Below are 57671 nucleotides of genomic sequence, written 5' to 3'. Positions count from 1 at the left end.
AGGGCAGATCGCTGAGCTGACAGGATTTTCTGCACAAAGTACCTTTGCTCATGTCTTTTCCCGCCTACAGGGGATTTCTCCTTCTCAGTATAAAAAACATTATTCAGTGCAAAAATAAGAAAATGTCTGAAATGGCTATTTTTACAGGTGAGTTGTCATCACGAAATTGATGACTTGTTTATTTTTATTCGGTTTTTTATTAAATAACTGGTGATTAATTATTATGGCAAGGTGTCAGTTATGTTTTATTTTTGTTAAGTTGCGTAGTTTTTGACAAAAACTATGGAGTTTTTGACAAGTTTTATCCTCTGTCTCAAAATACACTGCTAGCTATTGTTGGTCTCTCAGGTGTTCTGAGAGTGAGATTGAGGGAAAACGCATGTTTACAGCAACGGATGTGTTGAAGTCTGAATTTGTTGAGCAGCCACTTGATAAACTTTGGACGATGATCTCTCCGCTTTATATGGTGGATGAATCACAATGGTTAGAGCAGCTTTTGCCGCTTGCAACTCCGACGAAAGATGAGAAAAAGGAAATTTCTGAGAAGACGACTCAGTTGATTGAAGCCATCAGATCAGACAAACAGTCAATTCAGATGATAGACGCGCTTTTGCTTGAATATAGTCTGGATACTCAGGAAGGAATTTTACTGATGTGTCTGGCTGAAGCATTAATGCGTATTCCAGATTCTGAAACAGCGGATGCTTTTATTAAAGATCGTTTGAGCGTTGCTGACTGGAAGTCTCATTTAAAAGGGTCGGATTCTGTATTTGTGAATGCTTCAACATGGGGATTGATGATCACGGGTAAAGTGATTGGTCTTTCCGATGTTGATAATACCAGTCCGGCTCAGGCGGTAAATCGATTGGTCCAAAAATTTTCGGAACCAGTCATACGTCAGGTTATGCACCAAGCGATGAAAATTATGGGTCGTCAGTTTGTGTTGGGCCAGACAATGGCTGAAGCTCAAAGAAATGGCCAGCCTATGCGGGATAAAGGTTATACCTACTCATTTGATATGCTTGGTGAGTCAGCACTTACTACTGCTGATGCAAATAAATACCTTAAGGATTACATGTCAGCAGTTGAGGCTGTTGGGCAGGAGACCCGTCCTGACGATCCCCGATTGGCCCCTTCACTTTCTATTAAATTGTCTGCATTGCACCCTCGTTATGAAGTTGCTAATAAAGAAAGGGTAATGACGGAGTTGTATTCGACTTTGGTTACTTTGATTTCCCGGGCACGTGAACTTGATGTAGGTATTACCATCGATGCAGAAGAGATGGACCGGCTGGAACTTTCTCTGGAGTTATTTGAAAAATTATACCGAAGTCCTGCTGCTGTAGGATGGGGTAAATTTGGTCTGGTTATTCAGGCATATTCTAAACGGGCACTACCATCTCTGGTCTGGTTAACAGCGTTAGCCAGGGAACAGGGAGATTTAATACCGGTTCGGTTGGTTAAAGGAGCCTATTGGGATAGTGAGATCAAACTATCTCAGCAAGCTGGGTATGCTCGCTACCCTGTTTATACCCGTAAGGAAGCCTCCGATGTCTCTTATCTCGCCTGTGCCCGTTTTTTACTTAGTGATTCTGTAAGAGGTCATATCTTTCCTCAATTTGCCAGTCATAATGCCCAAACTGTGACCTCAATATCAGTTATGGCTTCTCATGAAGAATTTGAATTTCAGCGTCTGCATGGAATGGGAGACGGATTATTTCATTATGCGATGCGAATGTATAAACAGCCTATTCGTATTTATGCTCCGGTCGGTAGTCATAAGGATCTTCTTCCTTACCTTGTCCGTAGGTTGCTGGAGAATGGCGCAAATAGTTCATTCGTACACAGGCTGGTCGATGCCAGATGCCCTGTTAGCACTCTCGTAAAGCACCCTGTTGATACCTTATTAATGAATAAGACGTTGCATAACTCTGCAATAGCATTGCCTCCGGAAATTTATACCGAAAGAAAAAATTCTTGTGGGGTAAATATAGATATTGAGAGTGAAAAGCAATCTTTTGAAGAAGACGTTAGTTATTGGATGCAAAAAAAATGGCATGGGGCGTCCATTATCAATGGTCATGATACTTTCGAAAGCATGATCAAGGCAGATGAGTCGGTTGTGTCTGTAACGGCTCCTTATGATCGTGCAACCGAGGTTGGGCAGGTTATATTTGCAAAGAAACATCAGGTGATTGCGGCTGTTGAGGGCGCTGAAAAGGCTTTTTCTAACTGGAATGGAAAAAGTCGAGAATTCAGAGCCGATAAACTTAACAAATTGGCTGATCTACTGGAAAAAAATCTGCCCGAACTTGTTGCTCTGTGTCATAAAGAAGCGGGTAAAACTATTCATGACAGTATTGATGAGGTGAGGGAAGCTGTTGATTTCTGTCGTTATTATGCCACTCAGATCCATCTGATGAATTCAAAAGAAATTACCGGGTTTGATAAAATTAGCCGGGTTGCTTCAAAAACTGGCCGAGGAGTGTTTGTTTGTATCAGCCCCTGGAACTTTCCTTTGGCCATTTTTTTAGGCCAAATTTCAGCAGCACTTATTTCGGGGAATACGGTTATAGCTAAACCTGCGGAACAAACATCGTTAATTGCTTTAAAGGCTGTTCAGTTAATGGTTGAAGCTGGCTTCCCGGATGGCGTTATTCAGCTGGTTCTCGGTAAAGGCGCTGAAGTTGGTCAGATCCTGACAAGTCATCCATCGATTGCCGGAGTGGCTTTTACAGGTTCAACGATAACTGCCCAGAAAATTAATCAGGTTCTTTCAGAAAGAGATTCGTCTCCAGTGCCCTTTATTGCCGAAACGGGCGGGCAAAATGCCATGATTGTGGATAGCACGGCATTACCAGAACAGGTTGTTCGTGATGTTATCCGCTCAGCATTCGCATCGGCGGGGCAACGGTGTTCCGCCCTGAGAGTGTTATTTGTTCAGAGTGATATTGCGGATCGTATTATTGAATTGATTGAAGGGGCTATGAATGAATTATCGATAGGCCTTCCTTATCTACATTCAACAGATGTTGGGCCTGTAATTGATAAAACAGCAAAAGACAAACTTTTAGCACACATTAGTGAAATGACAAAAAGTCAGAAACTCTTGGCTCAGGTTAAATTGTCGGAAATATGTAATGACGGTGATTATATCGCACCCACAGCTTTTGAAATTGACGATATTGATGTTCTTAAGGAAGAGCATTTTGGTCCCATTTTACATATTGTCCGGTTTAAAGCGAATGAGCTTGCTGAAGTTGTTAACAAGATAAATGCAACCGGTTATGGATTAACGATGGGTATTCATAGCCGGAATGAAACAACGTATCGGTGGATAGAAAGACACGCTCGGGTCGGTAATTGTTATATAAACAGAGATCAGGTTGGAGCTGTGGTCGGTGTTCAGCCATTTGGAGGTCAGGGACTTTCTGGTACAGGGCCAAAAGCTGGTGGGCCTCATTATCTGTATCGATTTACTAAAACTGTATATTCAGATTCTATAACCGGATAAGGAGTGTCAAAATGGTTCATCAGGCTGTACGTTTCACTGATTCTTTTATTGCTTGGGAAAGCTGGAATCTGACTGAATATGAGCACCGTAAGCAATTGGTATGTGAGTTTAAAAAAAATCTCTCGTCGACATCGGGAGAGCTTGAATCTGTCATTGATTATCATATTAATCAGTCTGAAGCATTAGTGGCTACACGTGTCATGCCAGGCCCGACCGGGGAAATAAATGAGTTGTATATGGCTGGTAGGGGGGTCACCTTGATCATCCATGATGATGATAGCGTGGAGTCATGTAACGCGGTTCTGGCTATGCTGACGACGGCTCTGCTTGCCGGGAACAGTGTTATGTTATGTAGTGATAACAGAGATATCACCTCGATGATTAATAAGGCTACAAATAAAGCACGCCTTCCTGCTGATGTCGTTTTAACAGGAACTTATGATAGTCATCATACTCTTTTGAGTGAGGATATCAGATGTGTCTGCTTTGTTGGTGATAGAGAACCGGAGTTGCAGATAAACCGAAATTTAGCAAAGAAAAAAGGAGCAATTGTAAGTTTTATTTCAGAAACGGATTTTTTGTCTTTTGACACGATATTAGATCCATATCTTTATTTGCGTTTTATTACTGAGCGTACCAGGACAATAAATATAACAGCCATTGGAGGCAATGCATCATTACTTGAATTAGGAAGTGATGGTCATTAGTCCTTTCCTTGTTGTTCCTCTCTTCTTATCTTTTTATTGAGAAGAGGGGAGGAAAGGTCTTAAATCTTTAAGAGGAAATGAAAATGGAAAATACTTTTGCTATTACGACAACATTTATCGTATATCTGATTATGATGTTGTCGATAGGTGTCTATGCGTATTTACGAACGAAAAACTCAACAGATTATTTTTTAGGTGGGAGAACGTTGGGTCCGTGGCCTGCAGCTTTATCAGCCGGTGCTTCTGATATGAGTGGTTGGCTGTTGCTAGGATTGCCGGGGTACGCTTATGCAGCAGGACTAGAGTCTCTTTGGTTGGCGGCAGGATTATTGATAGGTAACTGGATTAACTGGCTGATCGCTTCCAAACGTTTACGGACTTACAGCATTACAACCGATGCGATCACCATTCCTGAGTTTCTATCCCGTCGCTTTAATGATAAGTCAAAAGTAATTCAGACAATTTCTGCGTTCTTTATTTTATTGTTTTTCCTTTTTTATACCAGTTCTGGCTTAGTTGCCGGTGGGAAATTGTTTGAAACTGTATTTGGTCTTGATTATAAATATGCGGTGATCATCGGAACTGCTTGTGTGGTTTCTTATACGTTGTTTGGTGGTTTTCTTGCGGTTGCCTGGACCGATTTAGTTCAGGGACTTCTGATGTCTGCTGCGTTGGTTATTGTTCCGATTGCGGTTATGCAGGGTGGCTTTGGGGAGCTTGGTGATAACCTTAATAATATAAACCCTGAACTTCTGACTATTTGGAATGGAATCGACGGTAAACCACTTTCGGCTATTGCTATTATTTCATTAGCGGCGTGGGGATTAGGGTATTTTGGTCAGCCACACATTCTGGCACGTTTTCAGGCGACCCGTTCAAATGCAGACTTAAGTACAGCAAGACGCATCGCTATCGGTTGGACATTATTGTCAATGTTTGGTGCTGTGATGATAGGTCTGGTTGGGTTAGTTTATGTTAGTGGACATCCGACAGTAGAACTGGCTGACGGCGAGAAAATTTTTATGTTGCTTGTTAATGCTGTTTTCCACCCAGTGGTTGCAGGAATTTTATTAGCAGCCATACTTGCGGCAATTATGAGTACGGCCGACTCACAGCTTTTGGTCTGTTCTTCGGCTTTGGCAGAAGATTTTTACAAACAGGTAATTAATAAAAATGCGACCTCTAATCAGATTGTTCAGGTCGGTCGAATTGGCGTTCTGGCCATTTCACTCATTGCGTTATTTTTAGCTCTCACTCCGGATAGTTCAGTATTGGGTCTGGTTTCTTATGCTTGGGCGGGTTTCGGTGCTGCCTTTGGGCCAGCCTTAGTTATTAGCCTGTATTGGTCCCGAATGAACAGGAATGGAGCACTTGCCGGTATTATCGTTGGTGGTTTGACGGTGGTTATCTGGAAACAGTTATCTGGTGGAATTTTTGATTTATATGAAATTGTGCCTGGAATTGTCTTTTCTGTGATTGCAATTATTGTTGTATCTCTGGTGTCTTCTTTCCCGGATGAAGATGTCGTTTCTCAGCATAAAACGTTTTTACATCAGTTAGAAGATCTTGATTAATCTCAATATGAATTAATATATTGGAGTTTCTGTCTTTTCAATAAACAGGCAAAGTTATATTATGTTCTACGCACCTTATTTAAGAGGTGCGTAATTTTTTAATTCTCAGGGCGGGGTGGAAGTCCCCACCGGTGGTAGATCGTATAGATGAGCCCACGAGCGCTTAGAAATTTCTAAGGACAGCAGATCTGGTCAGATCCCAGAGCCGACGGTTATAGTCCGGATGAGAGAGGATAAATGCAAATACCCGGACGACACTCGTTTGTAGTGTAGTCTTGCCTTTAGTTTATTCAAAATTCCCATCATATTTGCCCTGATTCAGGTTTATTCAAGGAGATACCATGAATCAGTTTATGTCATTAGCCGAATTTGGCGATGCAACCCAACGTGTAGAAAGTGCACTTGAAGCACTGAAAGAAGGCAGAGGCGTTCTTCTGCTTGATGATGAAAATCGAGAAAATGAGGGTGATCTCATTTATTCTGCTCAGAATGTAACACCGGAACAAATGGGATTTATGATCCGCGAATGCAGCGGTATTGTCTGCTTGTGTCTGACGGATGAAAAAGCCGATGAGCTTGGTTTGACTCCTATGGTAAAAAATAACAGCAGTAAAAATCAGACCGCTTTTACCATTTCGATTGAAGCAAAAGAAGGGGTGACAACCGGTGTTTCTGCGGCTGACCGAGTTACGACAATTCAAACTGCAATCCGGCCAGATTCTAAGGCCAGCGATTTATCTCACCCAGGCCATGTGTTTCCTCTACGTGCACGATCTGGTGGTGTGTTAGTTCGACGTGGTCATACGGAAGGAACCGTTGAGTTGATGAAACTGGCGGGATTGATTCCGGCAGGGATATTGTGCGAAGTGACTAACGCTGATGGAACCATGGCAAGAACGCCGGAAATCATTGATATGGGGAAAAAGCACAATTTGCCTGTTTTAACCATTGAAGACATTGTTGAATATATTTCAGTCAGTCAAAAGCAAATTGCTTAATATCTTGTTTATTAATCAGGAGGCTTTTTAGCCTCCTTTTTTACACTGTAAATCTAATCTTCACCTGGCAATGGCTGATCTTCATCAATGTAGTCATCACCGATATTCTCTGGTTTACTGCGTCCATTCAAAGTGTGAAAGCGTTTTCTGTCTCTCGATAGATGGATATATTTAAGCCACACTTTTTCCAGTTTTGTTTCTGCGGCCTTTTCATTATTCAGTACCGCCAGAAAATGTTTTTCCTCATTATTGACCGGAGACAATTCACCTGATTCTATATGTAACATAGTGTCTCCGAAATGGATAAGTAGATCCTCTTCCGTTATTGTAAAATCTCCGGATTTCGCGAAACCGCGAGGGAACTTTTTGGTATCATAAAAGCGTTTTTGCCCTGGGCGGAATTCTGTTTGAGACATGTATACCTCTTGCTAATAGTTCCACAACAAATAACAATTTATTAATCGCGAAGTTAGGCGGAATCTGGCAAAAAGAAAAACAAAATTTTTTTATTGTTATGATTAATATTCTTTATGATTGTCCTGGTGTTAATTTGAGGCTGGATTTTTATGGACGTAAAAGTTTTTAGAACATTTTTAGAGCTGGCTAATGTGCGACATTTTGGACGTGCTGCTGAGAATTTATATTTAACTCAGGCTGCTGTTAGTGCCCGTATTAAACAGTTAGAAACATTTTTTGACACACAGTTATTTACACGTGACAGAAATAACATCAAATTAACGTCTGCCGGTGAGCGTTTAGTGGGCTATGCTGAGACGATGGTGATGACGTTACAACAGGCCAAATCTGAGTTATCCATGCAGTCTGGAAAAAATCTTCAGCTTACTATTGGTGGAGCTGCAAATATATGGGATGCGTATTTGCAAAACTGTCTAAGTCAGGTTACTGATACCTTTGTCGGATACGGTTTTATTGCTGAGGTGATGAGCCGGGAGCAGCTTCATAGAGGGTTGTTGGAAAGAACACTTGATATGGCATTCGCATTTGAGCCAATAAAAGTGGAAGAACTGGAATCGAAAAAAGTTACGGATCTGATGCTGACTTTGGTTTCAACTGACAATCATGACAGCGAATCGGCTTTTTCTCATCACTATGTTTACGTTGACTGGGGGGTTCGGTTTGCTGCTGAGCATAATGAACGGCATCCTAATATTAAAGCGCCTTTTTTAAGAACATCGACAGCCAGAATAGCACTCGACTTTATTCTGGAAAAAGGTGGAAGTGCGTATTTACCTCTTTCGCTGGTCAAGCCTTTTATCGAATCCGGACAGTTATATCAGGTTATGGATGTTGAGCTTTGTCAGTGGCCGATATATATGAGTTATAGAAAGAATAGTACATCTCTGGAAGCAATTACCCAGGTCAAAGAGCTGGTTAAACGCATCGATCCACTGACTTCTTATATTGTTCAACAGGCTGGTGACGTGTTACTTACGGAGTAATTCTTTGTATTATTTGAGGATATGGCAAATATAAGCTATTTCTTAATAAGGGAAGTTGTGTCAATTCGGTGAGAGTCTTTGATATGTTAGGCAGACAAAAGTTCGACCGCTTCTCTTTTAAACGTTTTTTCTGCGTGAGTTTTATTTCTTTGTTTTTACTAACCGGATGTTTGAAAGAGAAATTAGATCACTGGTTAAATGAAGAAACCTATCTATTCAGTGGTACCTATGATAATCAATATAACAACGATACATTGGTTTTTCGTGATGGTTCCGTATTGATTTCTTCACCCCACCGTGCTCTTAGTGTTCCTTATGAAGTTGACGGGACTTTAATAACCATTCAGGTTCGTAATAATTCAAAGGAGAAACGTCCGGATATTGTTATGAGAATTCATGGTGACGGAGAAGTGCTTACCTGCAGCGCTTGTGCAAAATATAACCTGAGTAATATCTGGGTTAAAGTGAATTTCATTCCCCGAAGTGAGGCCGGCACACAGTAACTATGCCGGCAAAAGCTTTCTTACATAGCGAAAAGGGCACTATTCAGCCACAAATGAGCTATGACACTGGCAACATAACCTAGAAAGATAACTGGGGTCCATTTTAAATGAGAGATGAAGGTATATTTACCTTCTGATGCTCCCATCAGGGCTACCCCGGCAGCTGAACCAATTGAGAGCAGACTACCCCCAACTCCCGCCGTCAGTGTAACCAGTAACCAGTGGCCGTGAGACATGATTGGATCCATTGTTAATACAGCATACATAACTGGTATGTTATCGACGATAGATGAAATGATACCAACAGATACGTTTGCCCACAGTGGGTCCCATTGAGTGTATGCGAGGTTTGAAACTAAGCCTAAGTATCCCAGCAGACTTAAACCACCAACACTCATTACCACACCATAAAAGAATAAAAGAGTGTCCCATTCTGCATTAGATATGCGCTTGAATACATCAAATGGAACGACGGATCCTAAGCTTTTTAATCTGTCCATATCATTGCGGATCCGGGCCAGTTCCGTTTCTTTAGCAACAAACTTTGGTAATGTTCTACGCAGATAGAATCCAAACAATTGTAAATAGCTAAGCCCTAGCATCATGCCTAGTACCGGCGGAAAATCAAACCCAATGTGGAAATAAACAGCAGTAATAATTGTGGACAGGAAGAGAAAGACAATCCTTTTGGCACCCCTCTTCATTCGTATATTTTTGCTTTCGAGCTTTGGTGCATCTTTAGGGATAAAGATTGCGATAATTAACGCGGGCAAGAAGTAATTAATAATACAAGGAATAAATAAATCGAAGAACTGAGCAAATTCAACTTTACCGGTTTGCCAAACCATTAATGTTGTAATATCTCCAAAAGGGCTGAATGCTCCGCCGGCATTAGCCGCTATGACGATATTAATACAGCTGAGAGTAATAAATTTTTTATTGCCTTCGCCAACTTTCATCACAACAGCACACATTAGTAGGGCAGTAGTCAGGTTGTCGGCAATCGGTGAGATACAAAAAGACAATATACCGGTAAACCAATAAAGGGTTGTGAATTTAAATCCTTTATTGATCATCCATGATTTCAGATAGTCAAACAGCCTTCGTTCTTCCATGGCATTTATATACGTCATGGCGACCAGTAAGAACATGAGTAATTCTGCATATTCAAGTAAATTGTGTTCTAATGCCGCTTTCGCCGATTCACTTAATCCCATCTGGTGATAGGAATAACCAATTAATGCCCATATCAGGCCGGCAGAAACCAATACTGGTTTGGATTTTCGTAAAGATATTTTTTCTTCCATCATGACAACGGCGTAGGCAATAATAAAAATTAATACGCAGGAATAGCCTACCCATGTGGATGTCATATTGTTAACAGAAAAATCAGATGCATAAGAAATATTTGGAAAAATACAAATTATCAATGATATAAATATATAATATTTAGGTACCATATGATGTATACCTCTTGTTTATAAAGACGAACACATTCTAATCTAAATAATGAGAGGTAAGACTGAGTCATATCAATAGAATTGATAGATATTAAAATAAATCTTTAATAACGATGATTTCAGTGAATATATTTTACTATTATTACTCTTCTAAAAAATAATAGTTATCATTTTGTGACTATCAATAGATAAAGTGATATTTTTCAATAAAAACATAATATTTATGAGAAGTTGTTATGCTGTACTTGTTTTTATTAAAAAAGCCAGACATGTTGTCTGGCTTTGTATTCAATGAATTAAATGATGAATCTTGTTAATTACTGGTAGCTGGCAAGAAAACGCTCAGTCGTGTATGACTGTCCGTTTGGTTCCTGAATACTGATTTTCAGAGAGTTAGCTACATTACTGTGGTTTCTTACAAAAACATTACCGGTATCGGATGTTTTGTAAGTTTGGATGTTACCTGCTCCAGATACTTCAACGGGCACATTGTTAACAGGCTGACCATTTTGTGTCACATGAACAACGGCTTCATTATCAAGGTTAAATACTTTTACATTATAAGGTTGTGAATCTGCAGCAAATACGCTTGCTGATGCTATGGTTCCTACTAATAATGCTGTTACTGTTAATACGTTTTTCATAATATCACCTTTAAATTAGATTATTTATCGTTCTTTCTAATTACGGGATTCATTATGTGCTTAAATTGAACGTTGTTCGATAGCAAAAAATTGTTCGTATAATTCAGAAAATTTGAACCAAGTCACACTAATAATATCTGGCAGATAATTTATAAAATGTATTATGCAATTTTATTATTGCTATTTGTTTCAGTCATTTTTTTGTTATTTTCGATTCTTACCAGAAGATTCTCTTGTTATCGGTCTACCTGAAAGACTTTTATGCAGGGTTATATTCAGTTGCCAGAGATGAGGTATGTGACATTGCCAGATTGATGGCGTTGGCCGTTATTCTTTGATAGGTAGGGCTACCATTGAAACCCCTGGGACCCATTATTACCTTCTACAATCAATTCTTGTTAAAAGGAATGTAATTTTCTTCCAGACTGGTGACGACAGTACACCATAATCGAGGTACATTTTGGGCTGACCAGAGATTTTAAAGCGTCTAATTTTCCATTTTTTGTTATGGCTACCCATGACTAACAGCTTCTTATTGGCTTTTTGGACGTGCGTAGCGACTTGTTGCCAGTGATTGAGCAACCGGATTGTTACACGTATTGCTAATCGTTGCCATGAAAGCTGGCAGCTCCTTTCAATGGATGGTTCATTTGGTGTCAAGGGAAGAAAAGTCTACCTAAAGTCTGATACGGATTGAATGAAAATTTTTGTATTGTGGAGGTTTCCCTCCACAATACAAATGTTGTCAGAATTTGTTACAATAAAGTATTACGTATTTGTTCAAAGCTCTTTTCCGTTTGTGGCTATTACTTTCTGATACCAGTAGAAACTGTGTTTTTTTCTCCGGCTGAAGTCACCACTTCCATCATCATGCTTATCAACATAGATAAAACCATAACGTTTTTTATATTCGCCAGTGGTGAATGATACGCAGTCGAGGCACCCCCATGGTGTGTATCCCATGACATCGACACCGTCAACAGTAATGGCTTTTTTGACTTCTTTTATATGTGCCGCAAGATAAGTTGAGCGATATTCATCATTAATAGTGCCGTCTTTTTCTATGGTATCAACTGCACCGAATCCGTTTTCTACAATGAAAATGGGTTTTTCATACCGTTCATATAATTCGGATAAGGCATATCTCAATCCGATAGGATCAATCTGCCATCCCCATTCTGAAGCAGGCAGATGTGGATTTAGGCGGCTCTTGCCAAATATGGATTGTTCAGCATTTTCTGGTGGAACTGCGTCAACAATATTGGTCATGTAATAACTGATTGCGAGGAAATCGGCACACCCTTGCTGAAGGATTGCGTCATCACCACTTTCTTTAACAATAGTAATGTTGTTTCTTTTCCATTCCTGAAGCAGATAGCGAGGGTAATGACCCCTGATCTGAACATCACTGAACAGATACTTTTCTCTCATGGATGTCTGAGCCTGGATCATATCATCAGGTTTACAGCTTGCCGGATAGAGAGGCATCATGTGAATCATACTACCAATCCGGAAGTTCGGATTGATTTTGTGTCCCTCGGTTACAGCTAGTGCACTGGCAATAAACTGATGGTGCAATACCTGGTACATGACTTGTTCCGGATTATCATGATTGGTATAGATGACGCCTGAATTGCAATAACCGAATAATGGATAGCGCCAGTTTCGCTGATTATTAATTTCATTAAAAGTGATCCAGTATTTCACTTTATTTTTAAACCGGGCAAATACCGCTTTACTGTAGTTAACAAAGAAATCAATAACTCTACGATTTGTCCAGCCGCCATATTCTTTAACTAAGTGTAGAGGCATCTCAAAATGAGATAATGTGATAACTGGTTCAATATTGTGTTTTAATAATTCATCAAAAAGATCATCGTAAAATTGCAGCCCCGCTTCATTCGGTTCCGCTTCATCACCTTTAGGGAAAATACGTGTCCATGCAATGGAGGTTCTGAAGCATTTGAAGCCCATTTCCGCGAAAAGTGCGATATCTTCTCTATAATGATGATAAAAATCAACAGCATCATGATTGGGGTACATTATTTCAGGATCGACACTATCTGTTATTTGTCTGTTTTTTCCATTAGCTCCTTTGGATAAAACGTCAACAATACTGGGACCTTTACCGTCAATATTCCATGCGCCTTCAACCTGATGAGCGGCGACTGCACCACCCCATAAAAAGTCGTTTGGAAACTCAGAATTCATTGTGTTGGTTCCTTTAATTCATCGTTTTATCAGCGTAGTATATCGTTGTTTCTAAAAATATGAACCGGTTTCATTTCTATGTTTTCTAATCTGTTGTATAGCTGATGACTCTGATGGTTTGAGAATAAAATAAAGCCCTGTTTTACCAGAGCTCATTGTGACCTTAAATGAATAGTAAATTAAAGTTGTTGGTTGGTAAGACGCATAATGACGTCGAGATTTTTATCTATTTGTTGCATCTGAGTTTCGACCTGATGGATATCATGAATGCTGGACTGAATCCGGTCAGATGCATGCTCCGATAAGGAAAGCATTTGATCCATGCCGTTAGTCACATCCTGAGATGACTGATCAACTTTAGACATTAACTCGATTGTGGTTTCAATCACTTCTTTTATTGAATCGATTGAGCTATAGACATTATCAACCGTTTCTCCTGTTGTGCTCAGACTTTCCTGTGTATTAAGAGATAAGTTTCTGACTTCATCGGCAACAACAGCAAAACCTCGGCCTTGCTCTCCGGCCCGGGCGGCTTCGATGGCTGCATTGAGGGCTAACAAATTTGTTCTTTCTGCAATGCCATTGATAACGTTCAGGATATCCTGAATTTTATCCGAATTTAGCTTTAACTTATCTGCATAACTTTGCAGTTCCTGACTATGACTAGCTTGATTTTTTACCTCAGACGATAATGTAGAAAACAGAGATTGGATGTTATTTAAAATACCAGAACTGTCTTCTGCATAGTGGGCAACATCTGTAAAACTTTCCAGGATAGTTGTCAACAGAGTCCGGTATTGTGACAGATCGTCAATGGTTCTCTTCTGAAGCGTTACCATTTTTCGGTAACTGTTTAGTTGCGACTCCGTAAAATAAGAGCGGAAGTTACTGTAGTGAAGAGGAAAGTTATCGGCATAATCGTCAATAAATGTTTCATCTTTATTTATTTTGTATAAGCATAAGGCCGTTAGGGTTTCATTTTGGTGGACGCCTAAGAATTCACCAAATGTACTGAAACCACCAGTGGCTGGAATCGGATCAAAATGATGAATATTTTTGATGGCCTGAGCGTTTTTAAGGCGGCGAAGAATACAGTCATTTGCAATCATTGCAACTGGAGATGCGGATTTCCCTTTTTTGAATTTCTCGTAGTCTTTTTGCAGAGATTGACTGAAATCCACGGATTTCATCAGAATGAGTTGATCACCAAAAGCAAAATCGCAGAAAAAACTGATATTGCCGTTTTCGGTATTGATTTCTGAAATGGAGCGAATAAAGATTTCTTCACCAATTTTTACGCCAAAAGTATGTCCGTTAAGCGCATCTTCCAGTTCATCTGATGAGCACTGGAAATGTTGGCATAATGCGTCAACCGGTGTGACTAACTCCAGACTGGATTCGTCAAGAAAAGAAGAAATGGTTCTTGTAACGGCATTACATTCTGAAATTGTGAAAACAGTTGAGGTTGGTTCGTAGTTGTGGCTTTTGAGTATGCCGTACCGAACATCTTCACTGAGTTTGGTAAAAATCATACAGGCTTTGTTCTTTATTACATTGCCGTCAATGCTGACATCTGCCTGTTTGAAATCCAGTTTTCCTCCAGCAGAACCACCAATGAAATAACAAGGAAATAATCCGGATTTGTACAGAGCCTGAACAAAAAAGTTTTCTGATCCTGATAAGCCATCGAAGAAAACCATGCCAAGTGTATCGGGATAGTTAATCGGGAAAGGGGGAACAACGGATTTTATATCTCTTTCAATTTTCTCGATTCTTTCTTTATTCGAGAGCTGTGGGAACCCTTTTTTTATATCTTCGCAATAGAGAGGAACGGACGTAACATGCACTTCGCTGAATACATTGCTGCTGAAACTTTGCAGAACAATATTATCCCAGCTGTTACTGGTTTCGTGGTATAAACCATCTGAGTTTTTACCTCCTAACTCTCCTGCACTCATCAGGCAAATTACGTGTTTTGCAAATGGCATTGCCTTTTTTAATTTTGTTGAGATGGAGTCAAATGGAAGGTGGGGTGATACAAACGCAAGCACAAGGGTTGTTGAGCCTAATTGAAAGTTCAGGTTGAGTAAATTTTCAGCTGAAATTTGTGAACTGCTAATGGCTTTTACCTTCGCATATGAATCCAATCCCGGATTAGTTGATATTACGTTTTCTTTGTCATTTTTACGCCAGGATAAATTAAACATAAAGATTCTCTTTTTTAGTTCAACAAGTGGTAGATATTCTTAATCGCTGCTTATTTCCTTGGTCATTCGACCATGCCGATTATGTTGTTGTAACAGTCTATTCAGACTATATAAGTGTGTCTGTGTGGGTTTTATGTTAAGTAAACTAACAAGAGTATAGTCAAGTATTACATATGTTGTTCTTTGTATAACATTAGTGGTGTGTTGTACTAGTTTTCCTATTAGCCCTTCTGATTGAATAAAATTGCAACAAAAAGGTCAATAGACATTTGTTACATTATTGATGATGTTATCTATTATTTTTTCATAAGCATAGAACGTATTCGAATAGAAAGAAGTGGGAAAAAGTTTGTACGGATATCTTAGCGATCAGAGCAAAACGATTATTTCGAAGAAAACAGAGACTGTTTTGATTAACTATTTGTTATTTAATGTCTTTTATCTCATGATGATTTTTTGAAAAAATAATTTGATAATCAAATTATTTGATCAATAATATAAATTGATAATCAAATGATGGTAATGAAATATGAATTGCACCGATAAAACACAGTTTTCAATGTTTGATGTAAAGAATGAACAGAGAACAAAATTTGTTCTCTGTCTGACGTTGATAATGATGATTGTAGAAATTCTTTCTGGCTATCTTTTTGGGTCAATGGCTCTTCTTGCGGATGGCTGGCATATGGGAACTCATGCCGCAGCTTTTGGTATTACTTTATACGCTTATCATTTTGCTAAAAAAAATCAGCTAAACCGGGAGTTTAGCTATGGCACTGGTAAAGTGAGCGTATTAGGCGGGTATACCAGTGCTGTTGCTTTGGGAGCTGTTGCTCTTATGATGTGTGTTGAGTCTGTTGAGCGGTTCTTTCATCCTCAATCCATTCAATTTAATGAGTCTATTTTTGTTGCTGTTATTGGGTTAACCGTCAATGTGATTAGTATGCTTATCTTACATGACCATGACCATGACCATGACCATGACCATGACCATGACCATGACCATGACCATAATCTCAGAGCGGCTTATTTTCATGTATTGGCAGATGCGATTACCTCCGTGTTGGCTATCATCGCGTTGCTGGTTGGTAAAATGTTTGGCTGGTACTGGCTTGATCCCATGATGGGTATCGTTGGGGCTTTTGTTATTAGCTGGTGGGTAATTGGATTAGTGAAACAAACGTCACCGGTTTTACTGGATAAACAGATCGAGCAGGGATACGAACAGTCTGTTAAAAAAGCAATAGAAGATGCGGGAGGAATGATCAGAGACATTCATATTTGGCGAATCAGTGCGAAGCATTATGCCGCATCACTACGTATTCAGGCAGAGACATGCCAGGACGCTAAATATTTCAGGCAGGCATTGTCTCATTTTGATACCCTTAATCATTTAACACTGGAAGTGAACTCAAGAGGATAGTATGACATCAATAGTACAGTTAAATAATTTGTTTACTGAGTTTTATGACAAGTTTGCTTCGTGGGAGCAATCAGTCGTGCGTGAGAGCAATTATTCACTGGCTCAGATTCATACCCTGGAAGTTCTTGGTTCATGTGGTGCAATGAAGATGAAAGATTTAGCTGTACGTTTGGGAATAACAACAGGAACTTTGACTGTTCAGGTTGATAAATTGGTTAAAGCATCATTAATCGAGAGAATTTATTCTCAGGAAGACCGGCGTACAATTCTTGTTGATCTTACCGATAAAGGCAAAGCCGTATTTGAACATCATAATCATTTACATCTGACTTTTACAGAGGAACTTCTTAAAGGTGTCGATCAGAAAGAAGAAGAATTATTAATTCAAATTTTGAATAAAGTAAATAATAATTTTTAAGTCATATTATTGTAAATTTTTTGTCAGAATATCAAAAATTAATCATAAAAAAGATGAATTGTTTATTAAATATAAATATTGTGACTTCGTTTCAAATTAATATGGATAATGATATTTTTTGATTATACTTTCTGGGATTAATATTGATTGATTTTTTTGTTTTTTCTTTATTTGAATCGAAAACTTATTGTTTTTATATACTTTTCTATCAATTCTGTTTTATTTTTGAGAATCTTACCTTAGCAAAAATTAATAATGCCTTCAGAGTGGTTAAAATCACTATAGACCGAGCTTATTTCATAAAAAAACTGATCAATATACCAAAAAACAAATAAAAAAAAACAGATTTACGCATATAAATGTCAAATCTTTGTAAAGTTCTCATTTTTAAGTCATTTTCAAATAATACTATGTGATTTTTGCCTAAACTTTATTTTTTAATATCGATAGATTAATCATTAAAAGAACTTTCTGGATTTATTTTTAAAATTTAGTAATATTTCGCTCGTTGAGCAAACTTTTGCTCGCTGGGCAATTTCTTGCTTTAAATTAGGCTTAAAAACAAGAATTTTGAAATTAAGAACACATATTGTTTCTTATTTTTAATACAAAAAAATAGATAAAATTGAGTTAAATAAATTATCAAGTTAAACGTCAGAGTGTTTTTATGGGAAACGGTATAGTAGTTGGACATATTGGGACAAACCATGATGGTTTTCCTCCTACACCTGTAATTTCAGGTGCGGGAACAGTTACCTATGATGGTATTCCGGCAGCAAGGTTAGGTGATCCGCTTGTTATTCATGCAAAACCTCATAACCCTCCTCATCCTAGGTTTATTGCTGCTGGTTCTTCAACGGTAATGATAGAAGGGAAACCCGCAGCAAGAGTCGGAGATCCAGTAACCTGTGGTGGCGTGTTAGTAGGTGGTAGTAGTGTCAATATTGGATAATTTAAGTTTTCGCCAATCTAAGTTTATTGCTGGTTTTGTCGTATTTCTTTCTTTTACATCTGTAGGAGCTTTGGCAAAGTCTTCCACAGATGTATCTGATACAGCAAAAGGAAAGTATGACTTAGGTTCTTATACTGCGCTTCAGGCTTATGAAGCTGGCAAGTTGATGAGGGCCCAATTTAAAGATTCGCTGGCTCGGCCTTATCTGAAATATTCAGCTGATAAAGGTAATGCTGATGCTGCTTATTTATATGCCATGGATGTTTTATCTGACAGTGCAGGTTCCAATGTTTCTGATCTGGCAAAGAAATATCTGATTAAATCAGCCAATGGTGGACAGCTTAATGCATCGTATTTTCTCTATAAAAATGGGACCTGGTTCAGGAACGCTACCCGTTTGAAATATAGGAATTTATATCATGATGGTTCGATTGAACTAGCGGCTAAAAAACCAGGAAAGGCCAGCTATGATTTATATTTGTATTATAAAGACTTAAATGATTCTAAGGCGAGTTATTATTTAAAAAAAGCTCAGGAGTATGATTATCCTTCAGCCATTCTGAATGCATCAATCAAGTCATATAATGATCAAAATAATCCAGTTATTAATTCCCTGGCTATCAAAAATGTAGAAAAAATAGCAAAGGAAGGATTTATTCCTGCTATTCGAGCCTGTGTTGATTATTATGAAAATAAAAATGACTTTAAGACATCGTTAGAATGGAAAGAGATAGCTCTGCAACATGGAGACCTCATGTCATTAGCTTCTCTGGCTAAGATATATGCTGGATTAGTTTCAAGTTACAAATTTGTAAAACCTGATTTAATTAAGGCAAATGCTTATTTATCTATGTATATAGATAATGCAGGTAAAAATCATTTTTCATATTTATATGGCATGGTTGAAGATTTGTATTCCGATGTGTCAGAAAAGATGACAAAGGAACAAAAAAGCAAAGCAAAATTGTTAGTAAACAAATATAAAGATAAAGTGGTTTTTTATAATTACGACACTCTTTGGGATATATAATTAACGTTAAATTATCTTAGATCTGACGCAATGTTAACAATAATATTTTTCTATTGTTTTTATTAATGATGTTTTAAAAACAAGACGAATTATTAAAGACTTAATTGTTATCATCGCTCTTGAATTAATAAATTCATTTTCATTAACAATATTATTTGGTATAGGAACCGGAGACTTATTTTATGTCTAAAAGTGGAAGTGTAGCGCCAAAAGAGCGGATTAATATTAAGTATGTTCCCGCTAATGGTGACGCTCAGACAGAAATAGAATTACCGTTTAAAACGCTGGTGATCAGTGATTTTAAAGGTCATGAAGAAGATACCCCTATTGAAGAAAGAGAAACAATTTCTGTCGATAAGAATAACTTCGAATCAGTAATGCGCGAAAGCAACCTTGAGTTAAATACCGTTGTTTCGAACAAACTTAATGAAGAAGAAGGTGAACAACTTCCGGTAAACCTCAACTTTAAATCATTAAAAGATTTTACTCCTGATTCGGTCGCTAATCAGGTCCCTGAGTTGAAAAAACTGATTGAACTAAGGGAAGCATTAGTCGCATTAAAAGGTCCTTTAGGGAACATTCCTGCATTCAGGGAACGTTTACAAGACCTAATGACTTCTGAAGAGTCCAGAGAAAAACTATTAGCTGAGTTAGATGTTGTCAGTGGTAGTGATAAATAGGATTGAATTTAACTAAATATCGACGTAATACTCTCGGTATTTTATTGGGGATAAAACAATGTCTGCAACAGAATCTGTACTTGAGCAATCCGGTGCTCAGGCAAGCAACGGTGGATTGCTTGAAGAAATTATGACTCAAACCCGAATTGCACCTAACGAAGAAGCTTACGATATCGCTAAGAAAGGTGTTGCGGCGTTTATTGAGAATTTATTGAATTCGGATCAGGATTTTGAACGAGTCAATAAATCGTTAGTTGATCAAATGCTGGTGGAACTGGATAAAAAGATCAGTACCCAAATGGATGAAATTCTTCATAATGATGATTTTCAGCAGTTGGAATCAACCTGGCGTGGTCTGAAGTTGCTTGTTGATAAAACGGACTTTAAAGAAAACAATAAAGTCGAAATTTTGCATGCAACAAAAGAAGAAGTACTGGAAGACTTTGAATACTCTTCAGATACCACTCAGTCTGGTTTATATAAACATGTATATTCGGCAGAATACGGGCAATTTGGTGGTGAACCGATTGGCGCAATGTTGGGTAACTATGTGTTCTCGCCATCAACACAGGACATGAAGCTGCTTCAGTACATGGCTTCTCTTGGAGCGATGTCTCATGCTCCATTTATTTCCAGTGTCGGTCCGGATTTTTTCGGTATTAACTCTTTTGAAGAGTTGCCTAATATTAAGGATGTCGGTGCAATTTTTGAGAGTCCAAAATATGCAAAATGGCGATCTCTGAGAGAATCTGAAGATGCGCGCTATCTTGGCTTAACGGCTCCTCGTTTTTTACTTCGTACGCCTTATGACCCTAGTGATAACCCAATTCGCTCATTTAATTATCAAGAAAATGTTGTTGATTCTCATGACGATTATTTGTGGGGAAATACTGCTTTTGCATTTGCTTCACGAATGACAGACAGTTTCGCCAAATATCGTTGGTGTCCGAATATTATCGGTCCACAGAGTGGTGGTGCTGTTGAAGATTTACCTGTGCATGTATACGAATCAATGGGTGCATTACAGACAAAAATTCCGACTGAAGTTCTGATTACTGATCGTAAAGAATTTGAATTGGCTGAAGAAGGCTTCATTGCTCTTACCATGCGTAAAGGCAGTGATAATGCGGCTTTCTTCTCTGCAAATTCTGTTCAGAAACCGAAGCTCTTCCCTAACACAAAAGAAGGTAAAGTTGCTGAGACTAACTATAAGTTAGGAACTCAATTACCTTATATGATGATTATCAACCGTTTAGCGCACTATTTGAAAGTTCTTCAGAGAGAGCAGATTGGTGCATGGAAAGATAAAAAAGATTTAGAGCGAGAGTTGAATTCCTGGATAAAACGCTACGTTGCGGATCAGGAAAACCCACCGGCTGATGTACGTAGCCGTCGCCCTTTGCGTTCTGCTCATATTGAGGTTTCTGACGTTGAAGGTGATTTGGGTTGGTATAAAGTGTCTCTGGCTGTTTGTCCTCATTTTAAATATATGGGTGCAAACTTTGAATTATCTCTGGTCGGTCGTTTGGATAAAGCATAATCATGTCCTATATCGCACCAGAGGAAATTGCATTTGGCGTTGGTTTCCTGGAAAGGCTGGAAATTGGCGCTAAACCCAGATCTTTGACTCAGGGGCCAGATGCCATTGATGTCCTCAATTCGATTAAAAAAAATGTATCGAATGTGTTGAATACCCGGTTGGGCACTGCTCAGAGTGCCCCCGATATTGGTTTGATTGATTTTAATGACGCAACACTGGAGGCGATGGATCTATCACTTCGTATCCGTATTGCAATTAAAGACTGTTTACGGACATTTGAACCACGTTTGAAGCACATATTAGTTGAGTCGGATAAAGATGAGTTAAATCCTCTTACATTACGGTTCCGAATTACCGCTGACATCAATTGCGAGGCGCTTCACGACAAAGTGAAGTTCAACCTTTTATTAGATCAAAACCGTCGATATCGGGTGTATTAAATAATGGCGCAAAGCAAATATTTCCGTGAAGAGCTTTCTTTTTTAAAAGAGCAGGGAAAGCAATTTACTGAGCTACATCCCCAATTATCCCGTTTTTTGCATGGACAGGTAACGGATCCGGATGTGGAACGCTTGCTGGAAGGATTTGCCTTTCTGACCGGACGGCTCAGAGAAAAGGTTGAAGATGAATTTCCGGAGCTGACACATTCAATTATTAACATGCTATGGCCAAACTATTTACGTCCTATCCCCAGCATGAGTATTTTGCAGTTTACTCCTCACCGCAATGTGAGTGAAAAGCAAGTGGTAAAGGCTGAGAGTCAGATTAACAGTACCGCTGTTTTTGGTACTCAGTGCCAGTTTAAAACCTGCAGGGACGTGAATTTATATCCGGTTGGGATGGAAAACATCAGTTGCCATAATACCCGGGAAGCATCGGTCATCGATATTGCACTGGCAATGACCGGCGATATGTCTGTTCATGAAGCAGCTCTTGACTCGCTAAGGTTGCACTTATCGGGTGAAAGGCATAGTGCTCAGATGTTGTATTTTTGGATTAATCATAATTTAAAAAAAGCATCTGTTGTTGTTAACGGTACGGAGTTTTCATTACCGCTATCGGCGATAAAACAGGTTGGATTCTGTAATGAAGATGCCTTATTACCTTATCCTAAGAATGTCTATGAAGGGTACCGGGTTTTACAGGAATATTTGGCGTTTCCTGAAGCATTTCATTTTTTTGATATCGAAATGCTGGATAAGGTTATTCCTAATTCTGTCAAGGGTGAGTTCACTATAAAGCTGACGTTTGATAAGACATTACCAGCCAGTGTTCGTGTAAATAATGAAAGTTTTAAACTTTATTGTACGCCGATCATCAATTTGTTCGAATACGATGCCGATCCGGTGGCACTCACTGGGAAAAAAACGGAATACCGAATTATACCATCCAGCAGAACGCCTTCTCACTATGAAGTTTTTAGTGTTGACCATGTTGAAGGCTGGCAGGATAAAAGTCAGGAAAGTCAGAGAGTTCGTGGTGAAAAACGGATTTATCATTCGTTTGAGAGTTTTCAGCATGAAGTTGAAAGAGCTAAAAACCGAACCGCACTTTACTACCGGACACGAATTAAAGACAGCATTCGTGGCGATGGTTTTGATTCTTATATTTCTTTTGTCCGGGGTGATGAAAAAGTTTCTCATACCATTGATGAGGCGATTTCTATCCGTTTGACGTGTACCAACCGGTTATTACCGATTGAGCTGGCTGTTGGGGATATTTGTGAACCGACGAATACGTCACCAACATTTGCAGATTTCAGAAACATAACAGTACCAACACAATCTTTGCGTCCCATTCTTGATGGTAGTTTGTTATGGGTTTTGATTTCCAATTTATCGCTGAATTACATGTCTCTTTTGTCGAAAGATGCATTGAGTAGTGTATTGAGGGCCTATGATTTTAGGGCTCTGGTTGACCGGCAGGCTGAAAGGGTTGCCAGAAAAAGACTCGAGGGAATTAGTAAGATCGTGACAAAACCATTGGACAGAGTGTTGAAAGGTTTGCCTGTCAGAGGACTTCAGTCTGAGCTGTATGTGGATCAGTCGGCGTTTGATTCCGAAGGTGATTTATATCTGTTTGGTACTGTTTTGAGTCATTTTTTTGCACTTTACGCCAGTATTAATTCGTTCCATGAGCTTGTGATGATTAATACAACAAATAATGAGAAGTATTCATGGGGAACACAGACAGGAATTCAGCCCCTGATTTAAGAGATATGACGGCCTGGCTGGGTAATGAGCGGTCGTATAATTTTTTTCAGTTGGTTGAAACAATTCAAAAGTTTCAGGATTGGGATCCGGAATCGGATGAGTGGGAAAAATTTTGTCAGTTGGTGTTTACCGCAAACCCAAGTTTGGGTTTTTCAACATCGGACGTAACAAATGTTCAGCAGGTTGGTGGAAACAGGGTCGTTGTTGAGACCAGCTTTTTTGGCTTGGCCGGAGCGAATTCACCATTACCCGGATACATTATTGAACAGCTTATTGATAGTGATAATTCAGGGCTAAAAAGACCGTTTTTGGATTTTTTTAATAACCGAATGATTACTTTGATTTACCGGATGTGGCGAAAGTACCGCTATTACGCCCGGTTCAAGCCCGGGGCTGAAGATCCATTTTCACAGCAATTATTTGCTTTGATTGGGGTGGCCGATCCTCACATGAGGGGAGAGACAAAAGTTAACTGGGCAAAAATGCTGGCGTATTCAGGCATGTTGGCAGGCCGGAGTCGCTCTCCTCAGGTAGTGGCTGGGATTATTGCTCATTGTTTTGATTTGACGGACGTTTCTATTCGTCAATGGGAAAAACGAAAAATTGCTATCGACCCAAGCCAACGATGTGCTTTGGGTGGAAAAAATTGTGAATTGGGCGTGAATACGCTGACAGGGACAACGGCTTTTGATTGCAATGGGAAATTTGTCATTTGTATTAGTGGGCTAAGTCGTCGCCGGTTTTGTGATTTCCTGCCTACAGGAAAGGATTATCCGGCACTTCGAAATCTTGTTGAATTTATTTTACGAGAGCAGCTGGCTTACGCATTAGAGCTTGCGATGGATGAAGATGATATCCCTGATTTTAAGTTAAACCGGGATGATAGTGTGGCGTTGGGTTGGTATACCTTCCTGGGTAAGGAAAAAACAAAAAATAATGTGTCAATTCAGGTTAGGGGATAGAGGAAGAGTAACAAAATGAATGATTTGTCTTTATCAATGGTGATCACGAATACGAAAAAATTAGGATCCGGGATGTCACCGAAAATGAGCTGGACGGATCATGGTGGCAGTATCGGTTCAGGTTTTGCTGATGACTGGAAGGTAAAGGACAACGAAGGAACAGTGCGACCAATGCATTGTGAAATTACCACCGTTGATGGTGCTTTCTGTCTTAAGGATACAAGTGGTGAAACTTTCATTAACGGTTCAACGATGCCAATCGGTAAAAATGAGCTGGCAAAGTTGTGTCATAAAGATGAAATACAGGTTGGAGCATACCATATTCGTGTGGCTCTGAAACATATGAAAAATGACCATGACTCAGAAGGATCTCTGGATCAGTTAGTAACAGATGGCGATGGATTGTTGGCAAATGGTAATGCTGATCTATTAACCAGTCAGCAGGAACAATTGTTATCAGATCCTCTTTTAGCGTTAGATGAAATGATGGATAAACCTGAAGATCCGGAAAGGCTAATTAAACATGAGGAAGAACGTCCACCGAAATATGAAGAATCATTGAATGATCTGGAGTTGTCTGAACAGGCCACGGCCATAACGACTCAACAGTCTGATGGTGAGAATGCAATGACATCTTCAATGGGTTTAAAAAGAATATTAGGGTTTGGGAAATCTCTGACACATAAAGTGCAGTCTCATTTTGAAACCGGTCAGGAATCGGAAAATGAGATGAACAACGTCAGAACAAAAGCGGAGCGTATACCGCATCAATCAGAAGGCTATGGTATGGACAATAACGTATTGGATTTACTGGAAGAAGAAGTTGCGAAAAGTATGGCACCTTCTTCTCAGTCCAGTGAATCAAAAACACATAATCACCTGTTAACCGGTCCCATGTTAAATGGTATGGGAGTGGATTTTGCGGACAGTGATGACATGAAAAAAATGCACATGTTATCTCAGGAATTAGGCGAGTCATTACGATCTTGCATCGAAGGGCTGCTGGAGCTTCACAAGCAAATTGACAATGGTCATTTCGGTGTAATGAACCGTAGTTTACAGCCCATTGAAGATAACCCTTTACGCCTTGGGCTGGATTATGATGAGACAATTAAAACGATGTATGACGCGGATAAAAGTCTTGTTCATCTGTCTGCACCGGCAGCAATTAGTGAAAGTCTGAAAAATATTCGTGATCATAACGATGCGGTTCAACATGCAACCGGTGAAGCTTTACAGCAAATTTTGGCGGCATTTTCACCACAGATTTTGCTTCGTAGATTTAACAGCTATAAGCGTTCGCAGGAGAATGAACAGACCAGTAAGGAAAGCTGGGCATGGAATATGTATTGCAGCTATTACGAAGAATTAACATCCAGCCGTCAAAAAGGGTTTGAAAAATTATTCTGGCAGATTTTTGAACAGGCTTACGACAAAAAAATCAGAGAAAAGCAATTGGAGTTTTAACAGTGAAAAAGCTGCTATTTACTTTATGCCTGATGGCATCTTTGACAGCCTGTTCATCGAAAGAAGAATACAACCCGGCGGATGAGCAGACCACAGTCACATTCAGTATGGTGAGTGATGATGGTGTAAACCCGAATATATGGGGTGAGGCATCACCAATAGAAGTTCAGGTTTTTGAGCTTGAGGACGATTCTATGTTCATGTCTTCCGACTACGACACGATTAAGGCAAATTATAAAGCGGCATTACGCAGTAATTTCGTGAAAAATTATGATTTTGCCCTGACCCCCGGACAATTTAAATTTGTCAGTGCGATAAAAATTTCCCCGGATACGCATTATATCGGTGTTTTAGCTCATTTTTCTGAACCAGAACTGAGTGACTGGAAAAAAGCGGTAAAAGTGATTAATAAAGGGCGTCAGTACCATCTCTTGATGCTTTTTAAAGATTATGACGTGAAGTTGGAAAGAGTGGAATAACTGGTATGTTTACTCATAATCGAGTCATTTGGAATGAAGGGTTATTCATCAAGCCTCAGCATTTCCAACAACAACAACGTTATACCGAATATCTGATTGAAGAACGGATACGCTCAGTAAGTTCGTATTTATATGGTGTAACGGATTTCAGTTTAAACCTGGAATATTTATCGTTTGGACGTATTGCGATTGAGCAAGCTTCCGGAATTATGCCTGACGGCACGGTTTTTCGTATCCCTCAGGAAGCCCCTACGCCTGATCCGCTGGAGATTGACGATGCCTCACTGGCCAATCAGCTCATTTATCTGGCGATTCCGCTTAAGAGTGATTCTCTGATGGAAGTCGACTGGCCGGATGAACCGGGTACCGGGCGTTATGTAAGCCGGAGTCAGGAAGTGCGCGATACGCATAGTATTCAGGGTGATAGTACGACACTGGATGTGTCTCCGGTTAATATTCGTCTGATGCTTGAGAAAGAAGACAGAAGTGCTTATGCCTCATTTGCTATTGCCAGAATTTTAGAAAAACGTCCGGATGGCAGTGTGGTTCTTGATGGTACATTTATTCCGTGTCATCTGAATTCAACGCTGAATCATGAACTGCACCGGTTTATGACAGAAATGGGCGGTCTGATGGCGGAACGTAGCAAAAACATTGCGCAACGCCTGAGTTCTCCGTCACAGGGGGGCGTTGCAGATGTCTCTGATTTTATGTTGTTGCAGTCTCTAAACCGGATTCAGCCGCAGATGCAGCATCTGGCCGATTTACGATCAGTACACCCGGAACGTTTATATCAGTTTTTAGCGTCGGTTTGTGGTGAGTTGGCCACTTTTACGAATGAAAGTCGGACACCGGGGCATATACCATCCTATAACCATGATTTACCAACGGATTGCTTTACGCCGGTTATTCGTTATATCCGTCAGTGCCTGAGTGTTGTACTTGAGCCACGGGCGGTGTCTATTCAGTTGGATAAACGTAAATATGGTCTGATGGTTGCGCCAGTGAACGATCCTGGCTTAATGGATGATGCCGAATTTATTATTGCCGTTAAAGCTCGTATGCCGATGGATGAGCTTCGGAAAGTCTTTATTCAGCAGACTAAAGTGTCATCGGTTGAAAAAATACGTGATCTGATTTCACTGCAGTTACCGGGTGTTCCGCTTATTTCGCTGCCGGTCGCCCCTCGTCAATTGCCGTATCATGCCGGCTACACCTATTACCAGCTAGATAAATCCAGTTCTGCCTGGTTGATGTTACAGGATTCGAGCGGTTTTGCTTTCCATGTCGCTGCCGCATTTGATGATCTGGACCTTCAATTCTGGGCGATTAGGAGTTAATGATACTGATGTCTGATACAAGTGAAAATTACAATGATTTGTTATTCGACAGTGTTGAACAAATCAATCTGGATAAAGATTACTGGTTCCAGCTACGCGGGGATAATCCTAACGTATTAATTGATGCTGCTACACCTTTATTCGGTTTGGCTCTGCGCGTGAGAACACTAACGTATTGCGACAGCATTGAGCAGATATATAACCAGACGGTTGAAGAGATCAAAGCCATTGAAATCGAGCTTGGCGAAAATGGTTTTGAACACGCCATTATTATGGCTTACCGCTATATTCTTTGTGCATTTCTGGATGAATCTGTAATGGGGACAGAGTGGGGCGCTTCCTGTCTCTGGGCTGAACATTCAATGCTTTCCCGTTTTCATAATGAAACCTGGGGGGGTGAAAAAGTATATACCATTCTGGGCCGGCTTGAAGCGGAACCTAAGCGTTACCGGTCGTTACTTGAATTCATTTATCAGTGTCTGATTCTTGGGTTTGAAGGTAAATACCGCGTGATGGAAAACGGCCATGAGCAACGTGAGCGTGTTATTAGCGGGTTACATGAGCTGTTGTATTTAAATGATGACCCGGATGCTAAGACGCCACCGCTGACTGATGCGCAAAATCATGTTGTTGAAGAAAAATACCGACTGGGCTTTCAATGGCCTGTCTGGAGTGTTTTTGCCGGGTTTATTGCATTCTGGTTTGTTGTTTATTTCGGTTATACATGGCTACTTCACGATAAATCGGCAGACGTTATTAACCAACTCAATCAATTACTTTAATTATAATATTAGGCTAGGTGATCAAAGTGATCCGTATAGAATTACCCACTCTTATTTCAAAGCTGAATGAGCAAAGCAAGCTGGCATTAGAGCAGGCGGCTTCTCTTTGTATTGAACGTCAGCATCCCGAAGTGACGTTTGAGCATTATTTGGATGTGTTGCTAGACAATCCGTTGTCTGATGTCCGTAAAATTCTTAAAAGCGCAGATATCGATTATAGCGAGATTAAGCTGAAAATTGTCAGCTCATACCGTCATGGTGATTATGTTGATACATATCCGGCATTTTCGCCAATGTTGGTTGAATTACTTCAGGAAGCATGGTTGCTTTCAACAACAGAGCTGAATCAGAATGAGCTGCGTTCCGGAGCCATTTTTCTGACCGCTATTACCCGTTCAGAACGTTATTTATCGTTTGAATTGATCAAGCCGTTTGAACCTCTGAACAGAGAATCTCTGAAACGAAATTTTGCTGTGATCCTTGCTGATTCATCTGAAACTAAAGTAGAGCCGTCTGCTGGCACTGATGGCACTGATGGCGATAATGTACCTGTGAATGGTGCAGAAACGCCATTAACCAAGTTTTGTACGAATGTGACTGCACAGGCAAAAAATGGTGAGCTTGATCCGGTTCTTTGCCGGGAGAATGAACTCAATCTGATGATTGATATTTTATGTCGTCGACGTAAAAACAATCCGATTGTTGTTGGTGATGCGGGTGTTGGTAAAAGTGCCATGATTGAAGGGCTGGCGCTTCGTGTTGTAGCAGGAAATGTTCCAGAACCGTTAAAAAATGTTGAGTTGTGGTCTCTTGACTTAGGCTTGTTGCAGGCCGGTGCTTCTGTTAAAGGTGAATTTGAAAAGCGTTTAAAAGGTGTCATTGACACCATTAAAAATTCACCAACTCCTATCATTTTGTTTATTGATGAGGCTCATACTCTTATTGGGGCCGGTAATCAGGAAGGCGGTGGTGATGCTGCAAATCTGTTAAAACCGGCGTTGGCCCGGGGAGAGCTGAGTACTGTTGCGGCGACAACCTGGAAAGAATACAAGAAATACTTTGAGAAAGATCCGGCTCTGACACGGCGTTTTCAACTGGTCAAACTGGAAGAGCCTTCTGTTTCTCAGGCTGTGGACATTCTTCGTGGATTAAACTCTGTTTATGAGAAAGCCCACCATGTCCTGATTACTGATAAAGCGCTGAAAGCGGCGGCTGAACTTTCTGCCCGTTATATTTCCGGTCGGCAGTTGCCGGATAAGGCCATCGATGTTCTGGATACGGCATGTGCCCGTATTGCGATTAATCTGACTACGCCACCGAAACGACTGGCTCAGCTTGAAACCCAGTGTTATCAGCGTCAGCTTGAAATCGACATGTTAGAACGGGCTAAATGGCTGGGAAATGATGTGGATGTTGCTCGTCTGGATGAGCTGAAAACAGAAGAGTTTACTGACGAGGAAGAAAAAAACGCATTACTTGAAAGCTGGGAACAGCAGAAAGAATTGGTTTCTTCGATTATTGAGCTTCGCTCTCAACTGATGGAAGTGTCCAGTCAGGCTGAAGCGGAAGAGGGGAATGAATCTGATATTGAAGCAGCTGAACTGGCTGCCGCATTAAAAGAAAAATACGCCGGGTTAGAGGCTATTCCTCATGCAGAGCGTCTTATGTATCCTCAGGTAGATTCTGAACAAATCGCTGACGTGATAGCTGACTGGACAGGGGTCCCAGTCGATCAGATGAATACCGATGAATTGCATAAAATAACCCATCTGACTGAGATTCTTGGCAAAGTCATTAAAGGACAGGATATTGCGATTGAGCGTGTCCACCGTCATTTGCTGACAGCCCGCGCAGATTTACGTCGTCCGGGCCGTCCTAAAGGCGCATTTTTGCTTGTTGGCCCCAGTGGAGTCGGGAAGACAGAAACCGTTGTACAACTGGCTGAACAGTTGTACGGGGGTAAACAGTTCTTAACTACCATTAATATGTCTGAGTATCAGGAAAAACACACGGTATCCCGTCTTATTGGGTCACCTCCTGGTTATGTCGGTTTTGGTGATGGCGGCGTCCTGACGGAAGCAATCCGGAAAATGCCTTATTCTGTCGTGCTTCTTGATGAAGTGGAGAAGGCCCATCCCGAAGTTCTGAATATTTTTTATCAGGCTTTTGATAAAGGTGAACTGAATGATGGTGAAGGACGTCTGATCGACTGTAAGAATATCGTCTTTTTCTTAACGTCTAATCTTGGGTATCAAACCATTGTTGATCATTCTGACACACCAGAGCTGATCGAAGAGCAACTGTACCCGGAATTGGCGGCATTTTTCAAACCAGCCCTTCTTGCACGTATGGAAGTGATTCCTTACTTACCTCTGAATAGAGATGTTCTGGAAGATATTGTGAAAGCGAAACTGTCAAGATTGGAAACATTGTTCGCTACCCGTTATTCGGCTGAAGTGGAAATTGAAGATGTTCTGATCGATGAAATACTGAACCGGGCTATCCGTTCTGAAAATGGTGCGCGGATGCTGGAAGCGATTATTGAGGGGCAGCTGCTACCACCTGTTTCACTTTCTTTATTAAACAAGCTGGCAGAAAGAGCCCCAATTTCAAGAGTCCGTTTAACCGTCGAAAGTGGGGAATTTATCGGAGAGGTTGAGTAACCATGAGTAACTGGTTAGCTTACGCCACTGACCTTGTTGTTGTCAGAAAACCTGACGACCTTATGGCATTATTTGTTTCAACAGTGAAACGAGAGTTAGGGCTCACTACTTGTGAGCTCCTTATTCCGAGTGCCGATGGCAGGACGTTAGTTGCGCACAATACCGAAACGGGTCATTCGTGGTCAGTAACCGATTTTGATTGTCCGTTTGCCCATGTATTACAGAAGGCAAAACCCATGGTAATCACTTCCGACGAAGTGGGGTTCTGGCGTTCTAACCGGTTCTTTAACCAGTATGTCGAAACATTAGGAATGCTCGACTCTGTCAGAGTTGAGCCACTGCCTGTCGGTAAAAGTGTTGTAAAAGCCTTACTTTTTTTAGTCGGTGATAGTGAGAGTATACAGAGCTCATTTGCTGACCGGGATTTCCTGAAATTTATTGATGTATTCACTTATCAATGGGCGTTGTTAAGAGATATGCAGAGAGATGAAACTTATCAGCGTGATTTGAAAGAATCATTGTCTGAAGAAAAGAAAAACCGAACACTGCAGCAGCAATTAAATGTGCTGTCTGACTCTTTGATTGGTACCAGTGGTGCAATGAGCCGGTTAAGAGAGCAAATTATCAGTGCGGCTTCATCACAACTGTCAGTCATGGTTCAGGGGGATACGGGAACCGGTAAAGAACTGGTAGCGCGGGCTGTTCACGATTTTTCTGAGCGTTCTGACAAACCTTTTGTGGCCATCAACTGTGCCGCTATTCCGGAAAATTTACTGGAAAGTGAATTATTTGGTTACTGTAAAGGGGCGTTTTCCGGTGCGGACTCTGACAGAGCCGGACTAATCGCAGAAGCCAATGGCGGAACACTGTTTCTGGACGAAATCGGCGATATGCCTCTCGCATTACAGGCTAAGTTATTAAGAGTATTGGAAACGAGAAGGTACCGGCCTGTCGGTGGAAAAGAAGAACTGGGATCTGATTTCAGGCTGGTATCGGCAACTCACGTTAATTTGATTGGTCAGGTTAAAGAAAAACGTTTCCGTCAGGATCTGTATTACCGTTTATTTCAGTATCCGATTGCCGTTCCCCGATTATCGGAACGTTTGAGTGATCTGCCTTTGCTGGCGGCTCATTTTATTCATGAGTTTAATGCCTCTCATGGTAAGTCTGTCAGAGGGATCAATTTCCGGGTTGTTGACCGGTTGAAGCAGTATGCTTTTCCCGGGAATGTACGGGAACTGAAACACCTGATTGAATTTGGTTGCGCTCAGACACCGGATAACAGTGAAGTCGAATTGAATTGCCTTTCTCACCGTCTGGCTGTTTTCGAACAACAGGATCTTACAGAAGACTTTCCTGTGGATTCGGTAGCTGAAAATGTCTGCGAATTTTCTGTGATTCATGATTTAAAACAGGCTTTGAGCGATTTTGAAAGCCGCATTATTAAAGAACGTCTCATGATGTATTCCGGCGACAGAGCCAAAGCGGCAGAAAGTCTGGGTATTCCGAAAAGAACATTAGCGTACAAATGTCAGAAACTGGAGATTTAATTAAGATGCGTTTCCCTTCATTATTTTCGCTGATTCTTTTTAGTGCTTTGTTTTCTTTTAGCTATTTGTCTTACGCAGGTAGTACCGAAAGTCAGTCACTGGTGGAGAAAGCTCGTTCCTGTACCGGTATTCCGGAACGCTTGCCCCGGCTGGCTTGTTTTGATCATCTTTTTCAGACTCCGGTTCATAAATCTGTAAGTACCGGTACGACGGTCGTCCCTTTTTCCTGGCAACAGACAATGGATTCTTACAATGAAACCCGTGAAGGAGAAAAAACGCATCTGAATTTACAGACTATTGGTGAACTGAGTAATGCCTGGCTGACATTAGGTGCCACCAATGGAAGAGAACGTTATAAGAAAGGGCCGGTTCCTGTTTTGAAAATGAGTTGTATTGACAGAATCAGCCGAATTGAACTTGCTATGCCATCTGAAGTAAAAGAAGCCCGGGTCCGGTTATCTCTTGTTTCCGGAGATACCCGTTACTGGCGTACCGATGATACCGGGTTACTCCTGACTGCCGGGCGGGGAATACCAGCCATTAATCAGATGAAAAAGATCATGCAGGAACGGAGCATTACCCTGCGTTCGAATGATTCGTCTATTGATGGCTTAACGTTTGAAACCGATACATTGCGTGACGCGTTAAAACCGTTGCGTGAACGTTGTGACTGGTAGGAGGATTAGCATGGAATTATCGCAATACCGTCAATGCATTTCAGCACCGGTTAGTGGAGATGCTCCTACCGGTATCCGGTTAGTTGATGACGTTTTATTTGAGTATGTCGATGATCAGATGATGAAAGTCGGTTCGCTTGCTCATGACACGATTGAATGGCAGGAAGTTGAAAGCAAGACGGTTGACTTACTGGCTCATAAATCGAAAGACATTAAGTTACTGACTTATTTGACACAGTGCCTGTATCACCAGCTTTCTCCTGCCCGTTTTAATTTGTCTCTTATGTTATTAGGTGACTTCATTGAGCAATACTGGGAAGAAGCATTTCCGGTGCCGGGTCCGAAAGGAAAAATCCCCCGTAAGCGTTTGTTAAGCCAGTTAGGGCAACGGGTTAAAGATGCTTTTGAGAATGTGGATTTAAACCGGTTTGTTGATGAACGGGAAGAGGAATTAAAACAGGCTGCAGATGTTCTTGATAATGCACTGGAAAAGCGGGCGGTTGAATCCGATGAATTAACATCTGTTATACGTCATATTCGTTCTCACATCAGTCAGGCTGAACAACGGAGAAAGCAGGCTCAGATCCAGCAGACACAGAAAACGGAAGCATCCACGTCGTCAACTCAGGTTAATCCGGAAGGGCAAAGTACGGCGAATTCATCCGGCTCCGGTCCGATGAGCTCGGTTGTGGTTGACTCAACGAATGAGAAAGCCACAAAAAATACCTTATTGAAAGTGGCAGAAGTTTTGAGTGACCAGCATAACGGTGGTGCGCTATCCATCCGGGTCAGACGGTATGCAGTGTGGAGCAGTATTACTTCCGTGCCGGATAATAACTCAAAGGGAGAAACCCTGCTTCGTCCAATGCAGCAGGATCGGGTAAAAGATTATCAGGATATGATGAACAGCCCTGATCTTGTGTTATGGAAAAAAGTTGAGCAGAGCTTAACCATGGCACCCTATTGGTTCGAAGGACACAAAATGAGTTATGAGATTGCCCGGGCTTTGGATCGCAAAGACTGGTGTGAAGCGATCCGGGATGAGACAGAACGTTTTCTTAACCGTTTACCTCAGCTTAAAGAGTTGTCTTTTAAAGGTGGTGTGCCTTTTGTTCCTCAGGATGTTATTGACTGGTTGCTTGAAACAGCACCATCCGGTAATCAGTCCTGTGGTGGCTCTCAGGGGTGGGGAGACATCCGTAAACAACTGACAAGGCTAGCGGAAGAAAAAGGCGTGAATGACGCTTTAGCCATGGTAAATGATGGGCTGGAAAATGAAACCGAGCCGAGAAATCAATGGTATTGGCGGTTAATGTCTGCCGAACTCATGAAATCACAGGGGTTTGATGCAATGGCCAGAGAGAACTATCAAACCCTTTACACACAAGCGTTAAGTATGAATGTTTCCGACTGGGAACCTTCCATTATTCAACAATTAGAAAAATATACTACGTCAGAATAAGTAAGGAACACACATGTTAATTATGTGGAAACGAGCGTTAGGGCTAGCAAGAAAAATTAAGCCGGGTATGTTTAATCTGGCTCCAGCATTATTACTGGTCCTTTTTATATTGATCAATGCCGCAATCTGGTTTATTGGTCCATTGTGGACGTTTCATGGAGCCAAACCACTAGTCACTGCGTCTGAGCGACTAATGGTTATGATGATTTTTTCCTTAATCTGTATCGCTATGTGGGGATATGTGCAGTGGAAAAAACTGCAAAAGTACCGCGCAAAGCAGGAACAGGAGGAACGGTTCCGTCAGGATCCGATTAAAGTTTATGAAGAACGGCAGGAAAAAGAACTCAATCGTGTCGTTGCCGGTATGACCAAAAATTTAGGCCAGAAAAACAGCCTATATGCGTTGCCATGGTTCGTCGTTCTTGGTCTGGAGAATGCAGGAAAAACCAGTTTAATTAATCGCTCCGGTCAGAAATTCAGTTTTTCTTCAGTGATGAAAGCTTCCGGACAGAAGAGTGAAAATCCTTATTCTTTCGACTGGTGGATTGGTGACCAGGGCGTGTTAATTGATCCCGATGGGGAACTTTTGACTCAGGGAAACCGCGATGAAGACAACGATGGCGAACTTGAACGTCGTTTATGGAAACATTTCGTCGAATGGTTAGATCGTACCCGTAGCCGTCGTCCTCTGAATGGAATTGTTCTGGCTATTGATGTCGCTCATCTTTCGACGGCGAAAGCATCAGAACGGAAAGCTTATGCAAACTTACTCCGGGCCCGCATCCGGGAACTGGTTGAAACACTGGCTATCCGTTTACCCGTATATATCACTTTGACGAAACTTGACCTTTTGTACGGGTTCGAGCCACTTTTTAAACATTATACAAAAGCACAACGAGAAGCGGCTCTGGGCTTTACGTTTGAGCTCAATCAGGATGAAGATAACGTTGACGGTTGGCTGAATAGCTTTGATTCGGAATATTCGGGCTTTGTCTCCCGTCTGAATGAGCTGATGCCTACCGCGGCGGTGAAGCAGACTGAGCTGGAAGAACGCAATGCGATTTACAGTTTTAGCCGTCAGATTGCAGGTTTGCAGCCGATTCTGCACGATTTTTTCCAGGAAGCTTTGTCCAGCGATCAATTCTCTACGCCAGCCTTAGTTCGTGGTATGTATTTTACTTCTGTGTATCAGCAGGGGGTTCCGACCAATGCTTTTGATGATGCGGCTTCCCGCCGTTATGGATTATCTCATGCGGTGAACCGTGCTCAAAATGCAAAAAATTCAAGTGTTTATTTTTCTCCTAAATTATTTAGTCACATTATTTATAACGAGGCCGGACTGGCAAATGACAATAAACGGGTTGCGACTCAGAAACGCCGGATTATCGGACTATCGGTGGCGGCCTGTTCTGTTGCAACTTTGATTCTGTTTGGTTACTGGCAGCGTTACTACAACGTCAATGTCAATCATGCAGAAGCTGTAATTTCCAAAGTGAATGAGTTTAAACATCAACTGCCGGAAAATATTTATGCGGCTTCACAGAAAGATGTTCTGGAGTCTTTAAATAAAATCCGCCAGGCGACGTTTGAATTTGGTTATTTCCGGGATAAATCCAGATACTTTTCAGAAATGGGACTTTATCAAGGGCATACTATCGGACCCAAGGTAGAGAAAACGTATCTGGATTTGCTGGAAGCCCGGTTCCTGCCGATTCTTATGGCCGATGTTATTGTTAAGCTGAATCAGGCAACAACGGAAGATGATAAGTTAGCCGCATTGCGCGTTTACCGGATGATGACGGATAAACAAGGGCGATATAAAGATATCGTGATGAACTATTTTTCCCGTTACTGGGCCAGCGAATTTCCTGGAAAACGGAAAACTCAGGAACAGCTCATGGGGCATTTAGATTATGCGATGGATCATACGGATATTGCGAAGGCAAGAAAGGAAGGCGATCCCATTGCTGATCAAATTATGCATCCTTACGATACCACCATCGCGGCGGTTCAGACTGAGCTGGGCTCTGTTCCGACCGAGGAGCGGGTTTACCGTAATCTGAAGCTGAATTCTCAAACTGTTCTTGGGCCGGCGATTAACTTGCGCAGTCTGGTCGGGCCGGTATTTGATATGGTGTTTGAAGATAAAGTGTCTAATGGTAGCAGTTTATACATTCCGGCGATGTTGACGAAGAATGGTTTTGATAACTATTTTGTACCGCAGATTCAGGAAGTGTCGGAATTAGCGCTTATTGATAGTTGGGTATTAGGCATCAGTAAGACGGCTGAATTCAGTGAAGCGGATAAACAGGCGCTGCGTGACAAAATCCGGGAGCTGTATGTCCACGATTATACAGATACATGGCAGCAGGCACTGGCTGAAGTGGATGTGAAATACTTCAGTGATATTAATGATGCGGTGACGGTTTTGGACAATATGACCGGAAGCGTTGAGCCATTACAGCGGCTTTTAAGAACGCTGGATAATAATACAGAGCTTTATGCGGACCTTCCTGAAGATGAAGATGCCCGTGATGAGGTGCTGAAAACACCGAAATACCGTGTTGCTTCTGAGATTGATTCGCCGTTCAGTGAACTGAATGGCATGCTGAAACCGGTGGGAAGTAAACCGGCATACATTAATGAAGTTCTGAATTCGGTTGATGAGCTTAAACTGTATCTGAAGTCAATCAAAAACGCTCCGGATATGGGTATGGCGGCATTAGAAGCAACCAAAGCGAGAATGAAGCTGCTTAATTCTGATCCGATTTACACCTTGAAACGGGTTGCATCCGGATTACCTAAACCTCTGGATGACATGATGACGAAGCTTGCTGATGAAAGTTGGTTTGTGGTCCGTCAGGAAGCCATGAAGTATCTGGAACAGCGTTGGCACAATGAAGTCTACCGGGTTTATCGTCAGAAACTCGCTGGCCGTTATCCATTTAATCCGCGTTCCCGAAAAGATGCATCTCTGGAAGATTTTGAAGATTTCTTTGCGCCAAATGGTGTGTTGGATCGCTTCTATAATGAACAGCTTAAGCTTTTCATTGACGAAAGAAATTCAATGAATTCCGATGAAGAAAATGGTGATGTGATTAAGCCACAGATTCTGGCTGAGATTAAGAAAGCGAAGCGGATACAGAGTGCCTTCTTTAACCGTAAAGGGGTACTGGATGTGAATTTTGCTGTTGAACCAATGCGCTTGTCCGGTAATAAACGCCGGAGTGTGCTGAATGTCGACGGGCAGTTCTTATTATACAGTCATGGTTCGCGGGAGAATGCAGAACTTATCTGGCCGAATACACTACGGGATTCTGCCGTATCTAAGATTACCCTGATTCCGACCAATACTAATGTTCAGCCGAAAAGCATTACGATTCAGGGGCCATGGGCATTCTTCAGGCTACTGGATCGGGGGGATGTGGTGTCGGCAAGTAATACTTCTGTGGATTATAAATTTACGGTCGATGGTGGAGACATGGTGTATCGCATTAACTCTGAAGCCGATGCGAACCCCTTTACTCAGCCACTGTTTAAATCATTCAAGATATCCAGCACTTTATATTGATGTTTGTACAGCGGAACCTGTTTCAGGTTTCGCTGTGTCATAGAAAAGAATACATGGCGCGATGCACGCTAAATAGTGAAAGGCATGATGTATGGCAACGTTAGGGTTTAATTTCACAATTGACGGTTTGGATGATGAAACGTTAGTTGTTCGTGAGTATCAGGGGCATGAATCGGTTTCTGACTCTTTTGACTGGCAGGAAAAGCCGTGTTTTGGCTATCGCTACCAGATTGAGCTGGCAAGCCGGCGTAATGATTTAACGGCTGATCAGATCGTAGATAATAAAGGATTATTGGAAATTGTTCGTAATGGTGAAGTGGTGCAGCGGGTTCACGGTATTATTCGTTGCTTTACCAAAGGCGATACCGGACATCATCACACTTTTTATTCTGTCACACTGGTTCCGTCGCTTGAGCGGTTATCTCTTCGTCAGAACAGCCGTTCGTTTCAGCAGAAAACCGTACCGGAAATATTATCTACGCTGTTGCAGGAAATGAATATTTCTGATTATTCGTTTGCGGTTCAGAAAGCCTGCTCAAAGCGGGAATATTGTGTTCAGTACCGTGAAAGTGATTTGGCATTTTTTCATCGTTTGGCGGCTGAAGAAGGATTGATTTACAGCTTTGTCCACAGTAAAGATAAACACCAGTTGGTGGTAACAGACAATAATGACACCTTTCAGACTATGGAAGGAGAAGTGCCATACAATGCCTTGTCCGGTGGTGCTACGGATGTCATGTATGTTAATCAGCTGACGTCTCATACGCAATCAGAAGTCAGCTCTGTTTCGATGCAGGATTACAGTTTTAAAAAACCGGATTATTCGTTTGCTCAGTCGGCAGAAGCCGACTCGGCGGATTACCAATTGTCTTCTTATGAGCACTTTGACAGTCCCGGACGTTATAAAAATGACGTGGCAGGAAAAAAGTTCGCCCGGGTCCGGCTGGCGTATCTGCGCCGGTTGTCTGAAACATCGACGGGGAAAAGTAACCATTGCCAGCTTCAGTCCGGCGTGAAGTTTACATTGGGTGATCATCTGGATTCTGAGATGAATCGTGAGTGGCTTCTGGTTGCGGTTGATCATCAGGGCCGCCAGCCTCAGGCATTGGAAGAAGCCGGAGGTCATGGGGAAACAACGTACGCGAATCAGTTTACCGTGATCCCTTCCGATCATATCTGGCAGGCAGTGCCACAGCCCAAACCACAGGTTGACGGGCCGTGCATTGCTATTGTGAAAGGCCCGGAAGGTGAAGAAATTTATTGTGATCAGTATGGCCGGGTGAAACTTCATTTTCCCTGGGATCGGTACAGTAATGGCGATGAACATAGTTCCTGTTGGGTGCGGGTATCACATGACTGGGCCGGAGCGGAATATGGGATAGTTGCCATTCCCCGGATTGGTCATGAGGTCATCGTCTCATTTCTTCATGGCGATCCCGATCAACCTATTGTTACGGGACGGACCTACCACGCCAACAATACCCCGCCATATACGTTGCCGGAGAATAAAACCAAAACGGTGTTACGCACTGAATCTCATAAGGGCAGTGGATATAACGAACTGAGCTTTGAAGATCAGTCAGGTAGCGAGAAAATTTCGCTTCATAGTCAGAAAGATTTTGAGGCATTAATCGAAAATGATCAGATTAACGACATTAAACACGATCAGCATCTGACGGTTGAAAATGAGCGATTCTCCCACATTAAAGCAAACGATCATCTGACCGTGAACGGTGAACAGCGCATTAAGGTGAGCAAAAATCACAGTCAGGACATTGGTGGATCGCTTGAGCAGAAAGTGAGTTCGCTGACAGCGGTTCAGTCTGGAAATGCCATTTCGCTGAAAAGCGGCGCCAAAATTGTGGTGGAAGGTGGTGCGGAACTGACTCTGAAAGTCGGTGGCAGCTTTGTCAATCTTGGCGGTTCCGGAGTGAGTCTGGTGGGCCCTTCCATCAATCTCAATGCCGGTGGCAGTGCCGGGTCTGGGGCATCCTATGGTGGTAGTGCTCCGACAAAACCTAACGTTTTACAGGCTCTGGATAATCCGGATGAGATTGAAGATCTGTCTTCAGAAGCGAGTAAAACATCGAATGTTTCACCCTTAGTACGGACTGGAATTACAACACTTGATTATGCGGATATGGTAAGTAAAGGCCAGTTAACCAAAGAAGTTTGTAATTGCGGAAAAGGTGGCACATGTCCGATACACGGCTAGATTCTGAATGGCGCGTTTCTGAAGTGGATATTCGTTTATTGAACGCAAATAACAGAGTATACGCAATAGTTGAACCTCAATTGTGGGATAAATGGAAATTTTGGTTATATAAGTCAGTGATTGATCCTCAGTTTGCTTCGTTGTTTTCGGAGACACCTTATTCTCATATTGAAAATGGGCCAGTCATAATGAATCTATCGGGGTCGTCGGAGCTTTTGTCTGAGTGTGTTTCGCAAATGGAACAAATACCCTGTGGTTGTTTTTTGGTTATTAAAAAGGGGCTGGATTGGGAAAGTGTTCTGAATAATGCACGAAGATCTATAGCTGTGACCAACGAGCGTACAGAAGCATTACTCAGATATTATGACCCAAGAACGTTATTGCCGCTTCTTGCTGTTATGAGTGATGAAGAGCGTTTTTCTTATTTCTCTACTATTGAACAGTTTATTTGGCACAACAAAAAATGGTTAACAGGCTGCATTCCCTCTTTTTCTTATGCTGGAAATCCACCAGAGAAATGGATTATGACCACCGCTCAGGTGGAACGAATGCAGTTTATATTAAAACAGTGGTGACGGAGTCTGTAGTAAATGACAAATACATATACCGTGAAACAAGGCGATACTTTATTACAGGTTGCCATTGATAATCAGGTCGAATTTATTGAATTATTAGCCCTTAATCCGAAACTTCAGCCTAATCCGGACCTTATCCACCCCGGAGAAGTCGTGGTGTTGCCCGAAGATTGTAAGATCGAAAAGACGAAAGCAACTCATCCGGTTGAACCGCCAGAGAAGAAAAGGCCAACGTCCCAGACTGGTTCGATTTGTTCTGAACCTGCCTGTAAAGAATCTGAATATGTAGATATTTTGTTTGTGCTCGATAAAGATCATAATCCGAAAGATTATTATTGCTTAGATGAAGAATCGCAGAAATATCTTTTAGATGAAGTTGAACAGACGGATAAATTGATTGCTCTTTTGAAAGAGCTTCAAAATGAAGCGCCATCAACGGAAACGGCTACTGAGGAAGAACTGGCCCAACATACCTTAAAACGGGAAGCATGGCTTAATGATGCTATTTATGCCGGAGCAGTCAAGCCAAAGGCAGAGAACGCAACAAAATCGAATTCATTGAGTAAAAGTGAAAATGCTCAGTTGGCGGAAACAAAGCGTCAGGAAATCGAAAAAAGGATTCAGTTTGTAAGCGAGTATACCTCAATTTTTCATCGAGAAGAGTCGCTTAAGACTCTTCAGAAAAAGGTTCTTGAATCGTTAAATAAAGAGTTAGCCCATTGGGAATCATTAACGAAGAAAGCCGAAGTCAGTTCAACATCAAAAGGGGCAACGAAAAAATCGGTTAATCTGGATAAATTTAACAATGGAAAAAGCTCGAAACTTACATCGGATGTGAAGCGCCATATCCGTGAAGTTTTACTGGTTAGTCAAAATAAGGCAATTTATATCCGGGATGAATTTTTTGTACGGGAAAAACCTTATTGGAAGAAAAATTCGTACCACAAAGCATTAAAATCCGTTTTGGATGCCGCTAATCCTGGCAAACTGAAACAGGCCATTAAAGATGACTTGAGCCACGGGGTACTGAAGAATAAAGAAATTTCAAAAAAACTGTCCAAAAGTATTGATTTATGGACTCCTGATGGATGGCACTGGAAGGTGTGGCAGGCCACGGGTAAGGTTAAAACGGATAGCGGTCATACCTTGTTTGCTGTCAGTGGAAGCGCACAATTGTTTCGCTGGGGTGCAAAGGCATCGGTTGATAGTACGTTAGAAGTTAAGGATGGAGTCAAAGCTGATATTGGCATTGGAGCTAATGCTTCTTTTGCCTTGGCTGAAGCGTCCGTTAAAGCGAACTGCTATGTTCCGTATGAAAAAGGTTTTGGTCTGACACTCAGTTATCTCGATGCGAATAAAAATCCGGCTCTTTATTCCTTTGGTCGCTTTCGCTTTAATGCAGGGATTGAATTAGGGGCATTTGTTGGTGTCACCGTTGATGGTAAAGCTGGTGCTGAAGGAGGAAATAACCGAGAGCAACCTTCTGGAACCGAAGTGTTGCTGTCTCCCAGAGCAAATATTGGTCCTTGTAAAAATCATGGTGGTCAGATTGGTATTAGCGGAGAAGGATTTGCCGGCGCGCAGGTTGGTGGAAAGTTAACCGGAGGTATTGAATGGTTAGATCCAAAAGATGAACCTGCATTGAAATTTGGTGTATTAGCATCGCTGGGCGGTGAAGGAAATCTGGCCTTTGGGGCTGGTGCTGGGGTTGATTTTCAGTTTGCGTTAATAGGGACGCAGTTTTATCTGCACTGTGCTGCCAGAGTTGTATGGGGATTAGGTGCTCAGGGTGGTTTTGCTGTTTGTGTTGATGTTGGGAAAATTTGGGATCTTGTACTGGTTATCTGGAAAGGACTGCAATATGTGGACTATCGTACATTACAAAGTGTTAATGAGTTAGCTTATGAGTATTTGACTAAGGCGAGTTATTTGGCATTTGCTTCTGATTTTATTGATTCACCAACTAATGCATTGGAAAATTCTGTAGTTAGTGGTGTTCAAAAGGTTAGTGATGCTTGGGATACTAGAAGTGAGCTACATAGAGAAGCTGATTTTTTAGCAAGAAGAATATTAGACACAAACAGTGATATTTGGAGTGGAGTGTCAAAGGATTATTTATTCCCAGAAACTATTGGGATGATGTTAAATACTTTGGTTGAAGGCTTTTATCTTAGTTTTGATGAAAAGCAAGAGAGTGCTATTTGTTTTCTTTTGAAAGAGACAACTTATAGCTGGAGAAAATTTGAAGAAATCTTAGCAAGAATGAACGAAACAGGCACTAAGGAAAATAGTGTAAAGAGTTTATTTAAAAATATGGATCGGCTTAATGCGATATTAGATGGTACTCAGCAGAGACAATTTAATAAATGGGTCTATGAGCTTAGTCAGAAGAATAAATCTTCTCTTGTTTTAGTTAATGACGGAATACCATTTAAGCCAGCACAGGGTAACGTATTTAGAGATAAAAGAGAACAAATTCAGAAACAGATAAATAAAATAACTGTTTGAAAAATAAATGTTACTCAGTTTTTTTAAATTATAAAAATGAAGACTGTAAAAGATTCGGTGGGAATTATTAATCTGATAAACAGTCTTCATTTTATTAATATGAATTGTGTTAGTTTTTTGCACACCTAAAGCTGAGTCTTGTGTGGTAATGTTTTTGTAAAGGTGATTCTTTTATTCGATCAAATGTCATTGTTTGACCACCGCCATCTCTGGCAACTTTTTGAGTACCAGAATTTGGTCCTTGAGGATTTTTCTCCGGTGAGTTTTGGTAATATTCAGCGGAATACCAGTCATTGACCCATTCGGTCACTTGGTTAGACATTCCATATATACCTAGGGGATTTGGAGGGAATGCGCCAAGATTTGTTAAACCCTTAGGTGAATTAATTTCATCTTTTTTGTATTCAATAAATTTGCCAATTTCGGGATCGTAATAATAACTATTTGCTAACTGACTATATCCAGTATTAGTAGCATAATAGACATGTTTTCCTCGATTTCTTGCTGCATATTCCCATTGAGCTTCAGTTGGTAAATTAAAGTCCAAAGAAGATATTTTTCCTAGCCATAAGCAGTAATCTTTAGCTTCTTGCCATTTTTTTGTTGGTGCAGCTTTATGCTTGAAAATTTCCATTCTCCGGGCATATTCAGAGGAGTTTCTAGCTATTACTTTTCCTGTCTTAAAATTATCCATTGCAAAGGGTAACTTATTAATTTGTCGCATCCATTCCATATTCATAAAGGAAGTTTCATATTTGGAAATAGAATAGGAATCTAAAGTAACTTTATGGAGATATTGTGCACCAGTTGCAACACTGCTTGGTGAGGCTAAACAGTTGGCATCAGGTGTCCAGTCAATCCGGTTTCTGGTTCGGCTGGGTATTTCACATGGAGCTTTAAAGTCGCCCATGTCAAATGTGCCGCCTTTAACAAAGACTAAATTTTCAATGGCTCTGACCACAACGTTTGCTGCGTGTTCTTTTAGCTCTTTAGACGCATCGGGATACATCTTATTAATATTGTTAACGATAGTCTGAATTTGTTGTTTTGGGACAGTATCACTGGTGACATTTAGATTTTGCGACTGAGTATTACAACCGGTGATAACCAACGGGAAAAAAAGAAGCCAATGTTGTTTCATGATTATTATAACGTTGTTAGAGATATAAAATTGTATCAATTGTAATCGAAAATCTGTTTCATTTCAGAGTTAAAGCGGCAAATTAACAAAAGTATGACAGGGTCATTTTTGTATTAATAATAAAGCCAGAGCTATCATGCCAACAATATCTGCCTTATATCAGCCGGACGGACGGTTCAAAACCGAAAGTGAGGGATATCGGCTCTTTTATTGTAGAAGTGACCGGAACGGTTTACGGTGCGATTGCTGCCAGTATGACCTTATCGGACAAGCTACAAGTTGGTAATACGCCAACGGGACAATTTGGTGTCCGGGGTGTTATGCCGACAACGACAGAATTTACCACGGAAGGAAAGATAAGCGGTGAAGTGTTTGCCGGCCTAAAAGTAGGAGGTACGGTGGATTGCAAGCTAAACTGGAAGCCAACTGAAGCGGATGCAAAAGCACTAAGTATTACCCGTGAGTTTAAAAACTTATTTAAAGTGGGCGGAGGTATGGAAGCCAAAGCCGGGTTTGGTGGTAAGTGTGAATTTACGCTTACTTACAACAAAGGGCGCTTTCAGGTGATCCTTAACGCTGGGCTGACAAGTGGTTTAGGCTGTGAAGGCAAAATTGCCGCAGAGATCAACCCGGACAATATTGATGATTTGTTTACTGTGCTGATTAATCTGATGACTCACAGAGATTTTAAACGTTTTGCCTTTTTTGATGAAAGTAATGATAAAGATGAAACGTTTAGAAAATTTAACGATATGATCACAGTAGCCGTTGCATTTGGTCTGACCTTTGGTGAACTGGCATTATTACCGTTTACGGTTATTGATGATATGGAAAAAAGATCCAGAGAAGAGCGAAACGCACCATTTGTCGCTAACTTTATTCTGAATAAAGATAATATTCAGAAAAACGAAGCCTGGATTAAAAATATGCCCGCAGAGACATTAGCAAAACTTCTGACGGTTCTAATTAATTATCACAACATTCCTAATGAAACGGTTCTTTGGGGGCTTGTGGGTGAAAAAGACGAGGATAGAAATGCTGTTGCGGAGCATAACGCAGCACAGAATATGGCTATTCTGCAGATATTTGAATGGTTAGGCGCAAATGGAATACCCAGTGCAATGCAACTGACCCGTTTTGAAAATGCTGTACAGCGAATGGGGCTGAATGATCCTACTCAGCTTGATAACGGAAAAAAATGGGAACGTTATGCGAAGAATTTGCTTAAGATAAAACAGTTTTTTGATGATTGTTTAGTGAATAAATACAAAAGCTTTTATTTAAGTCAGCAGCCATTAATTAAGTATGATGATTTTATGGCTAAATCTCATAATTCATTTGTAAATTCAATAGAATCTTTAACTAGAAGAGCCCAGTTATACCAAAGGGAAAGTTATGATAAGTATCATGGTCATCAGGTTGGTTTCCCTCAGTATAAAGTGTCTCTAGATAATAACAGTATAAAAAGTCAAGGGTATAAAGAATTTAATTGGGTGGAGAGAGTTGAATGAAAAATATTGTAAGCTGTCTGGTTGTGTTTCTAATCATGTTCTCCTCTGAAGTAACAGCTTCTTCCTTGATGGATGGAATAAATTTATTTAATGGTAAAGAGTTTATTCAGGCCAAAATGATATTTTCGAAATTAGACAAAAAAGGTGATAGTCGAGCGATGTTTTGGTTAGGTGTTACTCAATTTAGAACTGGGGAACAATTTAAAGCAGGTTCAACGTTGCTTAAAGCTGCAGAAAAAGGCGATCCGTGGGCAATGCATCTAATGGTACCCAGCTATAATGGGTATTGTGATTATTTGGGGTGGGATTGTGATGAATCATGGATGAAGAAGGCGATTAGTGGCTGGAAGAAATTAGAAGTTAAGGGCGATGGTAAAGCCATGTATGCCTTACTTCGTTGGGGGATAAACCTTGGTGGACGGCTATTCCCGTCCTCTATAAGAGAAACTATTTACCATTGATAAGAAAAGCTGTTAGAGCTGGTGGGTTCGAAGCTGCGGGCTTTAATGCTGGGTTACCTCTTGAGTTATCAGATAAAGTTGAACTATTAAAATTAGCATCATCAGATGGTTATGCCCCTGCAAATGTGTATTTATACGACATCATGAAAGGACATCCTGAATTTGACACAGGAAATAGTATTAAATTACTTAAGGATGCTTTATTACGTGGTTGTGGAAGCGAAGATTTAGTTTCATATTATGAGAGTAAATTACCTAAAATAAATACAATTGATGATATAAGGACTTTGTCTGACGAAGATCATAATAATTTATATTATGCTTATTATTCACTAATAATGAATGGCTTGGGTAGCCCTTTTAAATTTAAAACATATAGATGGGTTATGGATAAAAAAAATAAAGTTCAAATTGAATTGTTTTCACAAAAAGATAAAAAAGAAATCGAAGAAAAAGCAAAAAAATTCCTAGATAAAGTAAAACCAAATATGTTTTTTGATGAATCGACTAGTGTACATGGATTACTTGGGGCTGGTTAGTGTCGTTAGTATTTGCGATATTTTAATTTAAACCACCTGACTTTCAGGTGGTTATTTTTTAGAAACGATTTAAGTATCAAATTTACTTCATTATTCTACGGTTTTAAAACAATTTTCCCTATGCAGTGATGGGCTTCCATTATTTGGTGTGCTTGCGCTGTGTTTGATAACGGTAGCGTTTTTGCGATATGCGGATGAATTTTCCCTTCTTCTAATAACTTTCCTATCTGTGCCATATCCTGACCATTGGACTGCATCAGAACAAAGTGACATGCTGCTTCGGAAGTCCGGGTAATTTTTTGTGTTTCCTCATCGGGTGGCAAAATGCTGACTAATACACCATTGGGTTTTAACAGACGGAAAGATTTTCTTGTCACTTCATTACTGACGGTATTGAGAATAAAGTCAAAGTGGTTTTCATAAGTGTTCCAGCAAACACGTTTGTAGTTAATGCAGTCCCTGATGCCAAGTGAGTGTACAAACGCGCACTTTTCTGGCGATGCCGTTCCGGTTACCTGTAACCCCAGATTTAAGGCAATTTGGGCGGCCATATGTCCGACACCCCCGGAAGCACCGTGAATTAATATTTTGCTGCCTTTTTCCGGATGACAATGACGGGTAAGAGCTTGCCAGGCTGTCAGTCCGGTCATTGCTGCCGCGGCACATTCATCATGAGATACATTTTGCGGTTTCGGAGCCAGATGACCGGCCTTTACTGCTGCGTATTCTGCGTGCGTTCTGCCAAGCCCCGGAAAGCCAACGGATCCGAAAACTTCGTCTCCGGGTTTCCACCGGGTCACTTTTTCCCCGCACTTTACCACGATACCGGACAGGTCCCATCCCAAAATTTCTGGTGTTGTTACCGGAGTATGATTGCAGGCACCTTGCCCTGCGCGGGTTTTAATATCAATTGGGTTGATGCCGGCTGAAATGACGTTAACCAGAACCTCATCCGGACTCAGGAGCGGTTCAGGTACCGACTCTAATTTCAGATTCTCTGTGCCTCCGAATTGTTTCAATAACACGGCTCTCATTGTGATTCCTTTTATTATCAGTGAGTAACATAGTGAAAGATTAATTGAGTCTGGATACTTAAAAAAGCAGCGTAAATTCGATATCCTGCTGCATAATTTCAGCACTGATTGAGGGACATCGCTTTGAACTGGGATAATCTGAGATTTTTTTTAACGGTTGCCAGAAGTGGCGGAGCGAGGTCGGCGGCGATAAGCATGTCTGTTGATCAGGCAACGGTAGCTCGCCGGCTTAAAATGCTTGAAAAGGAAATGGGAGCGACTCTTTTTTATCGCCGGCCTGAAGGGTATTTTCTGACTGTGGAAGGGAGAAAACTCCTTCCAGAAGCCGAAATGATGGAACAGGCTGTTGCCACGATGCTCCGGAAGACCGCAGGGGCTGATGCTTCTTTATCCGGAAAAGTCCGAATCACAACGACAGAAGTACTTGCCTGCCAGTTTGTTTTACGGGCCCTGGAGTCTCTCCAGGAGAGTTATCCTGATATTGAAGTCACAATTAATGCTTCCCTGAAACTGTCAGACATGCGACACGGAGAAGCTGATATTGCTATTCGAAATAAGCGGCCACAGGAAGAAAACCTGATAGTCCGGCACTTATATACGACAAAAGTGGCGTTGTATGCGAGCTCCGGATATATACAACGCTTTGGGAAACCCGTTAGCGGGACCGCTTTTGCGAGTCACCGGCTTGTTATGTACAACCGTACAGATGTGCCTAAATATTGGGAAGCCTTATGCGGAGAACCGATCAGACAAGCGGCTATTGCGATGGAAACCGATTCTCAGGCTCTTTTGATTCAGGCTGTGCGTCAGGGATTCGGTATTGGTGCTCTGTCCTGCGATATTACGGCAGTCCATGAGCCTGACCTGATTCAGGTTCTTCCAGAGTGCACTGACGTAGCTGATATCTGGCTGGTCGTCCATCCGGATGTTTATGGGCAGGCAAAGGTCAGGGTGTGCGTAGATGCGTTGGTTGATGCATTCAATACCAAGCATCCGAACTTAGTTTAAATGAATTAGAGTTAACAGACCTTAGGCATTCGTTTTTGCTGATTTTCTGGCATTCATTTTTTCCTGTTGCTCTAACACTATTTTCTCATGAGCACGGAAAAAAGGAAGGTACATGAAGTAGGCGTTAAGGATTGCCAACATGGCCATCAGTGCATTCGTAATGCTGCCATTGGCTGCCCAGGCGGCTCCTATGGGAGCGGGAATGGTCCAGGGTAGCATCATTACTATCCGGTCTAATATTCCGATAGAGGTCAGATACCAGGCAATGATTGCGTTAATCAGCGGTACGCAGATAAACGGGACAATAAAAACCGGATTCATAATAATTGGGAAACCAAACATGATGGGTTCGTTAATGTTAAACAAAGCCGGAATCAGTGCTACTTTGCCAACGGATTTTAACTGATTGGAACGACTTTTGATTGCCAGATATACCAGTGGAAGGGTAGAACCTACGCCGCCGATTAATAAGAAAAAATCCCAGAAAGAAGCGGTATATATGTGAGGTAAAGTGGTAACGCCGGATTCCATAGCCTGTTGGTTTATCAGTAAGTTTGTCATCCAGAATGGATTCATAATACCGGTCACAATAATAGACCCATGAATGCCGACAAACCACAGCAACTGGCAGATAAGAACGGAAATCAGAACGGCAGCAAGACTATCTGAAGCCAGTACAAGAGGCCTGAATAGTTGTTCTATCAACTGAGGTAAGTGAACCCCGAAGTTTTGATTTAACAGTAAATTAAAAGCGGTCAGAGATACGTATACGATAAAGATCGGAATGATCAGTTTAAAAGCCTGAGCGGTAATCAAGGGGACATCCTCTGGCATTCGTATAAACCATTTTTTCTGAACACATATGTGAATAATTTCAACAGAGTAGATACTTGCAACGAGCGCCGTAAAAATACCAGTACCACCAAGGTAACTGGTATTTAGTGATTCGGAGTCGCTAAAGCCTGCCAGCATAAGAAAAGCCATGCTGCCGGTTAAACCGGAAAGACGCTCTGGAAGCTGGTATTGTTTGGCCAGACTGGCCGCTATTCCGAATGCCACAATAAGCGCAACCATACCCAATGTCAGTTGATAGGTTGGAAGAACCAGAGGACGCAGAGAGATCCTTAACTGATCCCACCATGGTGCTGCGCCTATCCTTTCGGCAGGGATATTTATTATGGGGAAAATCAGTGGCACAAACAGACAACCGATAAAAATAAAAGGCATAGAAAGCTGAAAGCCGTCTCTTAATGCCGTGACATGGACACTGCGGGAAATACTACGGGCCACCGGTGAAAAGTAACGATCAATGTTGGCCGCGATTATCCTGGTAACAAAGTGCTTCATATTCTGGCTTGGCCTTCTTATTTTGTGTATGGAAACCGATATCCTAAACGGCTATTTTTTCATACCTTTTGGGAAAATGATATTCAACCGGTCACACCTTTGTATTCTCATGAGCTTTTTATCAGTGAAATTTTGAACCCCTTACCGGGTAAGTTCCGGAATTTTGCCAATTTCAGAAGGTTAACTTTGCTACATAGATCATGCATTTCCCCTTTATTTATCTATTTTTAATGATCAAATTCACACTCTTATAGGAAACAACCGGAAACCGGTTTCCAAACTAAATCCAATGGAGCATATTATTAAGTATTAAAACTACAACAGGAGAAGTCTGAAATGAACAAAATAATGCTGTGCTGCTCTGCAGGGATGTCCACCTCTTTATTGGTTAAAAAAATGATAGCGTCTGCAGAAGAACGGGGTATTGAAGTACAAATTGATGCATTTGGGGCATCCGAATTCAGCAACCATTTTAGTGATTATCAGGTGGTTCTGTTAGGGCCTCAGGTTAAATATATGCAACAAGATCTTCAGGAAGAAGCCAACTCCGCCGGTGTCCGGGTTGAGACCATCAATATGATGGATTATGGCCTGCAAAAAGGCGACAAAGTGCTTGATTTTGCCCTTGATCTTATCAGTGAACATGCTTAGCAATTAATCAATTCAGGAGATTGATATGAGTACCTTATACGACCGTATGGTCGATGTAATTGAACAGAAAGTATCGCCCCTTGCTGGAAAAATGGGTCAGCAAAAATACATTATGGCGATTCGGGACGGGTTTATTGCCGCTTTGCCGTTTATGATTGTCGGGTCTTTTATGCTCGTTTTCATTTTCCCTCCATTTTCACAAGATACCACATGGGGATTTGCCCGTGGATGGCTGGATTTTTCAGAAAAATACCGGGACCAGTTAATGTTGCCATTTAACCTCAGTATGGGGGTGATGACCATCTTTGTTTCGGTTGGTATTGCGGCAAGTCTGGCTAAACATCATAAGCTGGATCCGTTAACAACCGGATTGCTATCGCTGATGTCTTTTTTTCTGGTTGCAGCACCACTAAAAGACGGCGCTATTTCGATGCAATACTTGTCAGGTCAGGGTATTTTTACTGCGATTATTACGGCGATATATTCTACTGAGGTTTATGGTTTCCTGAAACGCAAAAACATTACGATTAAGCTGCCTCCGGAAGTTCCGACTGGTGTGGCTCGTTCATTTGAAATTCTGATTCCTGTTCTGGTTATTATTTTGACTTTGCACCCCCTCAATTTGCTGGTTGAATCTCAATTTGGAATGATTATCCCACAAGCTATCATGTCATTGCTTCAGCCTTTGGTTTCTGCATCGGATTCGTTACCTGCAGTGTTGCTGGCAGTGTTTATGTGTCAGATTCTTTGGTTTGCAGGTATTCACGGAGCACTTATTGTGACCGGTATTATGAACCCTTTCTGGATGGCTAACCTTTCTGCAAACCAGGTTGCAATGACAAGTGGTATTGCAATGCCACATATTTTCTTGCAAGGGTTCTGGGATCACTATTTGCTGATTGGTGGTGTGGGTTCAACATTACCCCTGGCAATACTGCTGCTTCGTTCTAAAGCTGTTCACCTGAGAACTATCGGTAAAATGGGTATCATTCCCGGCATCTTTAATATCAACGAACCTATCTTGTTTGGTGCTCCTATCATTATGAACCCGGTATTTTTCCTGCCGTTCATTCTGGTACCAATGGTGAATGCAGTTTTCGCATGGTTCGCGGTTGATTTAGGTCTGGTTGCCAAAGTCGTTTCTCTGACTCCATGGACAACACCAGGTCCTATCGGAGCGTCGTGGGCTGCAAACTGGGCTATCAGTCCGGTTATTCTCTCCATTTTCTGTATGTGTTCTGCTGCCGTTATGTACTTCCCATTCTTAAAAGCTTATGAAAAACAATTGCTGAAAAAAGAAGCCGAGGAAGAGGAGCAAAAAGCACAGACCGTAAGCAGCGCACCTGCTTCAACTCATTAATTAAATTAGGAATAAAAGGGCTGCAGTAGTGCAGCCCGGTTACAGGACAACATTATGCAATATCAATTTCCAAACGATTTTTTTTGGGGAAGCGCTGCTTCTGCTGCTCAGACTGAAGGCGCCGCCTTTTCCTATGGGAAAGGTGAAAATATCTGGGACCATTGGTATAAACAAGAGCCAAACCGCTTTTTTCAGGGCGTTCCTGCGACAGATGCGTCAACATTTTATAAAAACTACCGTTCAGATATTCAGTTGATGAAGCAGGTCAATCACAATAGTTTCCGGACCTCCATTTCCTGGTCCCGGCTGATTCCGACCGGAACAGGGGAAGTCAATCCGCTTGCTGTCGAATTCTATAACAACGTCATTGATGAACTGATAGCTCAGAAAATTGAGCCTTTTATTTGCTTGTTCCATTTTGATATGCCAATGGCCATGCAAAAAATGGGCGGTTTCGAAAGTCGTGAAGTTGTTGATGCTTATGCGAAATATGTTGAAACTTGTTTCAAATTGTTCGGTGACCGGGTGAAATACTGGTTTACGTTTAATGAACCGATTGTGCCGGTCGAAGGCGGTTACCTTTACAATTTTCATTACCCGAATGTTGTCGATTTCCGTCGTGCTGCAACGGTTGCTTACCACACCATTATTGCTCATGCCCGTGCTGTCCAGTGTTTTCGTAAGCTCAACCTTCCGGGTAAAATTGGCATTGTACTCAATTTAACACCGTCTTATCCCCGCTCGCAGAATGCCCCCGACCTGCTAGCTTCAAAACGTTGTGATTTACTGTTTAACCGTAGTTTTCTGGACCCGGCAGTTAAAGGAGAATACCCACAGGAATTGGTGGAATTGCTTGGTCAGTATGAGCAGCTTCCGAAGATAGAATCGGGTGACTGTGATCTGATTGCTCAGGGTAAGGTGGACATTCTGGGTATCAATTATTATCAGCCCAGACGGGTTCAGGCTCGCCTGAATGCGATTAATACTGATGGCCCTTTTATGCCGGAATGGTTTTTTGACAATTACGTGATGCCAGGTTGCAAAATGAACCGCCATCGTGGTTGGGAAATCTATGAAAAAGGTATTTACGATATTTTAATCAACTTACGCGATAACTACGGTAACTTGCCATGTTACATCTCTGAAAATGGTATGGGCGTAGAAGGTGAGGAAAAATTCATTACGGACGGTCAGGTTCAGGACGACTACCGGATTGATTTTGTGAAAGGGCATCTGAAATGGGTTCACCGGGCAATTGAAGAGGGCAGCCGGTGCTTTGGATATCATATGTGGACCTTCATTGATAACTGGTCATGGAGTAACGCTTATAAGAACCGTTATGGTTTTTTCCGGTTAGATTTAGCTACCCAGCAACGTAGTCTGAAGAAAAGTGGTCAGTGGTTTGCTGGCGTATCAAAAAATAATGGTTTTAATGAAGGAGAAGAATAATGGATCTTGAAGAACAGGTCATGGGCATCATTATAAATTCAGGACAATCCCGCAGTTTATGTTATGAAGCGTTGCGTTGCGCTAAAAAGGGCCAGTTTGCTCAGGCTGAGAAATTACTCAAAGAATCTAATGAATATGCCAGTAAGGCGCACCGGGTTCAGACTCAATTGATTGAGGCCGATGAAGGAGAAGGCAAAACCAAGATGACATTGATCATGGTTCATGCTCAGGATCATCTGATGACCTCAATTCTTGCGAAAGAACTGGTTAATGAGTTGATTGATGTTCATAAACGGATAGAGCAGAAAGAATCCGCTGCTGTTTCCTGAACAGCACTAGTCTGACCTGATCTGGGTCAGACTTTTTTGTATTGACTGTAGGAACTTGCTTGTCTAATCCGGATGCTGAGGTAAAATGAAATAACCGGGAACCGTTTTCCCGTTTGTTTTTATTTTAATTTATGCAGTATAACGCTTTGTAGGATTGTTATGGCTACTATTAACGATGTATCCCGGCTTGCAAATGTCTCGAAAGCGACAGTTTCTCGTGTTTTAAGTGGCAGTCGGGGAGTAAAAGAAGAAAGCCGTGAGGTAGTACTGAAAGCGGCGGAAGCATTGAATTACCGCCCCAACGTCATGGCACAGAGTCTTGCCACGAAGCGTTCAGACTACATTGGTGTTATTCTTTCTACAACCGATGCAGGGCAGGTATCGACGTATTTACCGATGCTTGCCAAAGCTCTGAAAGAACGAAATAAACAGATGTTGGTTAATTTCGTCGATTCAAAAGAAGATTTTACCCGGGTTGTGGCCGAATTTAATGGTTGTCAGTGTGATGCGATCATTTCCGTCGGCAGCTCGTTTCCTTATACCGAAGATACCAACATTATTGCGATTGATGGTATTGCTCAAACAGACAGCCGTACTGTCGGCTATGATTATCGTTTTGCCTGTGAGAGTGCCTGCCGCTATTTGTCGGGGAAAGGACATTCTTCTATTGCCATTATTCTCGACAGCAATGATTATGCTTCTGAGCTGGTTCTTGAAGGTTATAAAACCGCCATGCAGAATTTATCGATACCGATTAACCGTCAGTTGATAGTTACAGTCGATGAAAGCCCTGAATTAGCGGTAATGAACCTGTTAAACAGCTACTCTCCCTTTACCTCGTTAATCGTGATGCGTGACAGTCATGCCGCCATTGCCATGAAATTGTTCAAAGATTTTAATTTATCGACGCCTCAGGAAGTTTCCATGATGTCTCTGGAAGATTCGTTTCTGGCGAATCAGCTGACGCCGGCGCTGACCTGTATCAGTTATCCGAGTGAGAAGTTAGTAAATGCTGCAATGCAGGAACTGGACAGCCTGATTAACCGTCGTCCCGTAGATAAACGGTCTTTGATCCGGGGAAATCTGGTCACCCGGGATTCTGTTGTAAATCGTGGTTAATTAATCTTCCGGCAAATTCATCTCAATTTTTTGTGGTATTTCGATGATAAACGTCGTGCCGCTGTCCGGTACGGTTTCGACAGATATGGTACCCTGCAGTGAGTTTGTGACCCATTGATGGACAAAGTGCATACCCAACCCTGTGTTACCCTGAGAGCGTTTGCTGGTAACAAATGGATCAAATAAATTGGGTAGCACGTCTGGATCAATTCCTTTACCGTTATCGGAGATTCTGATCTCTACTTGTTTCTCTTCTTTATTTAATGTTGCACAAACAGTCAGTACTCCGCCCATTTCCGGCGTAAAGGCATGATGTAGTGTGTTGATGACTAAATTTTGGATAACCTGAGAAATGATCCCGGGCATACCTGACATTTCGATGTCTTCAACTTCCAGTCTGGTTTCAACCTGAGCCTGTTTTAAACGGTGGTGGAGTGTTTTTAGTAAATCTTCAATAACCTGATTCAGGTTAAAGGAAACAGATTCTTCTCTTGCTCTGTCTATTGCTAACCGTTTAAAACTACGGACCAATTCGGCAGCCCGCCGCTGACTTTCTTCAATCAGATCCAGTCCATGTCCGGCAGAGTCAAGATATTCTTGTAGGGCACTCTTCGTCAGGCCTTCCGCAAAGGAAGCTTTGAGCTTGTTATATTCCGAATGAAGTTTTGAGGAGGACATAATTGCGGTGCCTAATGGTGTGTTGAGTTCATGAGCAACACCGGCTACCATCATTCCGAGAGCGGAAAGCTTACGTGATTCGACCAGATCATTTTGCAATATGTGCTGTTGTTCGAGTAAATTTTTGGTGTAGTCAGCAGACTCCTTCAATAGTTGTTTATCGGTCTCAAGCTTTTGATTCATATTAATTAAAGCCTGACTGGCTTTTCGTTCCCTCAACAGTACCCAGGCCCCGGAAAGGAAAATAATGATAGCAACCAGAATGGCCGGTATGGCGGCTTTCACTTTCAGTCCGGTAACGAATTTTTTAGGTGTTACGGCATTGAAACACAGAATAGACCCATGGTTGAATTCGGTTTGAGCAAAGTCTTTCGTTAAATCGGAACATTTGTAACTGACCATGCCCTGATTCAGATCTAACTCCCGTTTTTCTTTGTTTTTCTGCAGTGCTTTCCAGAGGGCCGGAGAGATATTTTTTACATTATTCTGAGGCTTGTTTAAGTCGCTACCCCATTCAAGACGGTCATCCGGGTGCATTATCCAGAATCCATCCTGATCAATGATCTGTAGTTTGACTTCGTCTGTGTTTAATGTCCTGATAGCACGGAGCAGATATCCGATATTGTAATTCAGTACTAAAAGACCATCCCGCTGCGGTTCGGTTGCCCCTGTTCTTAATGTGATCCGGATGGTTGGCTGGTAAGGAATTTCTATTTTCCCATGCTCGATATTCAGATCAAGACTGGAAAGATACACGCTTCCTTCCGGAGTCTGGTATCCACGTCTGACGTAATAACGGTTGATTTTATTCTGTAACTGTTCATGAGGAACAATATAAACATCGCCTTCCTGAGCATTAACTCTGACCTGCTCCTGTCCCTGAATGTCTATCCAGCGGACCTGCATCAGTGAATTGATGCTATGTGCAAAAGAGACAAACAGTTCTTCTGCCAGCTCCGGATTGATGGGGGTATTTTTATCGATGGATCTGGACAGGGATGGGTCATCGTGTAATAGGCGGATTGTTCGTTTCATATCACCAATTTCTCTGATGAATAAAACCTGAGCCTGATTAATGCGCTTTTGTTGCTCTGATAACACCTGATCCAAATGTGTGTCTATGCTGTTTTTATAGATAAGCCAGCCAATTAAACCGCTTATGAACAGGCTGATGATGAGTAAAACGGAGTTACTGTTTAACAGAAACCCTTTTGAATGATAGGAAGCTTTCATGGTTTATGCTGTCCTGTTATTGCCCA

Annotated in this window: 46 protein-coding genes, 1 pseudogene and 1 riboswitch (2 of these 48 cut by a window edge); of the genes and pseudogenes, 37 read left to right on the top strand and 10 right to left on the bottom strand. The window is 41.4% G+C overall.

Translation table 11 applies throughout. The features are described 5' to 3' along the window. The 5 genes from LRQ06_RS14800 to ribB form a co-directional block, all read left to right on the top strand. On the top strand, positions 1-118 hold the end of the coding sequence (locus LRQ06_RS14800; RefSeq protein WP_232767697.1) for a helix-turn-helix domain-containing protein. The gene continues 707 nt to the left of window position 1, outside the view; 118 of the gene's 825 nt are visible here — the last part of the coding sequence; its start codon lies beyond the left edge, outside the window; it ends in the stop codon at positions 116-118. 261 nt (positions 119-379) lie between these two features. Beyond that, on the top strand, positions 380-3514 hold the full coding sequence (gene putA / locus LRQ06_RS14795; RefSeq protein ID WP_232767694.1) for a bifunctional proline dehydrogenase/L-glutamate gamma-semialdehyde dehydrogenase PutA: 3135 nt from the start codon (positions 380-382) through the stop codon (positions 3512-3514). Between the two features lie 11 nt (positions 3515-3525). Next, positions 3526-4221 carry a 1-pyrroline-5-carboxylate dehydrogenase gene (locus LRQ06_RS14790; RefSeq protein ID WP_232767693.1) on the top strand — a complete coding sequence of 232 codons (696 nt, stop codon included), beginning with the start codon at positions 3526-3528 and terminating at the stop codon, positions 4219-4221. 83 nt (positions 4222-4304) lie between these two features. After that, positions 4305-5795 (top strand): sodium/proline symporter PutP, encoded by a 1491-nt coding sequence (putP, locus tag LRQ06_RS14785; protein WP_232767686.1) that lies wholly within the window; start codon positions 4305-4307, stop codon positions 5793-5795. Between the two features lie 97 nt (positions 5796-5892). Beyond that, positions 5893-6034: riboswitch (FMN riboswitch) on the top strand. Between the two features lie 102 nt (positions 6035-6136). Further along, on the top strand, positions 6137-6793 hold the full coding sequence (gene ribB, locus LRQ06_RS14780) for a 3,4-dihydroxy-2-butanone-4-phosphate synthase (RefSeq protein ID WP_232767684.1): 657 nt from the start codon (positions 6137-6139) through the stop codon (positions 6791-6793). Between the two features lie 53 nt (positions 6794-6846). On the opposite strand, the gene LRQ06_RS14775 is transcribed toward ribB, so the two are convergent. After that, positions 6847-7209 (bottom strand): MaoP family protein, encoded by a 363-nt coding sequence (locus tag LRQ06_RS14775; RefSeq protein ID WP_232767681.1) that lies wholly within the window; start codon positions 7207-7209, stop codon positions 6847-6849. Between the two features lie 150 nt (positions 7210-7359). Between LRQ06_RS14775 and LRQ06_RS14770 the strand changes: the two genes are divergently transcribed. Continuing rightward, positions 7360-8253: a LysR family transcriptional regulator gene (locus tag LRQ06_RS14770; RefSeq protein WP_232767678.1), complete on the top strand. Its 894-nt coding sequence runs from the start codon at positions 7360-7362 to the stop codon at positions 8251-8253. Between the two features lie 83 nt (positions 8254-8336). Next, complete coding sequence (locus LRQ06_RS14765; RefSeq protein WP_232767675.1) at positions 8337-8756, top strand: hypothetical protein; 420 nt, start codon at positions 8337-8339, stop codon at positions 8754-8756. A 20-nt stretch (positions 8757-8776) separates the two neighbouring features. On the opposite strand, the gene nhaD is transcribed toward LRQ06_RS14765, so the two are convergent. The 4 genes and pseudogenes from nhaD to LRQ06_RS21235 form a co-directional block, all read right to left on the bottom strand. Next, the gene (gene nhaD, locus LRQ06_RS14760; RefSeq protein ID WP_232767672.1) at positions 8777-10216 is read right to left on the bottom strand and encodes a sodium:proton antiporter NhaD; all 1440 of its coding nucleotides are present in this window, start codon (positions 10214-10216) and stop codon (positions 8777-8779) included. A gap of 317 nt (positions 10217-10533) precedes the next feature. Beyond that, entirely contained in the window at positions 10534-10860 is a 327-nt protein-coding gene (locus LRQ06_RS14755; RefSeq protein WP_232767670.1) for a hypothetical protein, read from the bottom strand. A 780-nt stretch (positions 10861-11640) separates the two neighbouring features. Continuing rightward, positions 11641-13071: a 6-phospho-beta-glucosidase gene (locus LRQ06_RS14750; protein WP_232767667.1), complete on the bottom strand. Its 1431-nt coding sequence runs from the start codon at positions 13069-13071 to the stop codon at positions 11641-11643. 296 nt (positions 13072-13367) lie between these two features. Continuing rightward, positions 13368-15278 (bottom strand): annotated as a pseudogene (locus tag LRQ06_RS21235) (methyl-accepting chemotaxis protein); the annotation flags it as partial. A gap of 529 nt (positions 15279-15807) precedes the next feature. Here LRQ06_RS21235 and dmeF point away from each other — a divergent pair. From dmeF to LRQ06_RS14635, 21 genes are all read left to right on the top strand, one after another. Next, on the top strand, positions 15808-16701 hold the full coding sequence (dmeF, locus tag LRQ06_RS14735) for a CDF family Co(II)/Ni(II) efflux transporter DmeF (protein WP_232767664.1): 894 nt from the start codon (positions 15808-15810) through the stop codon (positions 16699-16701). Position 16702: 1 nt separating this feature from the next. Continuing rightward, complete coding sequence (locus LRQ06_RS14730; protein ID WP_232767657.1) at positions 16703-17119, top strand: MarR family winged helix-turn-helix transcriptional regulator; 417 nt, start codon at positions 16703-16705, stop codon at positions 17117-17119. A 667-nt stretch (positions 17120-17786) separates the two neighbouring features. Further along, positions 17787-18071: a type VI secretion system PAAR protein gene (locus LRQ06_RS14725; protein WP_232767656.1), complete on the top strand. Its 285-nt coding sequence runs from the start codon at positions 17787-17789 to the stop codon at positions 18069-18071. Beyond that, complete coding sequence (locus tag LRQ06_RS14720; protein WP_232767654.1) at positions 18055-19101, top strand: SEL1-like repeat protein; 1047 nt, start codon at positions 18055-18057, stop codon at positions 19099-19101. The genes LRQ06_RS14725 and LRQ06_RS14720 overlap by 17 nt, the downstream gene beginning before the upstream one ends. Before the next feature lie 182 nt (positions 19102-19283). After that, positions 19284-19781 (top strand): type VI secretion system contractile sheath small subunit, encoded by a 498-nt coding sequence (gene tssB / locus LRQ06_RS14715; RefSeq protein WP_232767652.1) that lies wholly within the window; start codon positions 19284-19286, stop codon positions 19779-19781. Between the two features lie 58 nt (positions 19782-19839). Then, the gene (gene tssC / locus LRQ06_RS14710; protein WP_232767649.1) at positions 19840-21321 is read left to right on the top strand and encodes a type VI secretion system contractile sheath large subunit; all 1482 of its coding nucleotides are present in this window, start codon (positions 19840-19842) and stop codon (positions 21319-21321) included. 2 nt (positions 21322-21323) lie between these two features. Beyond that, a complete protein-coding gene (tssE, locus tag LRQ06_RS14705; protein ID WP_232767646.1) occupies positions 21324-21761 on the top strand; it encodes a type VI secretion system baseplate subunit TssE in 438 nt (145 codons plus the stop codon). A 3-nt stretch (positions 21762-21764) separates the two neighbouring features. Continuing rightward, the gene (gene tssF, locus LRQ06_RS14700; RefSeq protein ID WP_232767643.1) at positions 21765-23534 is read left to right on the top strand and encodes a type VI secretion system baseplate subunit TssF; all 1770 of its coding nucleotides are present in this window, start codon (positions 21765-21767) and stop codon (positions 23532-23534) included. Further along, the gene (gene tssG, locus LRQ06_RS14695) at positions 23498-24496 is read left to right on the top strand and encodes a type VI secretion system baseplate subunit TssG (RefSeq protein ID WP_232767641.1); all 999 of its coding nucleotides are present in this window, start codon (positions 23498-23500) and stop codon (positions 24494-24496) included. The genes tssF and tssG overlap by 37 nt, the downstream gene beginning before the upstream one ends. A 15-nt stretch (positions 24497-24511) precedes the next feature. Continuing rightward, the gene (gene tagH, locus LRQ06_RS14690; protein WP_232767638.1) at positions 24512-25963 is read left to right on the top strand and encodes a type VI secretion system-associated FHA domain protein TagH; all 1452 of its coding nucleotides are present in this window, start codon (positions 24512-24514) and stop codon (positions 25961-25963) included. Positions 25964-25965: 2 nt separating this feature from the next. Then, positions 25966-26442: a type VI secretion system lipoprotein TssJ gene (gene tssJ, locus LRQ06_RS14685; RefSeq protein ID WP_232767635.1), complete on the top strand. Its 477-nt coding sequence runs from the start codon at positions 25966-25968 to the stop codon at positions 26440-26442. A 5-nt stretch (positions 26443-26447) separates the two neighbouring features. Continuing rightward, positions 26448-27782 (top strand): type VI secretion system baseplate subunit TssK, encoded by a 1335-nt coding sequence (gene tssK, locus LRQ06_RS14680; protein WP_232767632.1) that lies wholly within the window; start codon positions 26448-26450, stop codon positions 27780-27782. Positions 27783-27790: 8 nt separating this feature from the next. After that, the gene (icmH, locus tag LRQ06_RS14675; RefSeq protein WP_232767629.1) at positions 27791-28564 is read left to right on the top strand and encodes a type IVB secretion system protein IcmH/DotU; all 774 of its coding nucleotides are present in this window, start codon (positions 27791-27793) and stop codon (positions 28562-28564) included. Between the two features lie 26 nt (positions 28565-28590). Next, positions 28591-31227 carry a type VI secretion system ATPase TssH gene (gene tssH, locus LRQ06_RS14670; RefSeq protein ID WP_232767626.1) on the top strand — a complete coding sequence of 879 codons (2637 nt, stop codon included), beginning with the start codon at positions 28591-28593 and terminating at the stop codon, positions 31225-31227. A gap of 2 nt (positions 31228-31229) precedes the next feature. Beyond that, positions 31230-32777, top strand: a complete 1548-nt coding sequence (locus tag LRQ06_RS14665) for a sigma-54 interaction domain-containing protein (RefSeq protein WP_232767622.1) — start codon at positions 31230-31232, stop codon at positions 32775-32777. Continuing rightward, positions 32756-33454, top strand: coding sequence for a type VI secretion system-associated protein VasI (gene vasI, locus LRQ06_RS14660; RefSeq protein ID WP_232767620.1), 699 nt, complete (start codon positions 32756-32758; stop codon positions 33452-33454). Before LRQ06_RS14665 ends, vasI begins: the two co-directional genes overlap by 22 nt. A 10-nt stretch (positions 33455-33464) precedes the next feature. Next, the gene (tssA, locus tag LRQ06_RS14655) at positions 33465-34916 is read left to right on the top strand and encodes a type VI secretion system protein TssA (RefSeq protein WP_232767619.1); all 1452 of its coding nucleotides are present in this window, start codon (positions 33465-33467) and stop codon (positions 34914-34916) included. A gap of 22 nt (positions 34917-34938) precedes the next feature. Beyond that, positions 34939-38487: a type VI secretion system membrane subunit TssM gene (gene tssM, locus LRQ06_RS14650; protein ID WP_373054853.1), complete on the top strand. Its 3549-nt coding sequence runs from the start codon at positions 34939-34941 to the stop codon at positions 38485-38487. A 91-nt stretch (positions 38488-38578) separates the two neighbouring features. Then, on the top strand, positions 38579-40702 hold the full coding sequence (locus LRQ06_RS14645; RefSeq protein ID WP_232767618.1) for a type VI secretion system Vgr family protein: 2124 nt from the start codon (positions 38579-38581) through the stop codon (positions 40700-40702). Next, positions 40684-41277, top strand: coding sequence for a DUF4123 domain-containing protein (locus LRQ06_RS14640; RefSeq protein ID WP_232767616.1), 594 nt, complete (start codon positions 40684-40686; stop codon positions 41275-41277). Before LRQ06_RS14645 ends, LRQ06_RS14640 begins: the two co-directional genes overlap by 19 nt. 15 nt (positions 41278-41292) lie before the next feature. Next, positions 41293-43785 (top strand): LysM peptidoglycan-binding domain-containing protein, encoded by a 2493-nt coding sequence (locus LRQ06_RS14635; protein ID WP_232767614.1) that lies wholly within the window; start codon positions 41293-41295, stop codon positions 43783-43785. A 109-nt stretch (positions 43786-43894) separates the two neighbouring features. Here the strand turns inward: LRQ06_RS14635 and LRQ06_RS14630 are convergent, their stop codons facing one another. Then, complete coding sequence (locus LRQ06_RS14630) at positions 43895-44926, bottom strand: formylglycine-generating enzyme family protein (RefSeq protein ID WP_232767613.1); 1032 nt, start codon at positions 44924-44926, stop codon at positions 43895-43897. Positions 44927-45114: 188 nt separating this feature from the next. On the opposite strand from LRQ06_RS14630, the gene LRQ06_RS14625 reads away from it, so the two are divergent. From LRQ06_RS14625 to LRQ06_RS14615, 3 genes are read left to right on the top strand one after another with little or no spacing between them, the layout of a single operon-like run. Continuing rightward, the gene (locus tag LRQ06_RS14625; RefSeq protein WP_232767611.1) at positions 45115-46437 is read left to right on the top strand and encodes a hypothetical protein; all 1323 of its coding nucleotides are present in this window, start codon (positions 45115-45117) and stop codon (positions 46435-46437) included. After that, a complete protein-coding gene (locus tag LRQ06_RS14620) occupies positions 46434-46898 on the top strand; it encodes an SEL1-like repeat protein (protein WP_232767609.1) in 465 nt (154 codons plus the stop codon). Before LRQ06_RS14625 ends, LRQ06_RS14620 begins: the two co-directional genes overlap by 4 nt. Beyond that, positions 46895-47437 (top strand): hypothetical protein, encoded by a 543-nt coding sequence (locus LRQ06_RS14615; RefSeq protein ID WP_232767606.1) that lies wholly within the window; start codon positions 46895-46897, stop codon positions 47435-47437. Before LRQ06_RS14620 ends, LRQ06_RS14615 begins: the two co-directional genes overlap by 4 nt. Positions 47438-47532: 95 nt before the next feature. Here LRQ06_RS14615 and LRQ06_RS14610 read toward each other — a convergent pair whose 3' ends face one another. Beyond that, positions 47533-48471: an NADP-dependent oxidoreductase gene (locus LRQ06_RS14610; RefSeq protein WP_232767604.1), complete on the bottom strand. Its 939-nt coding sequence runs from the start codon at positions 48469-48471 to the stop codon at positions 47533-47535. A 123-nt stretch (positions 48472-48594) separates the two neighbouring features. On the opposite strand from LRQ06_RS14610, the gene LRQ06_RS14605 reads away from it, so the two are divergent. Next, the gene (locus tag LRQ06_RS14605) at positions 48595-49479 is read left to right on the top strand and encodes a LysR family transcriptional regulator (RefSeq protein WP_232767602.1); all 885 of its coding nucleotides are present in this window, start codon (positions 48595-48597) and stop codon (positions 49477-49479) included. A 21-nt stretch (positions 49480-49500) separates the two neighbouring features. Here the strand turns inward: LRQ06_RS14605 and LRQ06_RS14600 are convergent, their stop codons facing one another. Beyond that, positions 49501-50826 (bottom strand): PTS sugar transporter subunit IIC, encoded by a 1326-nt coding sequence (locus LRQ06_RS14600; protein WP_232767601.1) that lies wholly within the window; start codon positions 50824-50826, stop codon positions 49501-49503. Between the two features lie 336 nt (positions 50827-51162). Between LRQ06_RS14600 and LRQ06_RS14595 the strand changes: the two genes are divergently transcribed. The 5 genes from LRQ06_RS14595 (at position 51163) to LRQ06_RS14575 (ending at position 55734) form a co-directional block, all read left to right on the top strand. Beyond that, complete coding sequence (locus LRQ06_RS14595; RefSeq protein WP_232767599.1) at positions 51163-51477, top strand: PTS sugar transporter subunit IIB; 315 nt, start codon at positions 51163-51165, stop codon at positions 51475-51477. Between the two features lie 25 nt (positions 51478-51502). Further along, positions 51503-52837, top strand: coding sequence for a PTS sugar transporter subunit IIC (locus LRQ06_RS14590; protein WP_232767597.1), 1335 nt, complete (start codon positions 51503-51505; stop codon positions 52835-52837). 54 nt (positions 52838-52891) lie between these two features. Beyond that, complete coding sequence (gene gmuD, locus LRQ06_RS14585) at positions 52892-54286, top strand: 6-phospho-beta-glucosidase GmuD (RefSeq protein ID WP_232767594.1); 1395 nt, start codon at positions 52892-52894, stop codon at positions 54284-54286. After that, a complete protein-coding gene (locus LRQ06_RS14580) occupies positions 54286-54615 on the top strand; it encodes a PTS lactose/cellobiose transporter subunit IIA (RefSeq protein WP_232767591.1) in 330 nt (109 codons plus the stop codon). The genes gmuD and LRQ06_RS14580 overlap by 1 nt, the downstream gene beginning before the upstream one ends. Before the next feature lie 159 nt (positions 54616-54774). Continuing rightward, a complete protein-coding gene (locus LRQ06_RS14575; protein ID WP_232767588.1) occupies positions 54775-55734 on the top strand; it encodes a LacI family DNA-binding transcriptional regulator in 960 nt (319 codons plus the stop codon). Here the strand turns inward: LRQ06_RS14575 and LRQ06_RS14570 are convergent, their stop codons facing one another. Next, a complete protein-coding gene (locus LRQ06_RS14570) occupies positions 55735-57645 on the bottom strand; it encodes a sensor histidine kinase (protein WP_232767585.1) in 1911 nt (636 codons plus the stop codon). It abuts the gene before it with no gap. A gap of 3 nt (positions 57646-57648) precedes the next feature. Further along, a protein-coding gene (locus tag LRQ06_RS14565) for an EAL domain-containing protein (RefSeq protein WP_232767583.1) crosses the window boundary here: on the bottom strand, positions 57649-57671 show its 3' end. 2209 nt of this gene lie beyond the right edge of the window; 23 of the gene's 2232 nt are visible here — the last part of the coding sequence; its start codon lies beyond the right edge, outside the window; its stop codon occupies positions 57649-57651.

It is taken from the genome of Vibrio salinus (assembly GCF_021272385.1).
GTDB classification, from domain to species: Bacteria; Pseudomonadota; Gammaproteobacteria; order Enterobacterales; family Vibrionaceae; genus Vibrio; species Vibrio salinus.
This window is presented reverse-complemented; position numbering and strand designations above follow the sequence as displayed.

Bases quoted from the DNA above. Each gene is read 5' to 3' on its own strand.
- putA (WP_232767694.1), top strand. From the start codon at position 380: ATGTTTACAGCAACGGATGTGTTGAAGTCTGAATTTGTTGAGCAGCCA.
- LRQ06_RS14790 (WP_232767693.1), top strand. From the start codon at position 3,526: ATGGTTCATCAGGCTGTACGTTTCACTGATTCTTTTATTGCTTGGGAA.
- putP (WP_232767686.1), top strand. From the start codon at position 4,305: ATGGAAAATACTTTTGCTATTACGACAACATTTATCGTATATCTGATT.
- ribB (WP_232767684.1), top strand. From the start codon at position 6,137: ATGAATCAGTTTATGTCATTAGCCGAATTTGGCGATGCAACCCAACGT.
- LRQ06_RS14775 (WP_232767681.1), bottom strand. From the start codon at position 7,209: ATGTCTCAAACAGAATTCCGCCCAGGGCAAAAACGCTTTTATGATACC.
- LRQ06_RS14770 (WP_232767678.1), top strand. From the start codon at position 7,360: ATGGACGTAAAAGTTTTTAGAACATTTTTAGAGCTGGCTAATGTGCGA.
- LRQ06_RS14765 (WP_232767675.1), top strand. From the start codon at position 8,337: ATGTTAGGCAGACAAAAGTTCGACCGCTTCTCTTTTAAACGTTTTTTC.
- nhaD (WP_232767672.1), bottom strand. From the start codon at position 10,216: ATGGTACCTAAATATTATATATTTATATCATTGATAATTTGTATTTTT.
- LRQ06_RS14755 (WP_232767670.1), bottom strand. From the start codon at position 10,860: ATGAAAAACGTATTAACAGTAACAGCATTATTAGTAGGAACCATAGCA.
- LRQ06_RS14750 (WP_232767667.1), bottom strand. From the start codon at position 13,071: ATGAATTCTGAGTTTCCAAACGACTTTTTATGGGGTGGTGCAGTCGCC.
- dmeF (WP_232767664.1), top strand. From the start codon at position 15,808: ATGAATTGCACCGATAAAACACAGTTTTCAATGTTTGATGTAAAGAAT.
- LRQ06_RS14730 (WP_232767657.1), top strand. From the start codon at position 16,703: ATGACATCAATAGTACAGTTAAATAATTTGTTTACTGAGTTTTATGAC.
- LRQ06_RS14725 (WP_232767656.1), top strand. From the start codon at position 17,787: ATGGGAAACGGTATAGTAGTTGGACATATTGGGACAAACCATGATGGT.
- tssB (WP_232767652.1), top strand. From the start codon at position 19,284: ATGTCTAAAAGTGGAAGTGTAGCGCCAAAAGAGCGGATTAATATTAAG.
- tssC (WP_232767649.1), top strand. From the start codon at position 19,840: ATGTCTGCAACAGAATCTGTACTTGAGCAATCCGGTGCTCAGGCAAGC.
- tssE (WP_232767646.1), top strand. From the start codon at position 21,324: ATGTCCTATATCGCACCAGAGGAAATTGCATTTGGCGTTGGTTTCCTG.
- tssF (WP_232767643.1), top strand. From the start codon at position 21,765: ATGGCGCAAAGCAAATATTTCCGTGAAGAGCTTTCTTTTTTAAAAGAG.
- tssG (WP_232767641.1), top strand. From the start codon at position 23,498: ATGGGGAACACAGACAGGAATTCAGCCCCTGATTTAAGAGATATGACG.
- tagH (WP_232767638.1), top strand. From the start codon at position 24,512: ATGAATGATTTGTCTTTATCAATGGTGATCACGAATACGAAAAAATTA.
- tssK (WP_232767632.1), top strand. From the start codon at position 26,448: ATGTTTACTCATAATCGAGTCATTTGGAATGAAGGGTTATTCATCAAG.
- icmH (WP_232767629.1), top strand. From the start codon at position 27,791: ATGTCTGATACAAGTGAAAATTACAATGATTTGTTATTCGACAGTGTT.
- LRQ06_RS14665 (WP_232767622.1), top strand. From the start codon at position 31,230: ATGAGTAACTGGTTAGCTTACGCCACTGACCTTGTTGTTGTCAGAAAA.
- vasI (WP_232767620.1), top strand. From the start codon at position 32,756: ATGTCAGAAACTGGAGATTTAATTAAGATGCGTTTCCCTTCATTATTT.
- tssA (WP_232767619.1), top strand. From the start codon at position 33,465: ATGGAATTATCGCAATACCGTCAATGCATTTCAGCACCGGTTAGTGGA.
- tssM (WP_373054853.1), top strand. From the start codon at position 34,939: ATGTGGAAACGAGCGTTAGGGCTAGCAAGAAAAATTAAGCCGGGTATG.
- LRQ06_RS14645 (WP_232767618.1), top strand. From the start codon at position 38,579: ATGGCAACGTTAGGGTTTAATTTCACAATTGACGGTTTGGATGATGAA.
- LRQ06_RS14640 (WP_232767616.1), top strand. From the start codon at position 40,684: ATGTCCGATACACGGCTAGATTCTGAATGGCGCGTTTCTGAAGTGGAT.
- LRQ06_RS14635 (WP_232767614.1), top strand. From the start codon at position 41,293: ATGACAAATACATATACCGTGAAACAAGGCGATACTTTATTACAGGTT.
- LRQ06_RS14630 (WP_232767613.1), bottom strand. From the start codon at position 44,926: ATGAAACAACATTGGCTTCTTTTTTTCCCGTTGGTTATCACCGGTTGT.
- LRQ06_RS14620 (WP_232767609.1), top strand. From the start codon at position 46,434: ATGAAAAATATTGTAAGCTGTCTGGTTGTGTTTCTAATCATGTTCTCC.
- LRQ06_RS14610 (WP_232767604.1), bottom strand. From the start codon at position 48,471: ATGAGAGCCGTGTTATTGAAACAATTCGGAGGCACAGAGAATCTGAAA.
- LRQ06_RS14600 (WP_232767601.1), bottom strand. From the start codon at position 50,826: ATGAAGCACTTTGTTACCAGGATAATCGCGGCCAACATTGATCGTTAC.
- LRQ06_RS14595 (WP_232767599.1), top strand. From the start codon at position 51,163: ATGAACAAAATAATGCTGTGCTGCTCTGCAGGGATGTCCACCTCTTTA.
- LRQ06_RS14590 (WP_232767597.1), top strand. From the start codon at position 51,503: ATGAGTACCTTATACGACCGTATGGTCGATGTAATTGAACAGAAAGTA.
- gmuD (WP_232767594.1), top strand. From the start codon at position 52,892: ATGCAATATCAATTTCCAAACGATTTTTTTTGGGGAAGCGCTGCTTCT.
- LRQ06_RS14580 (WP_232767591.1), top strand. From the start codon at position 54,286: ATGGATCTTGAAGAACAGGTCATGGGCATCATTATAAATTCAGGACAA.
- LRQ06_RS14575 (WP_232767588.1), top strand. From the start codon at position 54,775: ATGGCTACTATTAACGATGTATCCCGGCTTGCAAATGTCTCGAAAGCG.
- LRQ06_RS14570 (WP_232767585.1), bottom strand. From the start codon at position 57,645: ATGAAAGCTTCCTATCATTCAAAAGGGTTTCTGTTAAACAGTAACTCC.